The 54,931-nt window shown below is 69.8% G+C and carries 57 protein-coding genes and 1 pseudogene (1 of these 58 cut by a window edge); 26 read left to right on the top strand and 32 right to left on the bottom strand.

The window, feature by feature from the left end:
* On the top strand, window positions 1-738 hold the 3' end of the coding sequence (locus AB0K60_RS27470) for a xanthine dehydrogenase family protein molybdopterin-binding subunit (RefSeq protein WP_364061052.1). The gene continues 1,530 nt to the left of window position 1, outside the view; 738 of the gene's 2,268 nt are visible here — the last part of the coding sequence; the start codon falls outside the window, past its left edge; it ends in the stop codon at window positions 736-738.
* A gap of 10 nt (window positions 739-748) precedes the next feature.
* On the opposite strand, the gene AB0K60_RS27465 is transcribed toward AB0K60_RS27470, so the two are convergent.
* Genes AB0K60_RS27465 through AB0K60_RS27445 form a run of 5 tightly spaced genes read right to left on the bottom strand, consistent with a single transcriptional unit; the run spans window position 749 to window position 4,583 of the window.
* Window positions 749-1,228: a flavin reductase family protein gene (locus tag AB0K60_RS27465; protein ID WP_364061049.1), complete on the bottom strand. Its 480-nt coding sequence runs from the start codon at window positions 1,226-1,228 to the stop codon at window positions 749-751.
* A gap of 7 nt (window positions 1,229-1,235) precedes the next feature.
* Window positions 1,236-2,156 carry an ABC transporter substrate-binding protein gene (locus AB0K60_RS27460; RefSeq protein ID WP_364061046.1) on the bottom strand — a complete coding sequence of 307 codons (921 nt, stop codon included), beginning with the start codon at window positions 2,154-2,156 and terminating at the stop codon, window positions 1,236-1,238.
* A 32-nt stretch (window positions 2,157-2,188) separates the two neighbouring features.
* Window positions 2,189-2,845, bottom strand: coding sequence for an ABC transporter permease subunit (locus AB0K60_RS27455; protein ID WP_364061043.1), 657 nt, complete (start codon window positions 2,843-2,845; stop codon window positions 2,189-2,191).
* Window positions 2,842-3,507: an ABC transporter permease subunit gene (locus tag AB0K60_RS27450; protein ID WP_364061040.1), complete on the bottom strand. Its 666-nt coding sequence runs from the start codon at window positions 3,505-3,507 to the stop codon at window positions 2,842-2,844. The genes AB0K60_RS27455 and AB0K60_RS27450 overlap by 4 nt, the downstream gene beginning before the upstream one ends.
* Window positions 3,504-4,583, bottom strand: coding sequence for an ABC transporter ATP-binding protein (locus AB0K60_RS27445; RefSeq protein WP_364061037.1), 1,080 nt, complete (start codon window positions 4,581-4,583; stop codon window positions 3,504-3,506). Before AB0K60_RS27445 ends, AB0K60_RS27450 begins: the two co-directional genes overlap by 4 nt.
* A 224-nt stretch (window positions 4,584-4,807) precedes the next feature.
* Here AB0K60_RS27445 and AB0K60_RS27440 point away from each other — a divergent pair, with 224 nt between their 5' ends.
* The 3 genes from AB0K60_RS27440 (at window position 4,808) to AB0K60_RS27430 (ending at window position 8,129) form a co-directional block, all read left to right on the top strand.
* Window positions 4,808-6,241, top strand: a complete 1,434-nt coding sequence (locus AB0K60_RS27440; RefSeq protein WP_364061034.1) for a hypothetical protein — start codon at window positions 4,808-4,810, stop codon at window positions 6,239-6,241.
* 227 nt (window positions 6,242-6,468) lie between these two features.
* A complete protein-coding gene (locus tag AB0K60_RS27435; protein WP_364061031.1) occupies window positions 6,469-6,954 on the top strand; it encodes an RNA polymerase sigma factor in 486 nt (161 codons plus the stop codon).
* Window positions 6,951-8,129: a CU044_5270 family protein gene (locus tag AB0K60_RS27430; protein WP_364061028.1), complete on the top strand. Its 1,179-nt coding sequence runs from the start codon at window positions 6,951-6,953 to the stop codon at window positions 8,127-8,129. The genes AB0K60_RS27435 and AB0K60_RS27430 overlap by 4 nt, the downstream gene beginning before the upstream one ends.
* On the opposite strand, the gene AB0K60_RS27425 is transcribed toward AB0K60_RS27430, so the two are convergent.
* The 6 genes from AB0K60_RS27425 to AB0K60_RS27400 are packed head-to-tail and all read right to left on the bottom strand — an operon-like array spanning window position 8,113 to window position 13,666.
* Window positions 8,113-8,805, bottom strand: coding sequence for a class I SAM-dependent methyltransferase (locus tag AB0K60_RS27425; protein ID WP_364061025.1), 693 nt, complete (start codon window positions 8,803-8,805; stop codon window positions 8,113-8,115). The genes AB0K60_RS27430 and AB0K60_RS27425 overlap by 17 nt on opposite strands.
* A complete protein-coding gene (locus AB0K60_RS27420) occupies window positions 8,802-9,953 on the bottom strand; it encodes a lipid-transfer protein (protein WP_364061022.1) in 1,152 nt (383 codons plus the stop codon). The genes AB0K60_RS27425 and AB0K60_RS27420 overlap by 4 nt, the downstream gene beginning before the upstream one ends.
* The gene (locus AB0K60_RS27415; protein ID WP_364061019.1) at window positions 9,953-10,369 is read right to left on the bottom strand and encodes a MaoC/PaaZ C-terminal domain-containing protein; all 417 of its coding nucleotides are present in this window, start codon (window positions 10,367-10,369) and stop codon (window positions 9,953-9,955) included. Before AB0K60_RS27415 ends, AB0K60_RS27420 begins: the two co-directional genes overlap by 1 nt.
* Window positions 10,369-11,403: a bifunctional MaoC family dehydratase N-terminal/OB-fold nucleic acid binding domain-containing protein gene (locus AB0K60_RS27410; RefSeq protein WP_364061016.1), complete on the bottom strand. Its 1,035-nt coding sequence runs from the start codon at window positions 11,401-11,403 to the stop codon at window positions 10,369-10,371. The genes AB0K60_RS27415 and AB0K60_RS27410 overlap by 1 nt, the downstream gene beginning before the upstream one ends.
* 17 nt (window positions 11,404-11,420) lie before the next feature.
* The gene (locus AB0K60_RS27405) at window positions 11,421-12,575 is read right to left on the bottom strand and encodes an acyl-CoA dehydrogenase family protein (RefSeq protein WP_364061013.1); all 1,155 of its coding nucleotides are present in this window, start codon (window positions 12,573-12,575) and stop codon (window positions 11,421-11,423) included.
* A complete protein-coding gene (locus AB0K60_RS27400; RefSeq protein ID WP_364061010.1) occupies window positions 12,575-13,666 on the bottom strand; it encodes an acyl-CoA dehydrogenase family protein in 1,092 nt (363 codons plus the stop codon). The genes AB0K60_RS27405 and AB0K60_RS27400 overlap by 1 nt, the downstream gene beginning before the upstream one ends.
* Before the next feature lie 223 nt (window positions 13,667-13,889).
* On the opposite strand from AB0K60_RS27400, the gene AB0K60_RS27395 reads away from it, so the two are divergent.
* On the top strand, window positions 13,890-14,465 hold the full coding sequence (locus tag AB0K60_RS27395; RefSeq protein WP_364061007.1) for a TetR family transcriptional regulator: 576 nt from the start codon (window positions 13,890-13,892) through the stop codon (window positions 14,463-14,465).
* A gap of 67 nt (window positions 14,466-14,532) precedes the next feature.
* Complete coding sequence (locus AB0K60_RS27390; RefSeq protein ID WP_364061004.1) at window positions 14,533-15,696, top strand: steroid 3-ketoacyl-CoA thiolase; 1,164 nt, start codon at window positions 14,533-14,535, stop codon at window positions 15,694-15,696.
* Window positions 15,697-15,704: 8 nt separating this feature from the next.
* Here AB0K60_RS27390 and AB0K60_RS27385 read toward each other — a convergent pair whose 3' ends face one another.
* The 5 genes and pseudogenes from AB0K60_RS27385 to AB0K60_RS27365 all read right to left on the bottom strand — a co-directional run.
* A complete protein-coding gene (locus tag AB0K60_RS27385; protein WP_364061001.1) occupies window positions 15,705-16,649 on the bottom strand; it encodes an SGNH/GDSL hydrolase family protein in 945 nt (314 codons plus the stop codon).
* Between the two features lie 518 nt (window positions 16,650-17,167).
* Entirely contained in the window at window positions 17,168-18,130 is a 963-nt protein-coding gene (locus AB0K60_RS27380; protein ID WP_364060998.1) for an endonuclease/exonuclease/phosphatase family protein, read from the bottom strand.
* On the bottom strand, window positions 18,039-18,272 hold the full coding sequence (locus tag AB0K60_RS27375) for a DUF504 domain-containing protein (protein WP_364060995.1): 234 nt from the start codon (window positions 18,270-18,272) through the stop codon (window positions 18,039-18,041). Before AB0K60_RS27375 ends, AB0K60_RS27380 begins: the two co-directional genes overlap by 92 nt.
* A gap of 130 nt (window positions 18,273-18,402) precedes the next feature.
* Window positions 18,403-18,825, bottom strand: a complete 423-nt coding sequence (locus tag AB0K60_RS27370; RefSeq protein WP_364060992.1) for an AAA family ATPase — start codon at window positions 18,823-18,825, stop codon at window positions 18,403-18,405.
* A gap of 38 nt (window positions 18,826-18,863) precedes the next feature.
* Window positions 18,864-18,917, bottom strand: a pseudogene (locus AB0K60_RS27365) (hypothetical protein); the annotation flags it as partial.
* A 329-nt stretch (window positions 18,918-19,246) separates the two neighbouring features.
* Between AB0K60_RS27365 and AB0K60_RS27360 the strand changes: the two are divergent.
* Entirely contained in the window at window positions 19,247-20,476 is a 1,230-nt protein-coding gene (locus AB0K60_RS27360) for a cytochrome P450 (protein ID WP_364060989.1), read from the top strand.
* A 6-nt stretch (window positions 20,477-20,482) separates the two neighbouring features.
* Here AB0K60_RS27360 and AB0K60_RS27355 read toward each other — a convergent pair whose 3' ends face one another.
* The gene (locus AB0K60_RS27355) at window positions 20,483-21,508 is read right to left on the bottom strand and encodes a GDP-mannose 4,6-dehydratase (RefSeq protein WP_364060986.1); all 1,026 of its coding nucleotides are present in this window, start codon (window positions 21,506-21,508) and stop codon (window positions 20,483-20,485) included.
* A 219-nt stretch (window positions 21,509-21,727) separates the two neighbouring features.
* Here AB0K60_RS27355 and AB0K60_RS27350 point away from each other — a divergent pair, with 219 nt between their 5' ends.
* The 4 genes from AB0K60_RS27350 (at window position 21,728) to AB0K60_RS27335 (ending at window position 25,772) form a co-directional block, all read left to right on the top strand.
* Window positions 21,728-23,017 carry a glycosyltransferase family 4 protein gene (locus tag AB0K60_RS27350; RefSeq protein WP_364060983.1) on the top strand — a complete coding sequence of 430 codons (1,290 nt, stop codon included), beginning with the start codon at window positions 21,728-21,730 and terminating at the stop codon, window positions 23,015-23,017.
* Window positions 23,018-23,731 (top strand): methyltransferase domain-containing protein, encoded by a 714-nt coding sequence (locus tag AB0K60_RS27345; RefSeq protein WP_364060980.1) that lies wholly within the window; start codon window positions 23,018-23,020, stop codon window positions 23,729-23,731.
* Window positions 23,728-24,807 (top strand): prenyltransferase, encoded by a 1,080-nt coding sequence (locus AB0K60_RS27340; protein WP_364060977.1) that lies wholly within the window; start codon window positions 23,728-23,730, stop codon window positions 24,805-24,807. Before AB0K60_RS27345 ends, AB0K60_RS27340 begins: the two co-directional genes overlap by 4 nt.
* A gap of 650 nt (window positions 24,808-25,457) precedes the next feature.
* Entirely contained in the window at window positions 25,458-25,772 is a 315-nt protein-coding gene (locus tag AB0K60_RS27335) for a hypothetical protein (RefSeq protein ID WP_364060974.1), read from the top strand.
* Between the two features lie 8 nt (window positions 25,773-25,780).
* Here AB0K60_RS27335 and AB0K60_RS27330 read toward each other — a convergent pair whose 3' ends face one another.
* Window positions 25,781-26,185, bottom strand: coding sequence for a helix-turn-helix domain-containing protein (locus AB0K60_RS27330; RefSeq protein ID WP_364060971.1), 405 nt, complete (start codon window positions 26,183-26,185; stop codon window positions 25,781-25,783).
* Window positions 26,186-26,485: 300 nt separating this feature from the next.
* On the opposite strand from AB0K60_RS27330, the gene AB0K60_RS27325 reads away from it, so the two are divergent.
* The gene (locus AB0K60_RS27325) at window positions 26,486-27,364 is read left to right on the top strand and encodes a helix-turn-helix transcriptional regulator (RefSeq protein ID WP_364060968.1); all 879 of its coding nucleotides are present in this window, start codon (window positions 26,486-26,488) and stop codon (window positions 27,362-27,364) included.
* Complete coding sequence (locus tag AB0K60_RS27320; RefSeq protein WP_364060965.1) at window positions 27,365-27,607, top strand: DUF397 domain-containing protein; 243 nt, start codon at window positions 27,365-27,367, stop codon at window positions 27,605-27,607.
* Window positions 27,608-27,773: 166 nt separating this feature from the next.
* On the opposite strand, the gene AB0K60_RS27315 is transcribed toward AB0K60_RS27320, so the two are convergent.
* On the bottom strand, window positions 27,774-28,736 hold the full coding sequence (locus tag AB0K60_RS27315) for a zinc-dependent alcohol dehydrogenase family protein (RefSeq protein WP_364060962.1): 963 nt from the start codon (window positions 28,734-28,736) through the stop codon (window positions 27,774-27,776).
* A 77-nt stretch (window positions 28,737-28,813) separates the two neighbouring features.
* Here AB0K60_RS27315 and AB0K60_RS27310 point away from each other — a divergent pair, with 77 nt between their 5' ends.
* Window positions 28,814-29,473, top strand: a complete 660-nt coding sequence (locus tag AB0K60_RS27310) for a helix-turn-helix domain-containing protein (RefSeq protein ID WP_364060959.1) — start codon at window positions 28,814-28,816, stop codon at window positions 29,471-29,473.
* On the opposite strand, the gene AB0K60_RS27305 is transcribed toward AB0K60_RS27310, so the two are convergent.
* From AB0K60_RS27305 to AB0K60_RS27295, 3 genes are all read right to left on the bottom strand, one after another.
* Window positions 29,442-30,293: a hypothetical protein gene (locus AB0K60_RS27305; protein ID WP_364060957.1), complete on the bottom strand. Its 852-nt coding sequence runs from the start codon at window positions 30,291-30,293 to the stop codon at window positions 29,442-29,444. The genes AB0K60_RS27310 and AB0K60_RS27305 overlap by 32 nt on opposite strands.
* A gap of 39 nt (window positions 30,294-30,332) precedes the next feature.
* A complete protein-coding gene (locus tag AB0K60_RS27300) occupies window positions 30,333-30,506 on the bottom strand; it encodes a hypothetical protein (RefSeq protein WP_364060954.1) in 174 nt (57 codons plus the stop codon).
* 135 nt (window positions 30,507-30,641) lie between these two features.
* Window positions 30,642-31,292 (bottom strand): class I SAM-dependent methyltransferase, encoded by a 651-nt coding sequence (locus tag AB0K60_RS27295; RefSeq protein WP_364060951.1) that lies wholly within the window; start codon window positions 31,290-31,292, stop codon window positions 30,642-30,644.
* Between the two features lie 97 nt (window positions 31,293-31,389).
* Here AB0K60_RS27295 and AB0K60_RS27290 point away from each other — a divergent pair, with 97 nt between their 5' ends.
* From AB0K60_RS27290 to AB0K60_RS27270, 5 genes are all read left to right on the top strand, one after another.
* Window positions 31,390-31,833 (top strand): TIGR03618 family F420-dependent PPOX class oxidoreductase, encoded by a 444-nt coding sequence (locus AB0K60_RS27290; protein ID WP_364060948.1) that lies wholly within the window; start codon window positions 31,390-31,392, stop codon window positions 31,831-31,833.
* Window positions 31,834-31,878: 45 nt separating this feature from the next.
* Window positions 31,879-32,070, top strand: coding sequence for a ferredoxin (locus AB0K60_RS27285; protein WP_364060945.1), 192 nt, complete (start codon window positions 31,879-31,881; stop codon window positions 32,068-32,070).
* Between the two features lie 125 nt (window positions 32,071-32,195).
* Window positions 32,196-32,582, top strand: coding sequence for an STAS domain-containing protein (locus AB0K60_RS27280; RefSeq protein ID WP_364061399.1), 387 nt, complete (start codon window positions 32,196-32,198; stop codon window positions 32,580-32,582).
* A gap of 47 nt (window positions 32,583-32,629) precedes the next feature.
* Entirely contained in the window at window positions 32,630-33,298 is a 669-nt protein-coding gene (locus AB0K60_RS27275) for a dihydrofolate reductase family protein (protein ID WP_364060942.1), read from the top strand.
* 19 nt (window positions 33,299-33,317) lie between these two features.
* Window positions 33,318-33,776: a deaminase gene (locus AB0K60_RS27270; protein ID WP_364060939.1), complete on the top strand. Its 459-nt coding sequence runs from the start codon at window positions 33,318-33,320 to the stop codon at window positions 33,774-33,776.
* Here AB0K60_RS27270 and AB0K60_RS27265 read toward each other — a convergent pair.
* From AB0K60_RS27265 to AB0K60_RS27230, 8 genes are all read right to left on the bottom strand, one after another.
* Window positions 33,773-33,928, bottom strand: coding sequence for a hypothetical protein (locus AB0K60_RS27265; RefSeq protein WP_364060936.1), 156 nt, complete (start codon window positions 33,926-33,928; stop codon window positions 33,773-33,775). The two genes, AB0K60_RS27270 and AB0K60_RS27265, sit on opposite strands and share 4 nt — an antisense overlap.
* A 35-nt stretch (window positions 33,929-33,963) precedes the next feature.
* Window positions 33,964-34,974 carry a sugar phosphate isomerase/epimerase family protein gene (locus AB0K60_RS27260; protein ID WP_364060933.1) on the bottom strand — a complete coding sequence of 337 codons (1,011 nt, stop codon included), beginning with the start codon at window positions 34,972-34,974 and terminating at the stop codon, window positions 33,964-33,966.
* Entirely contained in the window at window positions 34,971-36,161 is a 1,191-nt protein-coding gene (locus tag AB0K60_RS27255; protein WP_364060930.1) for a Gfo/Idh/MocA family oxidoreductase, read from the bottom strand. The genes AB0K60_RS27260 and AB0K60_RS27255 overlap by 4 nt, the downstream gene beginning before the upstream one ends.
* 17 nt (window positions 36,162-36,178) lie before the next feature.
* The gene (locus tag AB0K60_RS27250) at window positions 36,179-37,246 is read right to left on the bottom strand and encodes an ABC transporter substrate-binding protein (RefSeq protein ID WP_364060927.1); all 1,068 of its coding nucleotides are present in this window, start codon (window positions 37,244-37,246) and stop codon (window positions 36,179-36,181) included.
* 59 nt (window positions 37,247-37,305) lie between these two features.
* On the bottom strand, window positions 37,306-38,307 hold the full coding sequence (locus AB0K60_RS27245; RefSeq protein ID WP_364060924.1) for an ABC transporter permease: 1,002 nt from the start codon (window positions 38,305-38,307) through the stop codon (window positions 37,306-37,308).
* Entirely contained in the window at window positions 38,304-39,848 is a 1,545-nt protein-coding gene (locus tag AB0K60_RS27240; RefSeq protein ID WP_364060921.1) for a sugar ABC transporter ATP-binding protein, read from the bottom strand. Before AB0K60_RS27240 ends, AB0K60_RS27245 begins: the two co-directional genes overlap by 4 nt.
* Window positions 39,849-39,874: 26 nt before the next feature.
* Window positions 39,875-41,101, bottom strand: coding sequence for an ROK family transcriptional regulator (locus tag AB0K60_RS27235; RefSeq protein WP_364060918.1), 1,227 nt, complete (start codon window positions 41,099-41,101; stop codon window positions 39,875-39,877).
* A gap of 200 nt (window positions 41,102-41,301) precedes the next feature.
* Window positions 41,302-42,195 carry an SDR family oxidoreductase gene (locus AB0K60_RS27230; RefSeq protein WP_364060915.1) on the bottom strand — a complete coding sequence of 298 codons (894 nt, stop codon included), beginning with the start codon at window positions 42,193-42,195 and terminating at the stop codon, window positions 41,302-41,304.
* Window positions 42,196-42,358: 163 nt separating this feature from the next.
* On the opposite strand from AB0K60_RS27230, the gene AB0K60_RS27225 reads away from it, so the two are divergent.
* Window positions 42,359-43,417, top strand: a complete 1,059-nt coding sequence (locus tag AB0K60_RS27225) for a dihydrodipicolinate reductase (RefSeq protein WP_364060912.1) — start codon at window positions 42,359-42,361, stop codon at window positions 43,415-43,417.
* A gap of 14 nt (window positions 43,418-43,431) precedes the next feature.
* Here the strand turns inward: AB0K60_RS27225 and AB0K60_RS27220 are convergent, their stop codons facing one another.
* The gene (locus AB0K60_RS27220; RefSeq protein ID WP_364060909.1) at window positions 43,432-44,556 is read right to left on the bottom strand and encodes an MBL fold metallo-hydrolase; all 1,125 of its coding nucleotides are present in this window, start codon (window positions 44,554-44,556) and stop codon (window positions 43,432-43,434) included.
* 162 nt (window positions 44,557-44,718) lie between these two features.
* On the opposite strand from AB0K60_RS27220, the gene AB0K60_RS27215 reads away from it, so the two are divergent.
* From AB0K60_RS27215 to AB0K60_RS27200, 4 genes are all read left to right on the top strand, one after another.
* Entirely contained in the window at window positions 44,719-48,375 is a 3,657-nt protein-coding gene (locus tag AB0K60_RS27215) for a multifunctional oxoglutarate decarboxylase/oxoglutarate dehydrogenase thiamine pyrophosphate-binding subunit/dihydrolipoyllysine-residue succinyltransferase subunit (RefSeq protein WP_364060906.1), read from the top strand.
* A gap of 73 nt (window positions 48,376-48,448) precedes the next feature.
* Window positions 48,449-48,628, top strand: coding sequence for a DUF6104 family protein (locus AB0K60_RS27210; RefSeq protein WP_364060903.1), 180 nt, complete (start codon window positions 48,449-48,451; stop codon window positions 48,626-48,628).
* Between the two features lie 76 nt (window positions 48,629-48,704).
* Window positions 48,705-49,508 (top strand): DUF4097 family beta strand repeat-containing protein, encoded by an 804-nt coding sequence (locus tag AB0K60_RS27205; protein WP_364060900.1) that lies wholly within the window; start codon window positions 48,705-48,707, stop codon window positions 49,506-49,508.
* On the top strand, window positions 49,508-50,242 hold the full coding sequence (locus AB0K60_RS27200) for a PadR family transcriptional regulator (RefSeq protein WP_364060897.1): 735 nt from the start codon (window positions 49,508-49,510) through the stop codon (window positions 50,240-50,242). Before AB0K60_RS27205 ends, AB0K60_RS27200 begins: the two co-directional genes overlap by 1 nt.
* Before the next feature lie 47 nt (window positions 50,243-50,289).
* Here the strand turns inward: AB0K60_RS27200 and AB0K60_RS27195 are convergent, their stop codons facing one another.
* Window positions 50,290-51,276: a zinc-binding dehydrogenase gene (locus AB0K60_RS27195; protein ID WP_364060894.1), complete on the bottom strand. Its 987-nt coding sequence runs from the start codon at window positions 51,274-51,276 to the stop codon at window positions 50,290-50,292.
* 385 nt (window positions 51,277-51,661) lie between these two features.
* On the opposite strand from AB0K60_RS27195, the gene AB0K60_RS27190 reads away from it, so the two are divergent.
* Both AB0K60_RS27190 and AB0K60_RS27185 read left to right on the top strand, forming a co-directional pair.
* Complete coding sequence (locus AB0K60_RS27190) at window positions 51,662-53,218, top strand: hypothetical protein (protein WP_364060891.1); 1,557 nt, start codon at window positions 51,662-51,664, stop codon at window positions 53,216-53,218.
* A 527-nt stretch (window positions 53,219-53,745) separates the two neighbouring features.
* On the top strand, window positions 53,746-54,931 hold a 1,186-nt coding region (locus tag AB0K60_RS27185; protein WP_364060888.1), incomplete at its 3' end, for a hypothetical protein.

Genomic DNA, 54,931 nt, shown 5'->3' with positions numbered 1-54,931 from the left:
GTGCAGACGGCCAGCGTCGCCGCGAGCCTGCTCGAGGCCTGCGAGCGGATCCGCCGCTCGGCGCTCCGGCTGGCCCGCCGCGCGAACGGCTCGCCGCTGCGCGGGCGGCGGCCGGAGCAGGTGGTCGCGCGCAACGGCGGGCTGTACCTCGCCGACCGGCCCGACACCGGCGAGACCTACGTCACCCTCCTCACCCGCGCCGGACGCGCCCACGTGGAGGCGGCCGTGGGGTCCGACGACGGGATCGGGGCCGTCGCCGGGCAGGTGCGGTTCATGACCCGGTTCATCCGGGACAGCCGGCGTTTCGTGCGGGCCGCCACCGGGGCGCAGTTCTGCGAGGTGCGGGTGGACGCCGACACCGGCGAGGTACGGGTGTCGCGGTGGCTCGGCGTGTTCGACATCGGCCGGGTGGTCAACCCCAAGCTGGTCGGCAGCCAGCTTCGCGGCGGCATCGTGATGGGCATCGGCATGGCGCTGTCGGAGGGCACGCTCGTCGATCCGCGCACCGGGCGGATCATGAACGCGAGCCTGGGCGGCTACCACGTCCCGGCGCACGCCGACATCCCGCCCATCGACGTGCACTGCCTGGACGACCCCGACCCGACCATGCCGCTCGGCGTGGTCGGCGCGGGCGAGGTGAGCATCACCGGCGTCGCCGCGGCCGTGTCGAACGCGGTCTACAACGCGACCGGCCGACGGGTACGCGACCTGCCCATCACGATGGACAAGCTGCTGTGACCCCGGTCCGCTACCCCGCCGCGCGATACCGACCGCGCAGCCGTATCAACGGGGAAAGGGACGCCTCCACGTAATCGACGCCGAGCAGGGCGGCGATGTACAGCGTGTGGTCGCCGGCCGGGACCACTTTGGTGGTCTCGGCCTCGACGGCGGCCACGCCGCCCTCCACGATGAGCGCCTCGGTGGCGGGGCCGCGGTGGTGGCCGGTCCCGGCGACGAGCAGGCGGGCGCTGGGGCGTCCGGGGCTGGCGAAGCGGCTGGCGATGGCGGCCTGACCGGCCGAGAGCAACGTCGCCGCCCAGCGGTCGCGGCGCAGCAGCACCTCGTTGACGTAGCTCTCGGCGGCGATGCTCACCATCACCAGCGGCGGTTCGAGCGACAGCGACGCGAACGTGGTCACGGTGGTGCCGATGTCGTCACGCTCGTCACGCACCGTGATCACCGACACGCCCGCCGCCAGTTGCGCCATCGCCTCGGTGAACTCGCTCACGCCGGGATCAGGCCAGCCCGTTCTGGGACAGCCACTCCTTCGCCACGGTCGCCGGGTCGTCCTTGTCGATGGCGACGCGCTTCATCAGGCTCAGCAGCGTCGGGGTGTCGAGCTTGGCCGAGACCGAGTTCAGCGTGGTGCGCACGGTGTCGTTGACGCCCGCCTTGTTCACCAGCGGCACGATGTTCTCCGCGCCGAAGGCGTTCTTGTTGTCCTGCAGCGACACCAGCCCCTCGATCTCGATCACCGGGTCGGTGGTGAACACGTTGCCGACCTGCACCGTGCCGCTCTTGATCGCGTCGGCGGTGGCGTCGCCGGTCGGCTTCCACTCCTTGAACTCCAGCCCGTAGGTCTTCTTGAAGTTCTCCTCCTGACGCTGCCGGAACTCCGGCGGCCCGCCGACGGTGAAGTCCTTGGACACCTTCGCCAGGTCCTCGATCGTACTCAGCTTGTACTTGTCGGCGGTCTCCTTGGTGACCGTCAGCGAGTTGTTGTCCTCCGCCGCGGCCGGTTCGAGGATCTCCAGCGTCGCCGGGAGCTTCTCCTTGAGCCCGGCCACGATCTCGTCCTTGGTCCTGGCCGTGCTGTCCTTGTCCACGAAGGCGAGCAGCGAGCCGATGTACTCGGGAAGCACGGTGAGCGCCCCGCTCTGGACCTGGTCGTAGATGATCTCGCGGCTGCCGATGTTGAACTTCTCCTCCACCTGCACGCCCTTGGCGCTGAGCGCCTGGCTGTAGATCGAGCCGAGCAGGACGTTCTCCGGGAAGTTCGCCGAGCCGACCACCACCTTCGTGCCGCCGCCCTGGGAGGAGGCGGACGCCCCGGTGGTGGGCTCGGCGAGGGGATTGTCGTTCCCCCCACCGCAGCCGGCCAGGGCAAGCGCGGCGGACAGCGCGATCACCACGCCGCCGAACAGACGTCTCATCATGATTCCCTTCTAATTTAGGGGGTAATTGGAGACTAGCGTCCCTTGACCCCCCGGGACACCAGCAGCCGCTGCGCGAGCGTGAACAGCAACTGCACTGCGAGCGCGAGCAGCACCACGAGCACCGCTCCGCCGATCGTGCTGGGGAAGTCCTTGGTGGCCAGGCCGTCGATGATGAACCGGCCCAACCCGCCGAGCCCCACGTACGCGGCCACGGTCGCCGTCGCCACCACCTGGATCGCCGCCAGCCGCAGCCCGAGCAGGATCAGCGGCAGCGCCACCGGCACCTGCACCCGGGCCAGCACCTGGTGGCCGCGCAGGCCCATCCCGTACGCGGCGTCGCTCAGGTCGGAATCGACGCCCCGGATGCCCTCATAGGTGTTCACCAGGATCGGCGGCACGGCGAGCGCCACCAGCGGCACGAGCACCGGCAGCGTCCCCACCCCGACCAGCAGCATCACCAGCACGAGCAGCCCGAGCGTGGGCAGCGCCCGCGCCGCGTTCGCCGTGATCACCACCGCGAGCGCGCCCCGCCCGGTGTGGCCGATCAGCAGGCCGAGCGGCACCGCGATCAGGGCGGCAAGCGCCAGCGCCAGCAGGGAGAACTCCAGGTGCTCGACGAGCCGCGCCGGGATGCCGTAGGGCCCGGACCAGTTGGCCGGGTCGCCGAAGAACTCGGCCAGCCAGTTCATCCGGCGCTCCTCTCCCGCGCCCACGGGGTGAGCAGCCGCTGTGCGAGCACGAGCAGGCCGTCGGCGACGACCGCGAGCAGCACCACGAGCACGATGCCGACGATGATCGGCGTGGGGAAGCGAAGCTGCCAGCCGGTGATGAACAGCCCGCCGAGGCCGCCCCTGCCGATCAGCGCGCCCACGCTCACCAGGCTGATGCTGGAGACGGTGGCCACCCGCAGCCCGGCGAGCACGACCGGCACCGCGATCGGCAGCTCCACCTGGATCAGCCGCCGCAGCGGCCGGAAGCCCATCGCGTCGGCCGACTGCCGCACGTGGTCGGGCACGGAGGTGAGCCCGTCCACCACGGCCGGAATGAGCACGGCGAGGGCGTAGAACGTCAACGGGATGATCACGGTGGCGCGCTCGGCGAGGCCGGTGATCGGGATGAGCACGATGAAGACGGCCAGCGACGGCAGCGAGTAGACGACGTTCATGACGCCGAAGGTCGGCTGGTAGAGGAAGCGCCACCGGGCGCAGGCCAGGCCGATCGGCAGGGCGAGGATCAGGCCGAGCAGCGCCGGCAGCAGCGCCATGATCGCGTTATCGACGAGCAGGTCCCAGATCATCGGCCAGTTGCGCTGGATCCACGCCCACCGGATCAGCGGCTCCTGTGCGCTCATCCGCCCTCCCCGCCGCTGTAGGCGTCGGCGGCGGCGCGCACCAGCGCCACGTCGAGCACGTCGCGGGTGACGACCCCCTCGACCCGGCCCTCGTCGTCCACGGCGATCGCGGCGCCGCAGGGCGACAGCAGCGCGGCGTCCAGCGCGGCCCGCAGCGAGTCGTGCTTGACGCGATACGTCCCGAAGGCGGTCAGGTGCCCGTTCCACGCGGCCCGCCAGCCGAGCGGACGCCGGTCCTCGTCCACGACGACCACCCAGTCGGCGCCCTCCGGCGCAGGGTCCTCCCGTCGTACCACCAGGTCCCGCCGCAGCAGCAGGTCCTCGGCCGGAAGGAACGACAGCAGGCGGATGCCCCGGTCCCGGCCGAGGAAGGAACGCACGAAGTCGTCGGCGGGCGCGGCGAGCAGCTCCGGCGGGGTGGCGTGCTGGGCCAGGTGCCCGCCCACCCGCAGCACCGCCACCCGGTCGCCCAGCTTGATCGCCTCGTCGATGTCGTGGGTGACGAACACGATCGTCTTGCGCAGCTCGGCCTGCAGCCGCAGCAGCTCCTCCTGCAGGCTCGCCCGCACGACCGGGTCCACGGCGCTGAACGGCTCGTCCATCAGCAGCACCGGCGGGTCGGCGGCGAGCGCGCGGGCGACGCCGACGCGCTGCTGCTGCCCCCCGGAAAGCTGGTACGGGTACCGGTCGGCCAGCTCGTCGCCGAGCCCCACCCGCTCCATCAGCTCCCGCGCCCGGCCGCGCGCCTTCTTCTTGTCCCACCCCAGCAGGTACGGCACTGTCGCGATGTTGTCCACGATCCGCCGGTGGGGAAACAGCCCACCGTGCTGAATCACGTATCCGATGCCACGCCGCAACGTCGGCGGATCGATTTCACGCACGTCCCGCCCGTCGAGCAGCACGCGTCCCTCGGTGGGATCGATCATTCGATTGATCATGCGCAGCGACGTGGTCTTCCCGCACCCGGACGGCCCGACGAAGACGGTGATCTCCCCCGTGGGCGCCTCAAGGCTGAGATCATTGACCGCCACAGTCCCGCCCGGGTACCGCTTGGTGACACCTTCAAAACTGATCACACGTTCCCCCTACCTACCGGGACAGACTACGGTGGCCGTTCGGTCCGGTTTTCCTCCTGCTTTGCCGGTAGATGCTCATGGACAGAGCTGAAGATCTCTTTAAGTATCAAGGAAAGAATCTAACTAGTACGCATCAGATAGTGCGCTGACCGGCCACATCTTGGCATTATTGCGAGGAGTGCCATTCTTCATCTTGGACCACACAGACCTCAGGGGAACCGGCCGTGTCTCACCCGCTCTCCGATCAACGGACGCACAGCGACCTGATCGCCGAGCTGTACGACCGCCACGCCGCCGGGCTGTTCGCGTACTGTTTCGACCAGCTCGGCGACAAGGGGACCGCCGCCGACGCGGTTGTCGCGGTCCTCACCAGCGTTCCGGTCATGCAGCCCCGCCGCGCCCTGCTCTTCGCTCTCGCCCGCCGGGAGATCGCCCGGCGTGATGTGGTCTACTTCCCCCCGATCGTCGACTTCGCCGTGGATCCGCCGACGGCCCTGATCGAGCGCGTGATCCGCGACCTGCGCCCCCACCAGCGCGAGGTCCTGCTGCTGGCCTCCGTGTGCCGGCTCGCCCCCGACGAGCTCGCCGACGTGCTCGACGTCGCCATCGACACCGCCGGGCAGCTCATCGTCTCGGCCCGCAACCGGTTCACCCAGTCCCTGAAGACGGCGCTCTACCACGCCCGGCACGCCGAGTACGTGCCCGAGCGCGTGGCCGAGGTCTACGGCGCCCTCGAGGTCGCCCCCATCGAGGACGTCCTGGCCCGCCTGCCCTGGCAGCGCCCGCCCGCCGACCTGCGCGCCCGCCTCTTGGCGATCCTGCCCTCGCTCGACCCGGCGGGGCTCACCCAGCCCAAGACCAGGCTCCCGGTCAAGCAGCTCTGGCCCACCACGCCGGACTGGCCGCTCCCCCTCTCCGACCCCGACCAGACGACGAGCACCTCGCTCATCCCCGTCGTCTCCCCACCCTCCCTCAGCACCGCGGGCGGGGACGGCAAGCCCAAGCACGAGGCGACCACCGAACCGATCCCCCGCCTCCAGGGCTCGATCCTCGCCGCCATGGCCGAGGCCAAGGCCTTCCGCCCGTGGTCCCGCAAGCAGCAGAGCCCGGCCGCTTCCGAGCCCCCGCAGGATTCCCCCGCGACCCCGGACAAGCCGAAAAAGCCCAGAAGAACCCACCGGGCCGACAAAACCCACAGGCCCGACAGAACCGGGACGACGCACGGCAAGACCGAGCAGCGGCCCCCCGCCATCTCGCTCTCCGCCCCGGTCCCCAGCGACCTCCTCGACCCGCCGACCGACCCCACCACCTCTCCGATCCCCGACGAACCGGCCGTCCCCTCGCCGGAGACCGCCGGCACCACCGAGGACACCGCCGCCGACGCCACACCGGCCACGGACCAGACGTACGAAGGACCCGCGACCGAGGAAAGCCCGACCGGCGAGGTCACGCCCCCCGCCAAGCGCTCCCGCGCCCTCCCCGGTGCGAAACGCCGCTGGTTCATCCGCTCCAGCACCCCGAGCCGGCACGGCAAGTTCAAGCCGCTGAAGAGGGGCGAGCATCACTTCGACTGGGCCTGGGAGCTCGTCGGCCTCCTGCTCGCCATCGCGATCGCGCTCACCGTCTTCTTCTCGATGCCGATGATCGTCACGCCCTAGCCCGAGGGCGAAGGCGGCCATGCCGTGACGCCGTTCGCGCGGCGTGTGACACTGAGTGACGTTCATGCGCCCAGTGTGGCAGGCGTCACCGACAGTTTCCGGATGCCCGGGAGGATCGCTCCGCCAACGTCGCAGGTAAGAGGCCAATTCACAATTCTTCGGTAACAATCGGCCGTCTGCGCGCACTTCTTTCTGTCAGGGAAACGCCCGGGACGGAAGGGCAGGCGGTGACGGAAGACTCTCAACGGTTCACCACGATGTACGACCTGTATCGACAACGTGTGTGGGCCTATGTGGTCTCTCAGGCCGGCCGGCAGATCGCCGACAAGGTGGTGAGCGAGACGTTCGCGATCGCCTGGCGGCGGTTCGACGACGTCCCCGAGCCCGCCCTGCCGTGGCTGCTCAACGTCGCCCGCACCGTGCTGCGGCACAACATCCGCGAGGACATCAGACGCGAGTCGCTCGCCGGCGAACTGTACGCCCACGCGGCGGCGGATCACGCCGAGAAGGTCGCCGAGCGGCTGGCCGTGCTCACGGCGCTGGCGTCGTTGACCGAGGCCGAACGGGAGCTGCTGATCCTGGTGGCATGGCAGGGGCTGTCGCCACGTGACGCGGCACGGGTCGTCGGATGTTCCGCGACGGCCTTCCGGGTGCGGCTGCACCGCGCCCGCAAACGCCCCCGGGTGCGCGAGCTGAACAAGGATTGGTCATGAACGCGATGGATCGACTGCGGGCGGCCCGCCCGGACTACTACGACAGCCCGCTGGACGCGCGTACGCGCACCGAGGAGCTGAGCTTCGCCATGGCGCAGCCCCGGACGCCGCGGCCCGACCGCCTCCGCAGGAGGACGTGGGATCTGGGCCTGGTCGGCGTGGCGGCGGCCACCGCCATCGCGATCGGCGTCGGCGTGGGCCTCGGCGGCGCGACGGGGCTCGGCCGCGGCACAAGCGGCGGTGGTGAGACGCCCCCCGGCGGGGCGGTGGCGGCGTCCTCCACACAGGGCGGCGACCGGAAACCGGCCGTACGGCTCTCGGCGCGAAAGGTCCTTCTCGTCGCGGCGCAGGCGTCGCTGCAGGCCCCCGAGGAAAGCGGGGCGTACTGGTACGTCGAGTCGGTGTCCGGCCAGAACGACGAGGCGGGGGGCGCGGCGCGCTACACGGTCACCACCAAGATCCGCCACCGCCTGTGGGTCGCCCGCTCCCCCCGCGAGGAGAGCTGGTTCGTCGACCAGAACCTCGGCACCCGGCCCGCGCCGGGGTCGGAGGACGCCTGGCGCGAGGACGGCGCCCCCACCAGGTGGACGGTCGCCGCGGGCGACAAGCCGGGCATGAACCTGCTGCTTGAGGCCAAGGCGGGCAAGCCGTACGGCAACGCCGTCAACAGCGGCGACAGGGTCTTCGAACTGGCCGGCCGGAACGTGTCGGTGGCCGACCTGCAGACGCTGCCGTCCGACCCCGCCGAGCTGAAGCGATACCTGCTGCGGGGATACCAGGGCCACGACACCGAGTCGAACACGCCGCAGGACGCCGACTCCTGGCTCTTCCAGGTGACCGCGCGCCTGCTGCGCGACATGCCGGTGAAGCCCGCCGTCCGCGCCGCCGCCTACCAGATGCTCGCCGGCCTGGACGGGGTGCGCTCGCTGGGCGAGGTCACCGACGCGATGGGACGCGACGGCCTCGGCATCGCGCGCACCGAACGCCGGCCGGACGGCCAGGTCGAGCGGTGGCTCATCATCGACCCGGCGACCGGCATCCTGCTGTCGGAGCAGTTCGTCGCCGTGGACCTGACCGGCCCCCGCTCCTGGGCCAAGCGCGGCACCGTCCTGCACTGGCAGGCCACGATGAAGGCCGGCTGGACGAACGAGAAGCCCGCTACCCCGACGCAGTAGCCGCAGGCGTCGCCCGCACCCACCCCCGGTCGCCCTCCACGAACCCATCCAAAACCAGCCCGGCCTCGCGCAACTCGGCCGCGAAAAAATCGTCGTCGAGTCGCCTGCTGGTGAACGAGTGCGTCCACCGCCGATCCCCGACCACGTACTCCATCGTGGCGGACAGCAGCCCGGGCCCCGGGCGGTCCAGCTCCGTCAGCCGGACGACGCCGCGCCCGGGAACGTGCCGCTCGAACGGCTCGACCGTGTCGTACCACTCGGGAGGCTGCCGCTGCAGGATCACCAGGCCGTCGTCGGCCACATGCGCCCGGCAGGTGCGCAGAAAGGCGCGGCGCAGCTCATCGTCGGGCGTCTCGATCAGGAACGACATGAGCAGCACGAGGTCGAACCGCCGCCCGAGGGCGAGCGACTGGATGGGCGAACGCACGGTCTGCGCGCCCCGGATGTGCGCGAGCATCTCGGCGGACTCGTCCACGGCCACGACCGGATGCCCGAGCTCCAGCAGACGGTGGGTGACCCGGCCGACGCCCGCGCCGAGCTCCAGGATCGTGGCCCCCTCGGGGATCGCGCCGTGCACCCGCTCCGGCTCGCCCTCCGGCCGCAGCAGCGCGTAGTGCTCGACGGCCGACCCGTCGGGCGCGATCGGCCTGGGGCCGGTGCCGGTCCACGGCCTCATGCGAGGATCAACCCGCTGGTGGGGACGCCGGTCCCGGCGGTGACGAGCACGTGCCGCACGTCCGGAAGCTGGTTGGCCGCGGTGCCGCGAAGCTGCCGCACCGCCTCGGCGATTCCGTTCATACCGTGAATGTACGCCTCGCCGAGCTGGCCGCCGTGCGGGTTGACCGGCAGGCGGCCGTCGATCTCGATGCCGCCGTCCGCGATGAAGTCCTTGGCCTCGCCGCGCCCGCAGAAGCCCAGCTCCTCCAACTGCGCCAGGACGAACGGGGTGAAGTGGTCGTACAGGATCGCCGTGTCGATGTCGTCCGGGGTGAGGCCGGACTGCTCCCACAGCCGCCGCCCGACGACGCCCATCTCCGGCAACCCGGTCATGTCGTCGCGGTAGTAGCTGGTCATCATCATCTGCCCCGCGCCGGACCCCTGCGCGGCGGCGGCGATCACGGCCGGCCGGTGCCGCAGGTCGCGGGCCCGCTCGGCGGAGGTGACGACGAGGGCGACCGCGCCGTCGCTCTCCTGGCAGCAGTCGAGCAGGTGCAGCGGCTCGACGATCCACCGGGACGCCTGATGCTCGGCGAGCGTGATCGGCCGCCCGTGGAACCAGGCGGCCGGGTTGGTCGCGGCGTGGCGGCGCATCGCGACGGCGACCCGGCCGAAATCCTCGGAGGTCGCGCCGAAGACGTGCATGTACCGCGTGGCGAACATCGCCACCCACGCGGCCGGGGTCATCAGCCCGTACGGCACGTGCCAGCTCATCTCAAGACCCGCCGAGGTGGGCTCGCCGCCGAGGCGCGCGTCGGGCCGGCCGAAGCGGCGGCCCGAGCGTTCGTTGAAGGCCCGGTAGCAGACCACGACCGAGGCGGCCCCGGTCGCGACCGCCATCGCCGCGTGCATGACCGTGCCGCAGGCGGCCCCGCCGCCGTAGTCGACGCGGGAGAAGAACGACAGCTCGCCGATGCCGGTCTCGCGGGCGACGGCGATCTCCTGGTTGGCGTCGTGCGTGTAGGTGACCAGGCCGTCGACGTCGCGCGGGTCGAGCCCGGCGTCGTCGAGCGCGGCGAACACCGCCTCGGCCGCGAGCCGAAGCTCCGACCGGCCGGATCGTTTGGAGAACTCGGTGGCGCCGATCCCGGCGATCGCGGTCCGCATCAGTGCCGTCCTTCGGGTAGGGCGAGCCGAACGGTGGCGATGGCGTGCGGCCCGATGCTCACCGTGCCGCGCACGGCGACGGTGAACACGCCGTCGTCCCGGCCCTCGACCGTGCCGGTGAAGGTGAGCCGGTCGCCCGCGTACGCGGGCACGCCGAGCTTGACGTTGACGCCGCGCAGCAGCGCCTCGGGGCCGGCCCAGTCGGTGACGTACCGCTCGACCAGGCCCATCGTGGTGAGGATGTTGAGAAAGATGTCCTGCGAGCCCTGAGCGCGGGCGAGGTTCGGGTCGTGGTGCACGGGCGTGAAGTCGCGGGTGGCGATCGCCGTCGAGATGATCAGCGTGGGGGTGAGGTCGAGGGTGAGTTCGGGGAGGGTGGTTCCGGTCGCGACCTCGGCCGCGGTCAGGGTCCGCATCAACTCTCCCGGGGAGTCCATTGGGGCAGGATGAGCTCGTCGTCCATGCGCCGGAAGACGACGCGTACCGGCATGCCGACGTGGACGTCCGCGGGCGGGCAGTCCACGACGTTGCCGACGATCCGCACCCCTTCCGGCAGTTGCACGACGGCCACCGCGAACGGCGGCTCAAGGCCGGGCACGGGCGGATGGTGGTGCACGACGTGGCTGTACACCTCGCCGACGCCGCTCGCCACGGCGTACGTCCGGTTGAGCGATCGGCATGACGGGCAGACCGGCCCCGGCGGGTGTCTCAGCTCGCCGCAGTCACCGCATTTCTGGATTCGGAGCTCGCCTTCCCGCACACCCTCCCAGAAGAAGGCGGTGTCCTGGTTGATCGCCGGCTTGAGCGGGTACGGCTGCCGCCCCCCGGGTTCGGGTTTGCGCTCCCGCGGACGAAACTTCAACACCCGGAAGAGCATCTCGGCGATTGGTTCCTCGCCCGGCTCCTCGCCCGGCTCCTCGCCCGGCTCCTCGCCCGGCTCCTCGCCCGGCTCTTCGACCGGCTCTTCGACCGGCTCTTCGACCGGCCCTTCGTCCGGCTCGGCGTACCAGGTGATGATCCAGGTGATGAAGTACCCCTCGCCGAGCGCGGTCGTCTTCGGCCCGGCCAGATCGCTCAGGCGGGTGCGCGCGAGCACCCGCTCGCCCAGGCGCAGGTACCGGTGGTAGGTCTGCTCGCAGTTGGTGGCGACCACCCCGGTATATCCGTGCGCGTCCAGGGCGGACAGCAGCTCGTCGAGCGGCGTCCGCTCCCGCCCGGCGTCCATCGTCCACACCTGCATCATCGCGGGCGGCGCCACGATGTTGCCGTACGCCGTCGAGGTGTAGCGCGGGTTGGCGTCGCCCATCGCCCGCGTCCAGTGCCGGATCATGGGCAGGTTGACCGGGTCGGGCCCGGCGACGAACGGGCCCTCCCCCTCGTCGATGAGCCGCCGCGCGAGCGCCGTCAGCTCGTCGTGAACCCGCGTGCCCCGCTCGGATGTCGTCGTCACCGGTTCGACCCCTCCCTTCAGCGAGGCGGACGGGGAAGGCGGAGCCCCAGCATGGTGATGAGTTCGCGCTGCACCTCGTTGACGCCGCCGCCGAAGGTGAGCACGAGGCCGCCTTTGACCCCCCGGTCCACGCGTTCCATCATCTCGGCGGTCTCCGGGTCGGCCGGGTCGCCGAAGCGGGCGAGCGTCTCGCCGATGATCCGCCCGACCTCCTGCAGCCGCTCCGAGCCGTAGATCTTGGTGGCGGAGGCGTCGGGCGCGCCGAGCCAGCCGAGGTCCATGCCGGCCGCGACCTGCCAGTTGAGCAGCTCGTTGGTGCGGAAGCAGGCGTAGACGCGGGCCACCGCGCGCCGTACCGCCGGTTCCTCGATCGCCCCCGTATGGCGGGCCCAGGCGACGAACCGGTCGTAGTGGTGGCCGAGGCTCCCGGCCGACCCGAGCGTGACCCGTTCGTGGTTGAGCTGGTTGACGATGAGGTCCCAGCCCTTGTTCTCCTCGCCGACGAGCATGTTCACCGGCACGCGTACGTCGGAGTAGTAGGTGGCGTTGGTGTGGTGCCGCCCGTCCATCGTGGTGATCGCCGTCCACGAGAAGCCCGGGTCGGCGGTGTCCACGATCAGCATGGAGATGCCGCGGTGCCGCTTGGCCTCGGGATCGGTGCGGGCGGCGAGCCAGATGTAGTCGGCGTGGTGCGCGCCGGAGGTGAAGATCTTCTGGCCGTTCACCACGTAGTGGTCGCCGTCCTTGACGGCGGTGGTGCGCAGCGAGGCGAGGTCGGTGCCGGCCTCCGGCTCGGTGTAGCCGATCGCGAAGTGGCATTCGCCGGCCAGGATGCGCGGCAGGAACAGCTCCTTCTGCTCGGCCGTGCCGTACTGCATGAGCGTGGGGCCGACCGTCTGCACGGTGATGATCGGGTACGGGACCTCGGCGCGGGCGATCTCGTTGGCGAAGATCTGCTGTTCGAGCGGGCCGTACCCGCCTCCGCCGTACTCCTTGGGCCAGCCGATGCCGAGTTTGCCGTCGCGGCCGAGGCGGCGGCAGTGCGCCATGTACGTTTCGCCGAACGGATCCTCGGAGATCTTCGCGCGTTCCTCCGGGGTCAGGCAGGTGGTGAAGTATTCGCGCAGTTCGTCGCGGAGCCGCTTCTGCTCGGCGGTGAGGTCGATCAGCATCAGACCAGCGCTCCGATCGTGTCGAGCTGGGCCTCGGCGCCGCCCAGCAGGTGGGCGCAGTGCTTGGCCAGGGCGAAGTAGCGGTGCAGCGGGTAGGTGATGTCGACGCCGAGGCCGCCGTGCAGGTGCTGGCAGGTGTAGAGGGCGGCGAGCGCGGAGTCGGCGGCGGTGTGCGCGGCGATCGACAGGTCGAGTTCGGCCTCCTCGGGCAGGCCGTTGTCGATGCGCCAGGCCCCCGACCACATCGCCACGTCCAGGGCCCGCCCCGCGATGTACACGTCGGCGATCTGCACGGTGACGGCCTGGAACTCGGCGAGGGCGCGCCCGAACTGCCGCCGCGTGCGGATGTGTTCGGTGGTGAGCTCAAGCGCCCCGGCGAGGGCGCCGGACGCGGTCGCGGTGATCCCGGCGAGGGCGATGCGCCGCAGCCCGGCGACGGCGTCGGCGTCTCCGACCGCCTCGCCCGGGGTGCCGTTCAGCTCAAGCGCCGCGCACGGCTCGCCGGTCGCGGTGGGCACGGCGTGCGTGGCCGCGACCGTGGCCGGATCGACGAGGAACAGGCCCGCGCCGCCGTCGTCGGTCGCGGCGGGGACGAGGACGCGGGAGGACTCCAGCGCGTACGGCACGCCCCCGGTGCGCCCGTCGAGGCGGAATCCGCCGGAGCCGTCGGGCCGGGCGGTGACCGCGGCGGGCCGTACGGGACCGGCCGGGCCGGGTTCGCGCAGCGCCACCGCGAGCACCGACTCGCCCTCGGCCAGCGGGGCGAGCGCGGCCCGCTGCTCCGGCGTGCCGTACGTGGCGATCGTCAGCGCGGCGACCAGCGACGGCAGCGCGGGCACGGGCGCGACGCGCACGCCGGTCTCCCGCAGGACCACCGCCATCTCGATCGCGCCGAGCCCCGCGCCCCCGGCCTCCTCGGGCAGGCACGCGCCGAGCAGCCCGGCCTGGGCCATCGCCTTCCAGATGCCGCGCTCGTACGGCTGCCCGCTCGCGTCGTGCGCGTCGAGGCGGGCGACGGCGGCCTCGCGCGTGAGCACCTCGGCGGCGAGACCGCGTAGCTCGGCCTGGGTCTGGTTCGGGTTGAAGTCCACGCACCCCTCCTCCAGTCAGCCGCAAAGTAGAACAGATTCCAAATCATGTCTAGTGCAGAAACATTCCGATATGTGGGAAATATCGGGGAACATCACGTGAGCAGGGGGCGATTGTGACCAGCGGGTAACCCCGTCGGTCTTGCCGGAAATCAGATAACGTGTTCTTATGCGTACGTCGCATGCCCCTCTCGACGTCTTGCCGACGCCAGAGGAGGCCACCGCAGTGAACCGTCAGCCCAACGGCGCACGGGCCAGGAGCCAGCTCCAGCGACGCAAGCGCATCATCCAGGCCGCCGCCGCGCTCGCCTCCCGGGGCGGCGTCGAGGCGATGCAGATGCGCACCGTCGCCGAACGGGCCGGGGTCGCCCTCGGCACGCTCTACCGGTACTTCCCCTCGAAGATGGACCTGGTCGTGGCGGTGGTGGACGAGGAGCTCGACCTGCTGGAGAGCAGCATCGAGCGCCGCCCGCCGTCCGCGCCCACACCGGCGGGGCGCGCCGTGGACGTGTTCATGCGGGCCGCCCGCGGTCTCATGCGCGAGCCGGAACTCGCCGACGCGCTCGTCCGGTCGCTGATCCTCGCCGAGGTGCGCACGCCCTTCGGCGACCGCCTGACCGAGCTGCTGCTGCGCGTCGCCTCCACCCGGGACCAGGTCACCGAGGAGCAGCTCGCGCTGTCCCACGCCCTGTCGAGCGTCTGGGTGATCGAGCTGCTGGAGATGCTGCGCGGGCGGCGCACCTACGAGGAGATGGCGCGGCGCATCGAGATCGCCGCGAACCGCCTGTTCGCGGACCTCTGACCTGGCATGTCAAAGTAGAACGGGTTACAGTCCCGACCAGAACAGGATTCTCCCCCTGGAGGTCGGCATGGGCAGCCCGGTCATCGTCGAAGCGGTCCGCACCCCGATCGGCAAACGCGGCGGCTGGCTCGCCGGCGTCAAACCGGTCGCCCTCCTCGCCGCCGCCCTGAACGGGCTGGTCAGCCGGGCCGGGATCGACGCGGCGATCGTCGGCCAGGCGTTCGTCGGCTGCGTCACCCAGGCGGGCGAGCAGGGCGCGCACGTGGGACGCAGCGCCTGGCTGTACGCGGGCCTGCCGTACCAGACCGGGGTCACCACCCTCGACGCCCAGTGCGGATCCGCGCAGCAGGCCGTGCACCTGGCCGCCGCGATGATCCAGGCCGGGGTGATCGACGTCGCGGTGGCGTGCGGCGTCGAGGTGATGAGCCGGGCCCCGCTCGGCAGCAACGTGCGCCCGGCGAACCCCCGGCCCGACGACTGGTCGATCGACCTGCCGGACCAGTTCACCGCCGCCGAGCGCATCGCCGTACGGCGCGGGCTCACCCGGGAGCGGCTCGACGCGTTCGGGGTGCGCTCGCAGCGGCTCGCCGCCAAGGCGTGGGCCGACGGCCGGTTCGAGCGCGAGATCGTCCCGGTCGCCGCGCCGGTGCTCGGGGAGGACGGCGAGCCCACCGGCGAGACCCGCCACGTCACCCGCGACCAGGGCCTGCGCGAGACCACCCCGGAGGGGCTCGCCCGCCTCAAGCCGGTCCTCGGCGAGCACGCCCTGCACACCGCCGGCACCTCCTCCCAGGTCTCCGACGGCGCCGCCGCCGTCCTGCTGATGAGCGAGGAGGCCGCCGCACGGCACGGCCTGCGCCCCCGCGCCCGCATCCTCGCCCAGGCCCTGGTCGGCTCCGAGCCGTACTATCACCTCGACGGCCCGGTGGACGCCACCGCGAAGGTCCTCGCCGCCGCCGGCATGTCCATCGGCGACCTCGACCTCTTCGAGGTGAACGAGGCCTTCGCCGCCGTGGTCCTGTCGTGGGCCTGCGTCCACGAACCCGACATGTCCCGGGTGAACGTCAACGGCGGCGCGATCGCGCTCGGCCACCCGGTCGGCGCCACCGGCTCCCGGCTGATCACCACCGCCCTGCACGAACTGGAGCGCTCCGACGGGTCCACCGCTCTGATCACGATGTGCGCGGGCGGCGCCCTCGCCACCGCCACGATCATCGAGCGGATCGGCTGAGCCGGGACTCAGACGACGGGGAGGATGGCCGCCGCGCGCATCGCGGCGAGCACGGCGGCGGCCATGCCCGCCATGCCCCGGGCGTTGGGGTGGATGGGGATCGCGCCCTGGACGCCCTCGATGCCCTCGATCCACCGCGTGCCCGACGTCTGGCAGGCCTCGTGGCCGATGCTCGGCGTGTAGGTGTCCACGAAGATCGCGCCGTTGGCGGTGGCCTGGGCGGCGAGGCTCTGGTTGAACCGCTGGATCTTGGCGTTGAGGTACGGGACGTCGCCGCGGGCGAGCGGGATGTCCATGGCGCACTTGTCCTTGGCGTCCGGGAGGACGGCCGGGTAGCCGACGAGGAACACGACCGCCTGCGGGGCGCGCTCGTGGATGCCCTGGAGCACGCCGGCGACCTTCGGCATCGCGGCGGCGATGCGCGCGTCGAGGGCGTCGGTGCCGTTCTTGGTGTACTTCTTCTTGCAGGGCGAGCCGTCCGGGACGAGCACGCCGCCGACGGCGCACGCGGCCAGGATCTTGAAGAAGTCGGCGTCGTTGCCGCCGATGGTGATCGTGACGACCCGGGTGTCCGGCTTCAGCGCGTCGTACTGCGGGGGGTTGTTGTGCTGGCGGGTGGTCATGTGGTGGGTTTCCGCGCCGCTGCATGACACGTCGGTGAACGCGCTCGGCGCGAGCTCCGCCGCCACCAGCGTGGGGTAGTTGTTCGTGGAGCGGCCGCACAGTCCGGAGGTGATTCGCAGATGCGGGATGCCGGGACCGGCGGCGTAGGAGTCGCCGAGCGCGACGTAACGGCCCGCGAGGCCCGCCGCGGCCGCTTTCGCGGTCGCAGGGGTGGTCGCACCGGGCAGGGCGATCGCGGCGATGATCGCGAGGGCGGCGATCAGGGCGAGACGTCGCGGACGATGGGATGAGCGGGGTTTGGGGCCGGGAGAGGTGAGGCGGGGACGCATGGCAATCCTCCTGTGGGCAACCCGGCGACGGCCGTGAATATGACCGGCCGGGCCAAATCAATGTGAGGATCGAAGGGGCTGCGAAGATCGTGCCTACCCCGCGGTAACAATGTCAACTATCAAATGGGTATGGCACTGCTACCAGCGACTTTGGATATACGGAAATAGCATCTGATAGGCAGGCGGAAACCATTGACAAGGGCCAATCCGCCACCGCGCGCATTGGCCCGCAGAGCACCCAATTAGTCCGATTTATCCGGCATTGATGTCCATCGGCCTGCGATCCGCCCCCCACCGTCACCGACGCCTGAGCAGGCTCAGCCCGGTTGATGTCCATCGGTTCGCGAACCTGCCCGCGCCACCGCTCCCCGCCGGTCACCGGATCGTCGGCACCCGGCCGTTCTCGGCCCATTCGATGCCGACTCCGGGTAGCCCTCTGGTCCACCTTCCGGTCTTTTCAGCGAGCAGCGTCCTATCCGCCCGCCGCGGCGAGGCGAGACGGCACCGGTGGGTGCCACCTAGTCGAGCGCCAGGTCCGCCAGCACGCCGTAATGGTCGGAGGCGTACAGGCCCTGCGGGCCGGGGGCGTCGCCGGTGAGCCTCGCCTTGATGACCCGGGCCTGTGGCGTACGCAGCAGAATGCGGTCGAGGCGGGCGGGGCGGCCGGATAAAGAGGAGATCGCGGCCAGCGGGTTGGCCGTCGGGTCGAACGTCGGGGTGCCGTCGCCTGCCCCGCGTGCCTCGGTCCAGGCGTCGCGCAGGCCGAGGACGCCGGCGGGGCCGTCCGGCCCGGAGTCGCCGTCGTTGAAGTCGCCGACGAGGACCACGTCGCCGTCAACGGCCGCCAGCACTTCCGCGAGACGCGCCAGTTCGATTTGCCGTTTGGCCGCCCCGTTGACGGAGTGATCACTGGTCAGGTGCGTGTTCGCCACCACGAGCGGTCCGGCCGCCGTCTCCACGGTGATCGCGGCGACGGCCTTGTGCGGGCCGAGGGCGTGCACAGCCGCCTCTCGCACCGGTAACCGGCTGAGCAGCAGCAAACTGCTGTCGCGCACGTCGCGTCCGCCGGGGTCGGTGCCGAGGACGTAGACGTCGCGCACCCATCGGGCGCGCAGCACCAGGTCCAGCAGCCCCGCCTCGACCTCCTGCAGGGCGATCACGTCGGCGTCCGCCTCCGCCAGCGCGGCCAGCAGCAGCGGTCTGCGCCGGGCGGTCTGGATCCGGTCGCTGTTGTAGCGGTCCCACAGCGTGTTCCAGGTGAGCACGCGCAATCGCCGAGCCGACGCTCGGCCATCCCGCTGTACGGCTCCCGCGGGCTTCCAGCCGTCCACCGGATCCCACGCGTGCGGCGTACGGACGCTGAAGAACGGCGCACGCAGCAGTCGCGGGTCATGCGCACGTCCGGCCACCAGCGAGTCGATTCGGTCGATGCCCGAGGCCCGGTCCCAGACCACCACTCCGTCGGCCTCGACGAAAAGCACCCGATGCCGCGGAATGTCGCCCCCGGGAACGAAGGCCGCGAACGGGTTCCGCGCCCCGCTGGTCCACTCCGAACACGAACCGGGCGGGATCGAAACGCGGATCCCACCGAACCCGGTGGTAGATCTCCTCACTTGTACGCATCAATCCCCCAGTAACTCCGAGCAGGCACCGAGTCCCCGACCTCGCCCGACCACCGTTCGATTCACACTCTTCGCGCCGACGGCGGGGGCGATTGGGCCCCAGAAGGCAGAAACACACCCCTCGGCGGGCCTCATGGCTCGCCTCCAAGGAGTTCTCCTTCGGCGTCGTCGATGGTCCCCCGGGCCCCGATGTACCAGGTGCGGTGCGCGTGTCCCGGATAGGGCGGGACGAAGCGGTGCAATTGGGTGGTGAGAACTCCCGGAGGCACCGGATGCGGCCGGGTGGCGTTCCGTCGGGCCAGTTCGTCCTCGTCGATCAGCAGGACCGCGTGCGTGATCAGGGCGTCGCGGCGGCGGGCCACCCCGTGGACCAGGAAACGCTGATGCTGGTTGAGGCTGGTCGCGTCCCAGACGACGGTTCCGCCCTTCGCGAGCGCCGCGTCGAGCCGATCCAGTCCCTCGCGCAGGACGTCGGCGTTGCCCCGTTGCTCGGACCGACTGCCGCGCGCCTCGCGAAGGTCGTCGAGCGAGACCCCTGCAGCGCCTTGACCCACGCCCGGGAGGGATGGTGTCCCGAGTCGAGCGAGCGCGCGTGCGACCCGTCGGCGTACAGCGTGGTGTTCTCCCCGTCGAGCTTCTCGGTCACCACGACCTCGCGCCCGATCAGCCCGGACAGATCGCCGCTGCGCACGTCGTCCGCCGAGGCCCCCCGGCGACCAGGGCAGATGCGGCGTACGTGGATAGGGCCTCCGCATGATCCGCTCCGCTGACGACGATTTCGGGCCCCGTCACTGTAAGTGCCGGGTAAACAGCGCTTCAAACGAATAAGACCCGACTACGCGTTCTAGGATGTCCGGCGATCACGTCGATCAGGTTTCCCTTGACGGCCCCGGATCGCCGTAATAGAACACGTTTCAGAAACGACCCCAACCGAGCGCTTGATCACCGATCGGTTCGTTGGAAGGTTCCTCTCGAATGACTCCCTCCCTGCAGCCCGACGTCGAGATGCGCATCGATCTCGTCGACCACGACCAGTACGCCACCGCCGGAATGCCGCACGAGCAGTTCACCTGGCTGCGCGCGAACGCTCCGGTCTACTGGCACCACGGCGACGACGAGAAGGGCTGGCCGGGGTTCTGGGCCGTGATGAAACACGCCGACGTGGTGCACATTTCCCGGCACTCGGACCTGTTCTCCTCGTGGCGGCGGCTGGCGCTCTTCCCCGAGGTCCCCGACGAGGCGCTCGAACTGCAGCGCCTCATGATGCTCAACCAGGACCCGCCGGAGCACACCCGCCGCCGTTCCCTCGTCAACCGCGGCTTCACCCCGCGCGCCATCGGCACCCTTGAGGAGCACATCCGGGAGATCTGCGAGAACCTGATCGACGAGGCCCTCGCCAAGCCCGAACTGGACTTCGTCCGCGACATCGCCGCCCCGCTCCCCCTCTACGTGATCTGCGAACTGCTCGGCGCCCCGACCGAGGACCGCCACCAACTCTTCGAGTGGTCCAACCAGATGATCGGCGCCGACGACCCCGACTACGCCGCCGCCGCCGACGCCCCCGCGGCGGCCGCCCAGGTGTACGCGTACGCCAACCGCCTCGCCGCCGAGCGTCGCGAGCGTCCCCGCAACGACATCGTCACCAAGCTGCTGCAGCCCGACGAGAACGGCGACGTCCTGGACGAGAACGAGTTCAACGTGTTCGTCATGCTGCTGGTGGTCGCGGGCAACGAGACCACCCGCAACGCGGCCTCCGGCGGCATGCTCGCCTTCTTCGAGCATCCCGACCAGTGGGCCCGCCTCGTCGCCGACCCCTCCCTCTCCGAGAGCGCCGCCGAGGAGATCGTCCGCTGGGTCTGCCCGGTCAACCTGTTCCGCCGTACGGCCACGCGGGACACCGAGATCCGCGGTCAGAAGATCCGCGAGGGCGACAAGGTCGTGGTGTTCTACGGCTCGGCCAACCGCGACGAGGACGTCTTCGACAACCCCTTCGCCTTCGACATCGGCCGCAACCCCAACCCGCACATCGGCTTCGGCGGCGGAGGGGCCCACTTCTGCCTCGGCAACCACCTGGCCAAGCTCGAACTCCGCGTCCTGTTCGAGACCCTCGCCCGCCGCATGCCCACCCTCCACCAAACGGGCGAGGCCCGCCGCCTGCGCTCGTACTTCGTCAACGGCATCAAGAGCCTCCCCGTAGGCGTTTAGAAATGATCACGGCCACGAGGAATGCTGGTGAGGATCCTCACCGGCGCTGAGCAGCCGGATGTCGGATTCGACCATCATGGCGATGAGCTGCTCGAAGGTGACCTCGGGTTCCCAGCCGAGCTGGGTGCGGGCCTTCTTCGGGTCGGCGCAGAGCAGATCGACCTCGGCGGGCCGGTGCAGGGACTCGTCGCAGACGACGTACCGCTCCCAGGGCAGGCCCGCCGCCTCGAAGGCCGCGACGACGAGCTCGCGCACCGAGTGCGTGCGCCCGGTGCCGATCACATAGTCCTCGGGCGAGTCCCTGCGCAGCATCATGTGCATGGCGCGGACGTAATCGCCGGCGAAGCCCCAGTCGCGGCGGGCCTCCAGGTTGCCGAGCCGGAGCTCGTCGGCGAGCCCGAGCTTGATGCGCGCGACGCCGAGCGACACCTTGCGGGTGACGAACTCGGCGCCGCGGCGCGGCGACTCGTGGTTGAACAGGATGCCCGAGACGGCGAACATGCCGTACGACTCACGGTAGTTCTGCGTGAGGAAATGCCCGTAGGCCTTCGCCACCCCGTACGGCGAACGCGGGTGAAACGGCGTCCGCTCGGTCTGCGGCGTCTCCCTGACCTGCCCGAACATCTCCGACGACGAGGCCTGGTAGAAGCGGATCTGCCCGGCGGAGGCCCCGCGCGAGGCGGTGACGCCCGAGCACACGCGGATCGCCTCCAGCATCCGCAGCACGCCCATGCCGGTGACCTCGGCGGTGAGCTCGGCCTGCTCCCACGACATCGGGACGAAGGAGATCGCCCCCAGGTTGTAGACCTCGTCCGGTTGGACCTTCTCCATCGCCGAGATCAGCGACCCCTGGTCGAGCAGGTCGCCGCGGACGAGCCGCACGTCCCGCAGGAGCGTGCGGACGCGGGAGACGCGCGGGTTGGACTGCCCGCGCACCAGCCCCCAGACCTCGTAGCCCTCCGCCAGCAGATGCTCGGCGAGATAGGAGCCGTCCTGACCGGTGATGCCGGTGATCAGCGCACGCCTGGCCAACAGGCCCTCCTTGCTCTTCGGGTACGGCCCACCTGCGGGCCGATTGCCCGAATCATCGTCTATGACTCCGGAATGTACCGCCATGACGGTCTTGTCACTCAGCCTCCAACCCCGTACGAAAGCACGCATTGGACGCGAAGTCCCCCTGCCTACCGCCCAGTAGGACACTCGGGTTAAGGTCATCCTCACGGTACATGTCCGTACGAAAGGGGTGGCCCTTTGGAGCAGCGTGACCATGAGCTCACCGCCGAGCCCACGGATACCGAGCCTTTGAGGGTCGCGCTGCTGTCCTACCGCAGCAAGCCCACGTGCGGCGGCCAGGGCGTCTACCTGCGCCATCTCAGCCGCGAACTGGTCGCCCTCGGCCACCACGTCGAAGTCTTCTCCGGCCAGCCGTACCCGGAGCTCGACGAGGGCGTGATCCTCAACAAGGTGCCGAGCCTCGACCTCTACCGCGACGAGGACCCTTTTCGGACCCCGAAACTCGACGAATACCGTGACTGGATCGACTGGCTCGAAGTCGGGACGATGTGGACGGCAGGCTTCCCCGAGCCGCTCACCTTCAGCCTGCGCGCCTACCGGGAGCTGAAGCGCCGCGTCGGCGACTTCGACGTGGTGCAGGACAACCAGACCCTCGGGTACGGCGTGCTCGGCATCCAGCGCCACTTCCCGGTCGTCGGCACGATCCACCACCCGATCAGCGTGGACCGCCGCATCGAGTTGGAGGCCGCCGAGGGCTGGAAGAAGCTGACGATGCGCCGCTGGTACGGGTTCGTCCGCATGCAGAGCCACGTGGCGCCCCGGCTCAACCCGATCCTCACCGTGAGCGAGTCGAGCCTCGCCGACATCCACCGCGACTTCAACGTGCCCCAGCGCAACATGCGCCTGATCCCGCTGGGGGTGGATACCCGATATTTCCATCCACGCCCCCACCTGCCGAAACGCCCCGGCTCGATCGTCGCCGTCGCCAGCGCCGACTCCCCGATGAAGGGCGTCGCCACGCTGCTGCACGCGGTCGCCAAGCTCGCCACCGAACGCGACGTCAACGTGACCGTGGTGAGCCGCCCCACCCCGGGCGGGCCGACCGAGCGGCTCGTGCAGGACCTCGGGCTCGGCGACCGGGTCAGGTTCGTGCACGGCATCAGCGACGACGAGCTCGGCGAGCTCATCGCCACCTCGGAGATCTCCGTCGTGCCGTCGCTGTACGAGGGCTTCTCGCTGCCCGCCGTCGAGCACATGGCGTGCGGCACGCCGCTGGTGGCGAGCCGTACGGGGGCGCTGCCCGAGGTCGTCGGCGACGCCGCCGTCCAGGTCGCGCCGGGCGACGCCGAGGAGCTCGCGGCGGCCCTGCGCCGGCTGCACGACTCCCCCGCCGAACGCGAACGCGTCGGCAAGGCCGGTTACGACCGCGTCATGGAGCGCTTCACCTGGCACGTGGTGGCCAAGCGCACGGTGGAGGCCTACCGCGAGGCGATCGCCGCCCGCGCGTCCAGAAAGGGAAACCGCTAAGTGCTGACCGTCGACTTCGGCCGGCTCCCGGTGGGGCCGGGTCATCGTGTGCTCGATCTGGGCTGCGGCGGCGGCCGGCACGCCTTCGAGGTGCTGCGGCGCGGCGCCGAGGTGGTCGCGTTCGACCAGGACGCCGCCGAACTGGAGAAGGTCGCCGGGATGTTCGCCGCCATGGGCAAGGCGGGCGAGGTCCCCGACGGCGCGAGCGGCACCACCGTGACCGGCGACGCGCTCGACATGCCGTTCCCCGACGCCTCCTTCGACCGCGTCATCGCCGCCGAGGTCCTGGAGCACATCCCCGACGACATGACCGCGATATCCGAGATCGTCCGGGTGCTGAAGCCGGGCGGCATGCTCGCCGTCACCGTGCCGAGCTTCCTGCCCGAACGCATCTGCTGGGCGCTATCGGAGGACTACCACACCGCCCCCGGCGGCCACATCCGGATCTACACCCTCGCCGAGCTGAAGGCGAAGCTGAAGTCCGCCGGGCTCAGGGTCGGCTGGCACCACCACGCCCACGGGCTGCACTCGCCGTACTGGTGGATCAAGTGCGCGGTGGGGGTGAACAACGACGACCACCCCCTCGCCAAGGCCTACCACGACCTGCTGGTGTGGGACATCATGAAACGCCCCGCCGCGACCCGGCTCGCCGAGACGCTGCTCAACCCGCTGATCGGCAAGAGCGTGGTCGTGTACGCGCGGAAGCCCGCATGACGGCCCCGGTGCCGGCCGTACCGGGGATCATCACCGCCGACCAGATCGTCGCCACCGCGAAGAGCATCGCGGCCGTGCAGGACGCCGACGGCGGCATCCCCTGGCCCGAAGGACACATCGACGCCTGGAACCACATCGAGTGCCTGATGGCACTCACCGCCGCGGGCTTATCCGCCCCGGCCCGCGCCGGCTACGACTGGCTGGTACGGCACCAGCGCGACGACGGCTCCTGGCCGATGAAGCTGGTCAACGGCGTCGCCGTCGAACACGGCGGCGAGAGCAACCACGCCGCCTACATCGCCGTCGGCGTCTGGCACGAACTCCTCGTCACCGGCGACGAGGACTTCGCCCGCGCGATGTGGCCCACGGTCACCCGCGCCCTGGACTTCGTCGTCGACCTGCAAACCCCCCGCGGCGAGATCGTCTGGGAACGCACCGCGACCGGCCGCCCCGCCGACTACGCCCTGCTCACCGGCTGCTCCTCCATCCACCAGAGCCTGCGCTGCGGCGTCCTACTCGGCGAACGCCTCGGCGACCCCCGCCCCGACTGGGAACTCGCCGCCGACCGCCTGGCCCACGTACTCACCGCCCACCCCGAGGCCTTCGCCGACAAAAGCCTCTTCTCGATGGACTGGTACTACCCTGTCCTCGGCGGCGCCCTACGCGGCCCGGACGGCATCGCCCGCCTGGAAAAGGAGTGGGACGTCTTCGTCGAGCCCGGCCTCGGCATCCGCTGCGTCTCCGACCAGCCCTGGGTCACCGGCGCCGAGTCCTGCGAACTGGTCCTGACCCTCGACGCCCTCGGCGACCGCGACCGCGCCTTACGCGTCTACGCCGACATGCAACACCTACGCCACGAGGACGGCTCCTACTGGACCGGCTGGCAGTTCGTCAACCGCCGCCACTTCCCCCACGAACGCTCCGCCTACACCGCCGCCGCCGTGATCCTCGCCGCCGACGCCCTGTCGAACACCACCCCCGCCGCAGGCATCTTCCGCGACGTGAACGCCCGATCGCTTCCCACGATCGCCGACCCGGCCGCCTGCGGCTGCGAACTGGTCCACTCGCACTTCTGAGGCGACAGCGCACGGCCGATCGAGGCTGGTTTGTCAACTAAGGAGTGGGATGAGGTGAATGACCTCGATCGCCTCGTAGATGGCGCCGATGACGAGCAGGGCGATGACCAGCGGGTAGAGGCGGACCGTGGTCACGAAACTTGCCGTCTAGCCAGCCCATCGCGAGGGCAGTCCGCAGACCTTGTGCTGGAGCGACTCCTGTAGCCGGGAAAGACGGCGGCGACGCCCCATGGCGATGGCGAACAGCCCATAGGCCGGACAGCACCGCCATCGAGATCAAGCTGCCGATCAACAGCCCGAGGGACACCAGGCCGATTATCAGCGGCCTTCACCAGGGCCTCGACGAGGACGGCCTGGGCCGACTCGCCGCCTACCTGGCAACCACCGCCGCGTCGCGCAAACTGAGCCGCGACGTGCACTCTGACACGGGGGCGGAGGCGAAGGCCGACAGTGCAGTCGGTTGAGCATATTAAGTAGTGGTAGCGTCACCCTCTGTGACTCCCCCTGCTCTGCGTACTCAGCCGCACCGTGACGACCCCCATGAGGTGGTCTTCTTTCGAAGGCATCAGGACGACGATCCTGCGGAATCGATCCCTGGACACGCCTTCCTCACCCGATGCCCGACCAGTGTGCGAGCCAAATTCGCGGCCGTGCTGGTCGCTGTCGCGACGGCACCGCCCTGCCGATTCTCGGGAGGCGGCTATTGGGAGGCCATGCGCTCTGAGATGGCGGGATACTTTGAGGTTCGTCTCGATGGCCCTAAGCCCAGCGGCGGGAGGGGCCGTCATCATTACCGACTGTACTGTTTACTCGATTACGAGGCGAAAGATTCGGACAAACCGCTTCTCGTCGTAATCACCGGACTCGACAAACCTTTCCGGACGACGCTCTCGCTGACAGATTACGCGGCCGTGCGGAAACTCGGCGAAGAGTATCTGGCTCGCAATCCTCGATCGATCGCTTGAGTCAGACGCTATGCGGACACCGCTCGCCGGCCAGAGGTTCGCATCCCGGCGATCCTTTCCACGTCGATCCCCGTCGCCTTGCCTGAGCGCAGCGGCGCGGTGACCGTCGCCTGATCCGCCGGCGAAAGAGGTTCGATCGAGATCCTCAGCCCAAGCGCGGCGGCGAGAGCCGCTAGCGTTCCCAGCGTGGGGTTGACGTTGTCGGCGGAGAACAGGCGCCGCACAGCGGCCGGTTCGGCGCCAATGGCGCGGGCCAGCGCCGCCTTGGACAGCCCTGCCGACACTCTGGCCTCATCGAGGGCGTTGATGATGGCATCGGTCGCGGCGATCCTGACGGACTCCGTGACGTACTCCCGCAGGAACTCTGGATCCTCCAAGTCACGCCGCAACGTATCCCAGAACAGTCCAGCCACGAACTCACCTCCTCTCGCAGAGTAACATATAAGTTACGCTAACGCAGCGCGACCGACGGGCGACTTCGAGTCCACCCCGCAACGGGCAGTACGTCGATCAGCGGCACATGGCCACCGCCAGCGAACCGCCGCAGTCACGCGTATGAGCCGGCGATGGACATAGGCGATCAAACTCCCACTCGGGCCGGAGGACGGGCCGGGGCCGCACCTGAAACTCGCGGCCACCTGCTTAAATCGAGAGTCACGACATGCTTGCGCTGTGTAATCTGTCGAGGCAGGAGTCCCCCCGTGAGGTGTGCCATGTCTCTTGGTCCCAATCCCATCGGTCGGCGTCGCCGTCTGGGTGCTGAGCTCTGCGACCTGCGCCAGGACGCCGAGATCGATCCTGATGAGCTGGCGAGGCAGCTCGGCTGGCCTAAAGGGAAGGTACGGCGGCTGGAGACCGCCCGTGTCCGGCCTAATCTCGGCGAGATCATGGACCTGCTCGACGCTCTGGGGGTCACCGGGCTGCGCCGAGACTACATTCTGGAACTGGCCCGCGAGGCCGCTCACTCACTCGGCTGGCGCGACGCCTACGACGACCCCGCCCAGCACGATCAGCACACCCTCGCCGAGCTGGCCAACACCGCACTGGAGTTGTGGGATTTCCAGCTCACGCTCTTCCCCGGACTACTGCAATGTCCCGAGTACGCCCGCGCCCGCTTCGCCTCCCGCCCCAGCCTCGGCCAAGCGCCAGTCGATGTCGAGGCGGCGGTCCACGCTCGAATGGCACGCCAGCAGGTGCTCACTCGTGAGACACCGTTCCACTACGACGTCATCCTCGACGAGACGCTACTGGTGCGTCACTGCGGTCCCCCCGGCACGCGCACCGCACAACTCGACTACACCGTCCGTCTGGCCGAGCTGCCCACGGTCACGGTCCGCGTCCTGCCGTTCGACCGGCCCATCGCCAAGCACTATCTGCCCGCCACGTCCTTCGTCTACTTTCGGCTGGCCGACCCGGTCGATCCCGAACTGGTGGTGCTGGACATCATGCCTGGAAGCCTCATATTGGGGGACAAGGAGGATGTATCCCACTACAAGCGGCTCTTCGACCGGCTCCGCGCGGTGGCGTTCTCGCCTGAGGACTCCCTAGCGCTGCTTCGAGAGGCCCGCGACAACCCAGAGGAGGGCCTCTAAATGCGCCCCAATCCCCCGGCCACCGCACGCTGGCGGAAAAGCAGCTACAGCAATGAGCAAGGCCATTGCGTCGAAGTCGCCGCCTGGCGAAAGAGCAGCCACAGCAACGCCGAAGGCCATTGCGTCGAGGCGGCGAGCGGCCCGGATGCCGTCGCCGTCCGCGACAGCAAGAACCCCAACGGTCCTATGCTCATCCTCACTCCGGCCGCTTGGCGTGCCTTTCTCCGCTCCGTTCGCGCCTAATTATGGAAGTCATCCTCGCCGCCGACGCCCTTTCGAATACCATCCCCGCCGCCGGGATTCTCCGCGACGTGACCGCCCGCTCGCTGACATCTGCGACGTGGCTACCCGCGCGCTGACATGCCCACGACACGGTTGCCTGCGACTGCAAACCGGCGCGCTCCCGCGTCTAGGGCGTCAAGACGATCCTGCCGAAGACCTCGCCGTCGTCCATCATCCGGTGTGCCACCGCAGCCTCGTCCAAGGGCAGCACCTCATGGACCACCGAGTGCACTTCACCGCGGTTCAGCGCAGCGAACTGCGCGGCCCGTACGGCATGCTGGTCGGATTTCGCCACGGTGTCGGCGCTGAAGGTGGCGAACGTCAGCGACCTCTGGAACGCCGCCATCATGGCCGCGCCGAAGTCCGCCGGTGGCCAGCCCGCGACCGCGCCGACGAGCGCCAGGCGGCCGTTCGGGTTGAGTCTGCCGAGGAAGGCGGGCAGGTCCGCGCCGCCGACGATGTCGACGATGACGTCGTAGCCCGCGAGCCCCTCCCCCGCTCCGGAACGGTCCAGCACGTGGGTCGCGCCGAGCTTGCGCAGCCGCTCGCCATGCTCGTCCGACGCGGTGGTCACAGCCACCGCCTCGGCACCGCCCCGAGCCGCGAGCTGCACCGCCATGACCCCGATGCCCCCGGCCGCGCCGCGTACCAGCACCGACTCGCCGGGCGCGAAGTGGACATGGGCCAGGGCGAAGTGGGCCACCACCCCCGAGCCCCCGACGGTCACCGCGTCGGCCGCGGACAACCCCTCAGGAAGCGGGACGAGGTCCGCCACCGAGGCAACCGCCTGCTCGGCATAGCCGCCGCCCAACCCGGTGAACGCCCATACCCGTCGCCCGATCCACGAGGCGTCGACACCGTCGCCGACCGCGGTCACGGTACCCGCGACCTCGCTGCCGAGAACGAGGCCCTCCCGGAAACCGAACTCGCCGAGCGTGCCCCGCCGGATCACGGCGTCCACCCCGCCGACTCCGATCGCCTCGGACCTGATCAGCGCCTGCCCCTCGGCGAGCGCCGGTTCCGGGAGATCCACGACCTGCACACCTTCCGGGCTTCCGAACGCCTGGATCACGACCGCCTTCACGGTCATCCCCCTCCCCACCAGTTCAAACGCGACGGTTAGGACGCTAATCGGACACCCCCGTCCGAATGCCTAAAGTGAGAGCGATGACCGATCGATTGCCTCACATGCTGCGTGCGGACGCCCGGGACAACCGCGAGCGCATCCTCGGCGCGGCCCGCGAGCTCTTCGCCGCCGAAGGCCTGGACGTACCGACGCGCACGATCGCCCGGCACGCCGGGGTCAGCCCCGCCACGCTGTATCGCCACTTCCCGACCAAGCGCACACTGGTCACCGAGGCGTTCGCGGAGGAGATGCGCGCCTGCCAGGCCTCCCTCGACGAGAACTGCGCCGACCCGGACCCCTGGCGCGGCTTCCGCCGGTTGATCGAACGGGTCTGCGAGATGCAGGCGCGCAACCAGGGCTTCACCGATGCGTTCCTGGCGCAAGGTCCCGTCACGGCCGATCTCGCAGCGGCCCGGGAACACGCGTTCAAGTCACTCGCCGAACTCACCAGACGCGCCAAGGCCGCCGGTCAGCTGCGCCAGGAATTCACCCTGACCGACCTCATCCTCATGCTCCAGGCCCACAGCGGCCTCCCCTCCGCCTCCACCCCCGCCCGCCTCACCGCCTCCCGCCGCTACGCCACCCTGATGATCCAGGCCTTTCAGGCCCCCGAGCCTGCTGGAGGCGTTCGGCATTCGGTGGGGGTGCGGCCGGTCATGTTGGCGAGCTCTACCGATTCGGTAGGCGACTACCTTGCGTGACCGTGATCAGCAGCGGGGAGCGCACGCCGAGGTGGGCGCAGGCGTCGGCGATGACCTCGGCCAGCCACCCGGCGGCGTCAGGCGACCGCTCCGCGAGCCGGCCGCGCAGCACTACGCCGTGCAGGGGCGGGCCGTTCCAGAAGCCGTCGTCGAACGGCGGGGCGAGAACGTCGTCTCGGCCGGTGACGTCGTACGACTCGCAGGTGAACACATCCTGCTCCAAGTGGCCGAGAAGGTCGGTGAGCCGCCCGGCGACAGCGGGAACCGACAGGTCGCGACCGCTGTTGACGCCGACCTCCACCGGTGTCCGCCCTGCCGGATCACACTCGGCGAACCACCCGCGTGTCCCCATCGACGGTATGACCGCGTACGGGGGGCGGGCGGAGGCGTCGATGCCCTGAACCGGTAGCAGGATCTGCGACACCGACACATCCGGCTTACCGGCCCGCGTCATCGCCTCCCAGGCGCACCGCAGGAACGGCTGCACCGGTAGTGGCCGGTCGCCGGCGACCGCCGCCGCCTCCACCTGGAACCACGCGATCAGTCCCGCGCCGGGAGCGGCCAGCGGGTGGTCCCACCCGGCGTCGTTCATGGCCCACAGGCCAAAGGCGCCGACCGGCTCGCCCTCTCCCCCCGATGCCGACTCATCGAGCCAGCCCATGGCGAGCGACCGCTGGTAGAACAGTTGATAGGCGTCGTGTTCCGGGTCGTGCCACGGGTGCCGGACCAGCCGGCCGTAGAAGGCGGCGGCCATGGTGCCCGCGGACCGGCGGCCCGCGGGCGCCATGGTCGGCTGTGCGGGGACGCCACGCACCTGCATACGGGTTCCCCTTACCTCGTCGCTGTGACGTACCTCACGCTAGAACACCCGGCAATCGACGTTTGCCTGGTGGAACGGCTTCTCGGCGGTGTCGGCCTGGCCGACCACGTCGACGTCCACGTGATCGCGCCACGACACCCTCACCGCATCATGGCAGTCAGGGCGTGCCACCGTGCGCCAGGCGCTCCCGCCGCCGGGCTTGAGTTCCTTCATCGGCGAGCAGGCTTTCTGTCGCCACGCATCCGGCAACGGCGGGGACAAATTACTCGGGTGCGGGCGGACGGGAAGCGGTCGGCCAGCGTATGCGGCAAATTGTCCATGCCCGTTCGGATTGTGGGTGTTTTGCGGCTAGCCGTGGACACGCTCCAGCACCCGCAGCGATCCCTGGACCCGTACCTCCTGGAACTCGTCTGATGCGAGGGCGCGGAGATAGATCCGGTACGGCGCCTGCCCGCCGTCGGCCGGGTCGGGGTAGATGTCGTGGAAGACGAGCGCGCCGCCCGGCATGACGTGTGGGGACCAGCCCTCGTAGTCCTGGGTGACGGGCTCCTCGGAGTGGGCGCCGTCGATGAAGAGCATCGCGAGTGGGGTGTTCCAGTGGCGGGCGACGAGTTCCGAGCGGCCGACGATGGCGATGACCTCGTCTTCGAGGCCGGCGGCGGCGATGGTCTGGCGGAAGAACGGCAGGGAGTCCATGCGGCCGAAGCGGGGATCGACGAGTTCGGGGTCGTGGTGCTCCCAGCCGGGCTGGATCTCCTCGGAACCGCGGTGGTGATCGACGGTGAAGACGACCGAGTTGGTGAGGCGGGCGGCGGCTCCGAGGTAGATGGCCGACTTGCCGCAGTAGGTGCCGATTTCGCAGATCGGGCCGAGCGGGCCGTACCTGAAGGCGGTTTCGAAAAGCGCGCGGCCTTCGTCGGCGGGCATGAAGCCCTTGGCCTGCTCGGCGGCGGCCAGCAGGTCGGCGGGCATCTCGGGTGCGGCGGTGCTGTCGGTCATGAATCCTCCCCGGGCAGAACAATATTCCAGCGGTCCCTTGTCGCGCCGAACGGAATCATGTTCTACTTTCCGCGTGAATCAGCGCGCTCGCATTGCGATGACCGATGACGAAGTGGCCGCCTTCATCGCCGAGGCTCGGAAGGTCCAGCTCGCCACGATCAACCCGGACGGCACGCCGCACCTGGTGACCATGTTCTACGGCGTCCTGGACGGCCGGATCTGCTTCTGGACCTATGGCAAGGCCCAGAAGACCCGCAACCTCGAACGCGACCCCCGCATCACCTGCCTGGTAGAGGCCGGCGAGGACTACGACAAGCTGCGCGGCGTCATGGTGTACGGCACGGTCGAACGCCTCGACGACCCCGCATCCGTCCTGACGATCGGCACCGAGGTGGCCAGGCGCATGACCGGCCTGGACGACGTCGAGCCCATGCGCGACCACATCGAGCACACGGCCCGCAAGCGGGTCGCCTTCGTCGTTCATCCGACGCGGGTGGTCTCCTGGGACCATCGGAAGCTGACCGCCTCAGGGCAGGAGTAGCGTTTTCTACGGTCCGACGACGTACCGTAGAGCGAGGAGAACAAGATGAAGGTGACGGTCGACGAGCTGGTGTGCGAGGCGAACGGCGTGTGTGTGGGGCTCGCGCCGGAGGTCTTCGAGCTCGACGACGACGACAGGCTGCACATTCTGCTGCCCGAACCGCCCGCCGAGATGCGCGACCGGGTGCGCCACGCCGTACGGTCGTGCCCGAAGGCCGCCCTGACCCTGGAGGAGTAGAGCGAGCTGGAGTTCCATGACTCCACAGCTCTACAGATACCTAAGTCATCATGTGGGCTGGCACAATGCGCGGCTTTTCTGGGACGCTCGGTAGCGGCTGACACCCGCCGGTAGTCCCCGACACGCTGGAGGTCCAGGTGGAGCAGCAGGCCAACTGCACGGTCCTGTACCTCGACGGAGAGATCGACACCTTTGTGGCCCCCAGAGTGCGCGAGTGCATCGCCGACGTGTGGGCTCAGACCTCCACCCCGCTCGTCGTCATCGACCTGGCCAGGGTGACCTTCTGCGACGCGGCGGGCGTCAAGGCCCTGCTGTTCGCCCTGAAGATCATGCAGGCGACCAACCGGCGTCTGGTACTGTGCGGCGTCGGCAGGCGCATGGAGCTGCTGCTGCGGGTGAGCGGGGTGAAGGATCTGTTCGAGGTGCACGACAGCGTCGAAGACGTGCTCGACGACCTCTTTCAGCAGAGCTGGCCCCCATCGGCGGTGCCCGGCGGGCGCGCCTTCAACTGACGGGCGTCCGGGAGAGGCGACCGCCACAGCGAGTGAGAGTGAGGGGCATGCGGCCGTACGTGCTGCTGAGTTGCGCCATGTCCATCGACGGCTACATCGACGACACCTCGCCCGAGCGGCTCCTACTGTCGAACGCCGACGACTTCGACCGCGTCGACCAGGTACGCGCCGGCTGTGACGCGATCATGGTCGGCGCCGGGACGGTACGGTCCGACAATCCCCGGCTGCTGGTCCGCTCCCCGGACCGTCGCCGGGAACGCGTCGAGCGCGGCCTGCCCGAGCACCCGATCAAGGTGACGCTGACCGCGGGCGGCGACCTGGACCCCGAGAGCGCCTTTTTCACCGCAGGCGACGGGGAGAAGCTCGTGTACGCCTCCCCACCGGCCGCCCGCCGGCTCACGCCGCTGCTGCAGCGGGCGACGGTCATCGACACCGGCGGGGCCGGAGACTCGGTGGACCTCGGCCTCGTCCTCGACGACCTCGGGCGGCGCGGCGTACGGCGGCTCATGGTCGAGGGCGGCGGCGGGCTGCACACCCGCTTCCTGCGCCACCGGCTCGCCGACGAGCTCCAACTCGTCATCGCCCCGGTGTTCGTCGGCGATCCCGCCGCGCCCCGGTTCGTGCTCGACGGCGGCGGGCTCCCGTCCGGGCGGCTCAACCTCACCGAGGTCACCCGGATCGGCGACGTCGTCCTGCTGCGCTATCTCCTGCGCTGAAGCCGGGCAAGGGGGTCGCATGAACCAGCATCAGGGGCCGGACGACCGTCGCCGGCTGGCACTCGCCTGCGATCTGGCACGCCTGTGCCCGCCCTCGGACACCGCGTTCTCGGTCGGCGCGGTCGTCGTCAGCGCGGACGGCGAGGAGATGGCGCGCGGCCACTCCCGCGAGCGGGACCCGCACGAGCATGCCGAGGAGGCCGCCCTCGCCAAGATCGATCCTGCCGACCCGAGGCTCACCTCGGCGACCGTCTACAGCAGCCTGGAGCCGTGCGGGCGGCGCAAGTCCCGCCCCCTGACCTGCGCCGAGCTGATCATCGCCGCCGGGATCCGCCGGGTGGTGTTCGCCTGGCGGGAGCCGGCGGTGTTCGTCGAGGGCACCGGGGCCGGGCGGCTCGCCGCGGCGGGGGTCACCCTGGTCGAGATCCCCGACCTCGCCGACCGCGCCCGCGAACCCAACGCCCACCTTCTTTCTTAGATCGGTGGCGTCACCAGGTAGAGGTCACGGTCCAGGTCGCTGCCCCAGGCCGAGTGGTTGTACGAGGGCCGGCGGCAGGTTTCGTCCCGGGCCTGCGGGATCGGAGGCCGGTGCCTGGCCGCGACCTTCGCGTACGGATCGAGGCCAGGCACGCGGCGCCCGTCATCCCCGGCTCATCGCCGGCCGGTCACTCGGAGGAGAACGCGGCGTCGAAGGCGGCCGACGGCGGGGTGATGGCGTTGAGACGGCGGATGTACGCCAGCGACTCGGGCGCGCCGTCCAGCCGGTCCATGCCGGCGTCCTCCCACTCGATGGAGATCGGGCCCTCGTAGCCGATCGAGTTCAGCGCGCGGAAGCAGTCCTCCCACGGCACGTCGCCGCGCCCGGTGGAGACGAAGTCCCACCCCCGCCGCATGTCCGCCCACGGCAGGTGGGACGACAGCCGGCCGCGCCGCCCGTCGCCGACGCGTACCTTGGTGTCCTTGCAGTCCACATGGTAGATGCGGTCGGCGAAGTCGAGGATGAACCCGACCGGGTCCACCTGCTGCCACACCATGTGCGAGGGGTCCCAGTTGAGCCCGAAGGCGGGGCGGTGGCCGATCGCCTCCAGGGTCCGCACGGTCGTGTGGTAGTCGTAGGCGATCTCGCTCGGGTGCACCTCGTGCGCGAAACGCACGCCGACCTCGTCGAACACGTCGAGGATCGGGTTCCAGCGGTCGGCGAAGTCCTGGTACCCGGCCTCGATCATCGCGGGCGGCACCGGCGGGAACATCGCGACCGTGTGCCAGATCGACGAGCCGGTGAAGCCGACGACCGTGGAGACCCCGAGCAGGGCCGCCGCGCGGGCGGTGTTCTTCATCTCCTCGGCGGCCCGCTGCCGTACGCCCTCGGGATCGCCGGAGCCCCAGATACGGGCGGGCAGGATGCCCTTGTGCCGCTCGTCGATCGGGTCGTCGCAGACGGCCTGGCCGACCAGGTGGTTGGAGATCGTCCACACGCCCAGGTTGTACTTCTCCAGCATTTCGCGCTTGCGCGGGACGTAGGAGTCGTCGGTGAGGGCCTTGTCGACCTCGAAGTGGTCGCCCCAGCAGGCGATCTCCAGCCCGTCGTAGCCCCACTCGGCGGCGAGCCGGCACACCTCCTCGAACGGCAGGTCCGCCCACTGGCCGGTGAACAGGGTCACGGGTCGCGTGCTCATTCGTCCTCCTCGACGTTGGTCCAGTGGCTGTGCGCGGCGGCGCTGCGCTCGACGGCGGCGAGCACCCGCTGTACCCGCAGGCCCTCGGCGAACGACGGCGAGGGGTCGGCGCCGGTGGCGACGGCCTCGAGGAAGTCCCGGGCCTCGTGGGTGAAGGTGTGGTCGTAGCCGAGGCCGTGTCCCGGGGGCCACCAGGAGCCGACGTACGGATGGTCGGCCTCGGTGACGATGATCCGCCGGAATCCGGCCTCGCCGCCGGGGAGCGTGTTGTCGTGGAACCACAACTCGTTCATCGCCTCGAAGTCGAAGGCGAGGCTGCCGAGCGAGCCGTTGACCTCGATGCGCAGCGAGTTCTTGCGGCCGGTGGCGAAGCGGGTGGCCTCGAACGAGGCGAGCAGCCCGCCCTCCATGCGGCCGATGAACAGCGCCGCGTCGTCCACGGTGACCGGACCGGTCGCCGACGCCCCTGCGGCCGCCGACAGGCCCGCCGACTCCTCCGCCAGCGGGCGCTCCTTCACGAACGTCTCGGTGATCGCCGAGACGCCGGTGATGAGCCGGCCGGTGATGAACTGGGCGGTGTCGATGATGTGCGCGCCGATGTCGCCGAGCGCGCCCGAGCCCGCCTTGTCCTTCCGCAGCCGCCACACCAGCGGGAAGTCCGGATCGACGATCCAGTCCTGCAGGTACTGGGCGCGCACGTGCCGCAGCTCGCCGAGCCGCCCGTCGGCGACGAGTTTGCGCGCGAGGGCGACCGCGGGGACCCGCCGGTAGTTGAAGGCGACCATGCTGCGCACGCCGCGGGCCGAGGCCCGCTCGGCCGCCTCCGTCATCGCCGCCGCCTCGGCGACGGTGTTCGCCATCGGCTTCTCGCACAGCACGTGCTTGCCCGCCTCAAGGGCGGCGATGGCGATCTCGGCGTGCGAGTCGCCGGGCGTGCAGATGTCCACGATCTGCACGTCGTCCCGTTTGACCAGCTCGCGCCAGTCGGTCACGGCGGCGGACCATCCCAGGCTCGCCGCCGCGGCCTCCGCCTTCTGTTTCGACCGCCCGGCCAGTACGGCGAGCGCCGGCCGTACCGGGAGGTCGAAGAAGGCCGAGACGTTGCGCCAGGCGTGGGAGTGGGCCCGGCCCATGAAGGCGTAGCCCACCATCCCGACGCCCAGCGTGTTCCCCGAGTTCGATGCCACGTCGCTGACCCCCTGGTTCAGGATTCGAAGCCGAGCGGCAGGTACCGCGCGACGTTGTCCTTGGTGATGGTCTCCGATGCCAGTGTGATCGACTGCGGCACCTGGTTCTCCACCAGGTCGCTCATGCCCTTCCCCTGGGCGATCAGGCGGGCGAGCTTGATGGCCGAGGACGCCATCGTGGGGCTGTAGGTGACCGTGGCCTCAAGGACGCTGTTGCCGGACTGGATCTCGCGCATCGCGTTCGCCGAGCCCGCGCCGCCGACCATGAAGAACTCGTCGCGGCCCGCCTCCTTGATCGCGGCGAGCACGCCGATGCCCTGGTCGTCGTCGTGGTTCCACATGGCGTCGATCTTCTTGTGCGCCTGCAGCAGGTTCGTCGCGACCTCGGTGCCGGTCTCCACGGTGAACTGGGCGTCCTGCTTGGCGGTGACGCTGAAGCCGTACGTCTTCAGCGCGTCCTCGAAGCCCTTGGAACGCTCCTGCGTGAGGGGCAGCGTGGCGATGCCCTGGATCTCGACGATCACCGGGTTGGACACGCCGCTGTCCTTGAGCTTCTTGCCGATGTAGTGCCCGGCGGCGACGCCCATGCCGTAGTTGTCGCCGCCGATCCAGGTCCGGTACGACAGCTTGTCGGGGAAGATGCGGTCGAGGTTGACCACCGGGATGCCGGCGTCCATCGCCCGGCGGGCGACCTGGTTGAGCTGCTCGCCGTCGTTGGGCAGCAGGACGAGCACGCCGACCTTCTGCTGGATGAGCGACTCGACGGCGGAGATCTGCTGGTTGATGTCGTTGGTCGGCTCGACGGGGACGAACTTGACGTCGGGGTACTGCTTCGCTTGGGCCTCGGCGTTCTTGGCGATGGCGGCGATCCAGCCGTGGTCGGCGGCCGGGGCGGAGAAGCCGATCGTCACCTCGGTGCCCGGCTTGTCGTTGTCGGTGCCCCCCGCGGCGGCCTGGGACGGCGCGGCGCTCGGCTGGGCGGCGGGCTCGTTGCTGGTGCAGGCCGTGACGAGGGCGCCGGCGCCGACGACGGCTCCGCTGAGGAGGAAGCCACGGCGGGCGAGTCGTTCTTCCTGACGGGACATGTGGTTCTCCTTGCGAAACGGGGGGCAACGGGGGGCAAAGGGGGGGGCAACCGGGGGGGCTAGGTGCGGAGGTTGTGTTTGGGCACTCCCTCGCGGCGCTGCAGCAGGACGGCGATGACGATGATCAGGCCCTTGGCGATGAGCTGGTCGCTGGTGTTGAGGCCGTTGAGGATGAACAGGTTGGTGATCACGGTGAAGATCAGCAGGCCGAGGATGGAGCCGATGATCGTGCCCCGGCCGCCGGTGAGCAGCGTGCCGCCGATGATGACGGCCGCGATCGCGTCGAGTTCGTACAAATCGCCGTGGGTGCTGGAGCCGGTGGTGGTGCGGGCCATGATGAGGATCGCGGCGATGCCGCAGCACAGGCCGGACAGCGCGTACAGGAGCATGGTGTGCCTGCGTACGTCGATGCCGGCGAGACGGGCCGCCTCCGGGTTGCCGCCGACGGCGTAGGTGCGGCGGCCGAAGGTGGTGCGGTTGAGAACGATCCAACCGACCACCACGACGACGGCGAAGATGTAGACGAGCAGCGGCAGGCCCAGCCACCGGGTGGTGGACAGTTCCACGATCGCGGAGTTGTCCGGCTGGATGAGCTGGGTTCGGCGGTCGGACATGCGCTGGGCGAGGCCGCGGGCGGCGACCAGCATGGCGAGCGTGACGATGAACGGCACCATCCGGCCGTACGCCACCAAAAAGCCGTTGACCAGGCCCGCGCCGGTGCCGACGAGGATCGCGCACAGCGCCATCACCCACGGCCCGTACGACTGGGTCGCCAGCGTGGTCGCCCAGACCGAGGCGAGCGCCATGATCGCGCCCACCGACAGGTCGATGCCGCCGCCGATGATGACGAAGGTCATGCCGACGGTGATGACGCCGATCGTGGCGGCGAGGGCGAGGATGCTCACCAGGTTGGAGGAGGTGGCGAAGTTCTCCGGGCGGGTCACCAGGCCGACCACCGCCAGCAGGGCGAGCGCCACGAGCAGCCCGAGGTGGCGGGCCTCGGTGATGCGGCCCAGACGCAGCCGCGGCGGTGCCGCCTGCACGGAGTTGGTCTCGGTCACGGGGTGCCTCCTTCGTGGGTGACCATCACCAGGTCCAGGACGCGGTGCTCGTCGAGCTCGTCGGCCGGGGCCTCGTGGACGAGGCGGCCCTCGCGGATCACCAGGACGCGGTCGGCGAGGCCGAGCACCTCGGGCACCTCGCTGGAGACGAGCAGCACCCCGATGCCGCTGTCGGCGAGGCGGCGCACCACCGCGTAGAGCTCGGCGCGGGCGCCGACGTCGACGCCCCGGGTGGGCTCGTCGAGCAGGAGCAGCTTCAGGCCGCCCGCGCCGTTTCCGGCGGCGGCGCGTTCGGTGAGCCAGCGGGCGAGCACCGCCTTCTGCTGGTTGCCGCCCGAAAGGGTCTTGATCGGGCGGCGGGGGTCCCTGGGGCGGATGTCGAGGGTCTCGATGAGGCGGTTCACCTCGGCGGTCTCGGCGCGGCGGTCTAGCCAGCCGAGGCGGGCGTAGCGGGTCAGGGCGGACAGGGTGATGTTGCGGGCCACCGACTCCTCCAGCAGCAGGGCCTGCGCCTTGCGCTCCTCGGGGGCCAGGCCCATGCCCTGCCGTACGGCGGCGTGGGTGCTGCCGGGCCGGACGAGGCGGCCGTCGAGCAGGACGCGGCCCGCGGACGGGCGGCGGGCGCCGTAGATCGTCTCGATGATCTCCGAGCGGCCGGAGCCGACGAGGCCGGCCAAGCCGACGATCTCGCCCGCGCCGACGGTGAACGAGATGTCGGCGAAGCGGCCCGACAGGGTGAGGCCCTCCACGCGCAGCACCTGGGGGCGGTCCACCGGGTCGGGGCGGGGCGGGAAGACGTATTCGACGTTGCGGCCGGTCATCAGGGACACGATCCGGGGGGTGGGGGTGTCGCGGGCGGGCAGGCCGACGGCGACCGTGCGGCCGTCCTTGAGCACGGTGACGCGCTCGCCGATCTCGCGGATCTCCTCCAGGCGGTGCGAGATGTACACGACGGCGACGTTCTGCGCGATGAGCTCGCGGATGATGCGGAAGAGGTTGGTCACCTCGTCGTGGGCGAGGGCGGCCGACGGCTCGTCCATGATGATCAGTCGGGCGTCGTGGGAGAGCGCGCGGGCCATGCTCACCACCTGCTTGGCCGCCGGGGAGAGGCGGCCGACCTCGGTGCCGGGGCGGATCTCGGCGTGGCCGAGGCGGGCGAGCAGCTCGCGGGCCGCGCGGTTGGCCTCGCCGCGGCGGGTGAAGCCGAAGGTGGCGTGCTCGTGGCCGAGGAAGATGTTCTCGGCGACGCTGAGGCCGTCGACCAGGTCGAGTTCCTGGTAGATGGTGGCGATTCCGGCGCGCATGGCGGCCGTCGGGTTGGCGAGCCGTACGGGGGCGCCGTTGAGCAGGACCTCGCCCGCGTCGGGCTGGTGCGCGCCGGAGAGCACCTTGATCAGGGTGGACTTTCCGGCGCCGTTCTGGCCGAGCAGGCAGTGCACCTCGCCCGCGCGCACGTCGAGATCGACGCCGTCGAGGGCGCGTACGCCGGGGAACTGTTTGACGATGCCCCGCATCAGCAGCAGGGGGGTGGGTTCGGGCATGGTCGCCTCCAGGGGACCGGAGGGGATCAGCCGCCCGCGGTGGTGAGCGGCCGGGCGTCGTCGGCGTCGTTGACGATGCGGTTGATGTTGTCGGGGGCGAGGAAGTGCTCGATGGCGAGGATTCCGGCGCCGAGCGCGGCGGCGTCGGCCCCGGTGCGGGTGGGGACGATGGCGAGGTGGTGGGTGGCGAGCGGGAGGGAGCGCCGGTAGACGGTCTCCCGGATGCCCGCCAGCAGGTGGTCGTGGATCCGGGCGAGCACGCCGCCGATCACGATCACCTCGGGGTTGAAGAAGTTCACCAGGCTGGCGAGGACCTCGCCGATGAGCCGGCCCGCCTCCCGGACCAGGCGCAGCGCCTGGGTGTTGCCGCCCTGCACGAGGGCGACCACGTCCGAGCCGGACTCGGCGGCGAACCCCAGCTCGGTGAGGCGGCGGGCGAGCGCGCCGCCTCCGGCGACCGCCTCCAGGCAGGCGCTGTTGCCGCAGCGGCAGCCGGCGTCCTCGTGGCCGCTCACCCGGATGTGGCCGATGTCGCCGGCGCTGCCCTGGGCGCCCCGGTGCAGCCGCCCCTGGGCGATGATGCCGCAGCCGATGCCGGTGCCGACCTTGACGAACAGCAGGTAGCCGGTGTCCTGGAAGGCGGAGCGGTGCTCGCCCAGGGCCATCACGTTGACGTCGTTGTCGACCAGGACGATCGCGTCGCCGTAGCGTTCGGCGAAGAACTCGGGGATGGGGTACTCGTTCCAGCCGGGCATGATCGGCGGATTGTTGGGCCGTCCGGTGGCGAACTCGACCGGGCCGGGGACGCCCATGCCGATCGCCTTCAGCGCCTCCACCGGGCGGTCCGCCTCGGCGAGCAGGTCGCGGATGCGGCGGCTCGCGTGGGCCAGGACCGTCTCCGGGCCCTCGGCGATCAGCAGGTGGTCCTCGCAGGAGGCGAGGGTGCGCCCGCTGATGTCGAGCAGGGCGACCCGGCAGTGGGTGGCGCCGAGGTCGACGCCCGCGACGAGGTTGTCGGCGGTACGCAGCCGGAGCTGGCGGGGCGGGCGTCCGCCGGTGGACTCGCCGCTCTCGGTCTCGCTGACCAGGCGGCTCTCGATGAGCTGGTCCACCCGCTGGGAGATCGTCGAACGGGCCAGGCCGGTGATGCGCGCCAGATCGGAGCGGGTGGTCGCCGAGCCGGCGCCGATCAGCGTGAGCACGTCGCCTGGAGAGCCGGGTACCGTCCGGTCCTCTCCCGTTGGGGAGGTCATGCGCAGACGATATGAGCGAACTTACGCCGAAATCAAGAGTTAACTTCGCCGAAATGTCCTTCGCTGGCGTCCACTTCCGTCGATCATCGAACAAAGTCGGACCGCGGCGCGAACACAAAACGGCGCCCACGGGGTGACCGTGAGCGCCGCGACGCGTCCGTGAACTAGAGGGTGAACTAGAGGGTGAACTAGAGCGTGGACTAGAGCATCTTCTCCATGGAGGCCTTGGCCTGCTCGCCGAGCTTCGTCGTCAGGTACGGCTGCTCGGCCATGATGGCCTCCCAGTTGTCCCGGATGGCCTCGGGGCTGATGTCGTCCTCGCGCCAGCCCGGTCCCTCGGCGACGAACACCCGGGCGACCCTGCCGCCGCCGACGGAGAACACCTCGCCGGTGGCCTCGCAGCTCTCGTGGGCGAGGTAGGCGACCAGCGGGCTGATGCGCTCGGGGGCGAACTTGGTCTCGAACTCGGCCGGGAGCAGCGACTCGGTCATCCGCGTCCAGGCGATCGGGGCGATCGCGTTGGCCTTGATGTTGGCGCGTGCGCCCTCGATGCCGAGGGTCTTGGTGAAGCCGACCAGGCCCATCTTGGCGGTGGAGTAGTTCGCCTGGCCGAAGTTGCCGAACAGGCCCGCCGGGGAGGAGGTGTTGACGATCCGCCCGTACGCCTGCTCCTTCATGTGCGGGAACGCGGCGCGGCTGACCAGGAACGAGCCGCGTACGTGCACGGCGAGCACCGCGTCGAACTCCTCGACCGACATCTTGCCGAACGACCGGTCGCGCAGGATGCCGGCGTTGTTGATGAGGATGTCCACGCGGCCGAAGGCGTCGAGGGCGGCCTGGACGATGGCGGCGGCGCCCTCCGGGGTGGCCACGTTGTCGGTGCTGGCGACGGCCTCGCCGCCGTTCTTTGTGATCGTCTCGACGACCTCGGCCGCGGGTCCGGCCGAGGCGCCGGTCCCGTCGAGCGCGCCGCCGAGGTCGTTGACGACGACCTTCGCGCCGCGCTCGGCGAGCAGGAGCGCGTGCGAGCGGCCGAGGCCGTGCCCGGCGCCGGTGACGACCGCGACCTTTCCGTCAAACCGTAGCTCCGACATGTGTGAGCCCTCCCAGGAGAACAAGGTTCTAGTAGGACAACGATAGCGGCACGGGTCATCGTTACTTATGGCGTCTGTCGCGACAGAAGATGGTTTGGTCGCTCATAGTGAGCGTACGGATGCTTTTTTGCTATAGTTGCGGCACTCCGACCGGAGGGCATCAATGTCGGCACCATCGCCGTACCGCGTGATCCAGTGGGCCACGGGAGCCCTCGGCGGGTACGCGCTGCGCGGCGTGCTCACGCGCCCGGAGTTCCGGCTCGTCGGCGCGCTCGTCTACGACCCCGGCAAGGTCGGGCTCGACGCGGCGGGGCTCGCCGGGCTTCCCGACTGCGGCGTCGTCACCACCGACGACGTGGAGGCCGTGCTCGCCATCGACGCCGACGTGGTGCTGCACATGGCGCTCCCGGCGGTCTGCATCGGCGGGGACTTCGCCGCCGACGTCGAGACGATCTGCGCGCTGCTCGCCTCGGGGAAGAACGTCATCACCACCGCCGGGTTCGTGTTTCCGCAGGCGTACGGGCCGGGGGTGGTGGAGCGCGTCGAGTCGGCCTGCCGACAGGGTGGCTCGTCGCTGCACGGCACGGGGATCAACCCCGGTTTCATGAGCGATCTGCTGCCCTTGGCGCTGTCCGGGCTGTCCGCCCGGCTCGATCATCTGTACGTGCGCGAGGTCTCCGACTTCCGCGGCCATCCGTCGCGGCGGATCGTCGCCGATCTCATCGGGTTCGGCCACGCGCCCGCCGAGTACGCGAAGGTGGTGCGGCCGTTCCGCGCCTTCCAGCGCGGGCTGTTCGCCGAGAGCGTGCAGTTGGTCGCGCACGCGCTCGGGGTCGCGCTCGACGAGGTGGAGGAAAGCGACGAGTTCGAGCTCGCCGCCGAGGAGTTCGAGATCGCGGCCGGGCCGGTGCGGCCGGGCACCGTCTGCGCCTCGCGGTGGACGTTCTCCGGCCTGGTGTGCGGCATGCCGTTCATGACGGTGGAGTGCGTCTATAAATCCGACGCGGCCCGGGTGCGGCGGTGGGCCGAGCCCGGGTTCTCCATTCACGTGCAGGGGGTGCCGCAGCTGACGCTCACGGTGGGCGAGGTCGAGTACGGCCTGGCCGGGGCGGCGGCGCACGCGGTCAACTCCATTCCCGCGGTGTGCGCCGCGCCTCCGGGGATCCGGACCCTGCTCGATCTGCCGTTGATCACCGGGAGGGGTACGGCGCGGCTCGCGTGATCAAGTGGCCCTGATCAAGCGGCGGGGTACCAGCGGTCGGGGGTGCCGGGCACGCGGCGGAGCCGGCCGCGGGCCTCCAGCCAGACCAGGTGGGCGAGCGTCTCGTTGTTGGCCGCGCGGCGCATGAACGGCTGGATCGACTCCCACGGACGCGACCAGGTGAGCCGGGTGGCGATCTCCCAGCAGGCCGCGCCGTCGTCGGCGGCGACGACCGACTCGATCTCGGCGAGGCGCTCCTCGTGGTGGGACATGACGTAGTCGATCCGGTCGGCCAGTTCGAGGAAGCGGTACTCGTGCGCGGGCAGCACCTCCTCCACGCCCACGTCCACGCCGATCTTGCGCACGGCGGCGAGCGCGTCGAGGTAGTCGGCGAGCGGGTTCGCGGTCGACTGGGGGTGCACCGCGACCATCGGGGTGATCTTGGCGAGCACGTGGTCGCCGGACATCAGCACGCGGCGGCTCTCCGACACGAAGCACAGGTGGCCCGGCGAGTGGCCGGGCGTCCAGATCGCCCGCAGGTCCCAGCCCGGCAGGTCCGGACGGTCGCCGTCCTCGATCAGCACGTCGGGGCGGGCGCTCGAGACGAACTTGCGGATCATCATGGAGGCGTTGGCCAGCTCGGTGGCGGCGTCCTGCGGCACGCCGCAGCGCTGCAGCTGCTCCTTCTCCCGCCGGACCAGGTCGTCGATGTAGTCGTCGTCGTAGCGGTCGCGGAGCAGCGCGGCGTCGGCCGGGTGCAGGCCGATCCACGCGCCCGAGTCCTCGCGGACCCGCCCGGCCAGGCCGTAGTGGTCGGGGTGAATGTGCGTGACGAGCACGGCGCGCACGTCGGTGATGGCGTATCCGGCCTGGCGCAGGCCGTCGCCGAGGGCCGCGTACGCCTCGTCGGTGTTCCAGCCGGCGTCGATGATGGCGACGCCGTCGGGGAGTTCGAGGGCGTAGACGAGGACGTACCGCAGCGGGTTGATCGGGATCGGGACGGGGATCGACCAGAGGCCGGGCCGTACGCGCTCGACCTGGGGCAGGACGCCGCCCTGCCAGGCCGTGCGCTGCTCCTCGTTGGCCGCCGTGACCCGCACGCCGCCGTTCGTCGCGTTGTCGTTGGTCGCGCTGCTGTTCGTCGCGCTGTCCTGTCGCATCCGGACTCCCTTCGCCCCCTCGATTGTGCTCCCCCTGTCGAACATGGTTCTAGTTGGGGGGCGTCGCGTTTGGGCAGGGGGCACACGTGACCCCTTTGGGCGAGTAGCCTTGGACAGGTTCTCTATTACAACGCCGATCTGCGGAAGAGGGCGATTTCCGCCGTGTCGTCTGAGTCGTCGCGGACAAACCCGCTGGCCAGCTTTGGGCAGAACGAGTGGCTTGTCGATGAGCTGTACCAGAAGTACCTAGAAGATCCAGAGTCGGTTGACCGCGCATGGTGGAACTTCTTCGCTGACTACGGCGGCAACGGGGGCGCCAAGCGACCCGCCGCCCAGACGACCAAAGGCGCGGGCACCGCCACCGCGCCTCCCCCGCCCCCCGCTCCTCCCGTGTCTCCCGCGCCTCCGGCGCCCCCCGCTCCCAAGAAGAAGAAGGAGGCGGCGGCCCCCCTTCCCGAGGGCGCGAAGGAGGAGCGGCTGCGCGGCGCCGCGGCGCGCACGGCCGCGAACATGGCCGCGAGCCTGGAGGTGCCGACCGCCACGAGCGTGCGCGCGGTCCCCGCCAAGCTGCTCATCGACAACCGGATCGTCATCAACAACCACCTGTCGCGCGGTCGCGGCGGCAAGGTGTCGTTCACGCATCTCATCGGTTACGCCGTCGTGCGCGCGCTCAGGGCGATGCCGGAGATGAACTACTCCTACGCCGAGGTGGACGGCAAGCCCGTCCTGGTCAAGCCCGAGCACGTGGGCCTCGGCCTCGCCATCGACGTCAAGAAGTCCGACGGCAGCCGCCAGCTGTTGGTGCCCTCCATCAAGAAGGCCGACACGCTGGACTTCCGCGCGTTCTGGATGGCGTACGAGGACATCGTGCGCAAGGCCCGCGCGGGCAAGCTCGGCGTGGACGACTTCGCGGGCACCACGATCAGCCTCACCAACCCGGGCACGATCGGCACCGTGCACTCGGTGCCGCGCCTCATGCCCGGCCAGGGCACGATCATCGGCGTCGGCGCGATGGAGTACCCGGCCGAGTACCAGGGCGCCTCCGCCGAGGTGCTCGCCCGGCTCGCGGTGAGCAAGGTGATGACGCTCACCTCCACCTACGACCACCGCATCATCCAGGGCGCGCAGTCCGGCGAGTTCCTGCGCCAGGTCCACCTGCTGCTGCTGGGCGAGAACGGCTTCTACGACGACATCTTCGAGTCGCTGCGCATCCCGTACGAGCCGGTGCGCTGGGTGCAGGACATATCGGCCACCCACGACGACGACGTGGCCAAGTCGGCCCGGGTGTTCGAGCTGATCCACGCCTACCGGGTGCGCGGCCACCTGATGGCCGACACCGACCCGCTGGAGTACCGCCAGCGCAAGCACCCCGACCTGGACATCCAGTCGCACGGGCTGACCCTGTGGGACCTGGAGCGCGAGTTCGCCACCGGCGGCTTCGGCGGCAAGCCGCTGATGAAGCTGCGCGAGATCCTCGGCGTGCTGCGCGACTCGTACGTGCGCACCATCGGCATCGAGTACATGCACATCCAGGGCCCGGAGGAGCGGGCCTGGATCCAGGAGCGCATCGAGAAGCCGCACGAGAAGCCGAGCCGCGAGGAGCAGCTCAACATCCTGCGGCGGCTCAACACCGCCGAGGCGTTCGAGACGTTCCTGCAGACCAAGTACGTCGGCCAGAAGCGGTTTTCGCTGGAGGGCGGCGAGTCGCTGATCCCGCTGCTCGACTCCGTGATCTCCGCCGCCGCGCGGGACCGGCTCGACGAGGTCGTCATCGGCATGGCCCACCGCGGCCGGCTGAACGTGCTCGCCAACATCGTCGGCAAGTCGTACGCGCAGGTGTTCGGCGAGTTCGAGGGCAACCTCGACCCGCGCAGCGCGCACGGCTCCGGCGACGTGAAGTACCACCTGGGCGCCACCGGCGACTTCGTCGCGCCCGACGGCTCCAAGATCACCACGTCGGTGGTGGCGAACCCCTCGCACCTGGAGGCGGTCGACCCGGTCCTGGAGGGCGTCGTGCGCGCCAAGCAGGACCTGCTCGAACGCGGCGAGGAGGGCTTCACCGTGCTGCCGGTCCTGGTGCACGGCGACGCCGCGTTCGCCGGCCAGGGCGTGGTGGCCGAGACCCTGCACCTGTCGCAGCTGCGCGGCTACCGCACCGGCGGCACCGTGCACGTGGTCGTCAACAACCAGGTCGGCTTCACCACCTCGCCCGCCTCCTCCCGCTCGTCGGTGTACGCCACCGACGTGGCGCGGATGATCCAGGCGCCGATCTTCCACGTGAACGGCGACGACCCCGAGGCCGTGGTCCGGGTCGGGCGGCTCGCGTACGAGTACCGGCAGGCGTTCCGCAAGGACGTCGTGATCGACCTGGTCTGCTACCGCCGCCGCGGCCACAACGAGACCGACAACCCGAGCTTCACCCAGCCGCTCATGTACGACCTGATCGACGCCAAGCGGTCGACGCGCAAGCTCTACACCGAGGCGCTGATCGGCCGGGGCGACATCACGGTCGAGGAGGCCGAGCAGGCCCTGCGCGACTACCAGGAGCGGCTCGAACGGGCCTTCACCGAGACCCGGGAGGCGGCCGAGCGCCCGCTGGAGCCGGGCGCGGTGGTCAAGCCGCCCACCGACGAGATCGTGCCGTGGTCGCACGACGAGACCCCGACCGCCATCGACGAGGAGGTCGTCAAGCGGGTCGTCGACACCCAGGTCAACCTGCCCGAGGGCTTCACCCCGCACCCCCGCCTGCTGCCGATCCTGCAGCGCCGCGCCCAGATGGTCGCCACGGACTCGATCGACTGGGCGCTCGGCGAGACGCTCGCCTTCGGCTCGCTGCTCATCGACGGTCACCCGGTGCGCCTGGTCGGCCAGGACTCCCGGCGCGGCACCTTCGGCCAGCGGCACGCCGTGCTGGTGGACCGGAACACCGGCGCCGAGCACACCCCGCTCAAGGCGTTCAACAAGGGCACCACGAAGTTGTACGTGTACGACTCGCTGCTGAGCGAGTTCGCCGCGATGGGCTTCGAGTACGGCTACAGCGTGGTGCGCCCGGACGCGCTGGTCGCCTGGGAGGCGCAGTTCGGCGACTTCGCCAACGGCGCCCAGTCGATCATCGACGAGTTCGTCAGCTCGGGCGAGCAGAAGTGGGGCCAGCGCTCCTCGGTCGTGCTGCTGCTGCCGCACGGCTACGAGGGCCAGGGCCCGGACCACTCCTCCGCCAGGATCGAGCGGTTCCTGCAGCTGTGCGCGCTGGACAACATGACCGTCGCCCAGCCGTCGACCTCGTCGAACTACTTCCACCTGCTGCGCTGGCAGGTGCTGTCGAAACGGCGCCGGCCGCTGATCGTGTTCACGCCCAAGTCGCTGCTGCGGCACAAGGGCGCGGCCTCCCCGGTGCGGGAGTTCACCGGCGGCGCGTTCCAGCCCGTGCTCGGCGACACGAGCGTGGACCCGTCGGGCGTGCGCCGGGTGGTGCTGTGCTCGGGCCGGATCTACTACGACCTGCTCGCGGCCCGCGACAAGGCCGGCCGCACCGACACGGCGCTGGTGCGGCTGGAGCGGCTCTACCCGTTCCCGCGTGAGGAGATGCGGCGGGAGCTGGACCGGTACGGCGACGTGGAGCTGATCTGGGCGCAGGACGAGCCGGTCAACATGGGGCCGTGGCCGTACCTGACGCTCAAGCTGGCCGAGACCCCGGACCTGCTGGGCGGGCGCCCGATCCGCCGGGTCTCCCGCGAGCCGAACTCCTCGCCGGCGACGGGCTCGCACGCCAAGCACGACGCCGAGCTTCAGGAGCTCCTGGAGAAGATCTTCGGCTGACCGTTTCGAAAGTCCCTCACAGCGAGCCCGCGCAAGCTCGGTGTGGGGGACTTTTCCCTATGGAGGGTCACTGGTGTATTTCACGGATCGCGGCATCGAGGAACTCGTGGAGCGGCGCGGCGAGGAGGAGGTCGCCGTCACCTGGCTGGCCGAGCGCCTGCGCGAGTTCGTCGATCTCAACCCCGAGTTCGAGACCCCGGTCGATCGCCTCGCCACCTGGCTCGCCCGTCTCGACGACGACACGGACGAGTAAGACGCGATATGTCTTGACTTCCGCAAGACACGACATATCGTGTTTATAGGAAGTGCGTCGAGACGAAGGACCCGTCATGCCACGGTGGACGATCGAGAAACCGGATCAGCTCACGTTCGACTCCGTTGACGGCGTGAAGGAACTCGGCGTGCGCATCGTGGCCGGACGGCTGGCGCTGCTGGCGAGCGACGGTCCGCCGACGCTGGAGGTGACCGAGGTGGGCTCGACGCCGCTCACCGTCACCTGGGAGGACGGCCGGCTCAGCGTGCTGACCTGGGAGGGCGTGCTCGGCTGGCTGCGGCCCGGCAGGCACGACTCGACGCTCACGCTGACGGTGCCGAAGGACTGCCGGATCCATGCCGGCGTGATCTCCGCCTCCGCGGTGCTGGCCGGGTTCGAGAACCGCACCAGCGTCAAGAGCGTGAGCGGCGAGATCGTCCTGGACGGGGTGAGCGGCGAGATCAGCGCCGAGACCATGTCCGGCTCGGTGGAGAGCCGGGCCCTCACCGGCGACCTGTCGTTCACCAGCGTCTCCGGCGAGCTCACCGTCGCCGCGGGCACGCCGCGCCGACTGCGGGCCAACACCGTCTCCGGCCGGATCACCGCCGATCTGGAGCTCAAACCCACCGGCCACGTGACGCTCAACAGCGTCTCGGGGGCGGTCGTGGTACGCCTGCCGAGCGGCGTCGACACCGACGTCACGCTGCGCTCGACCTCGGGGACAATCGAGACGGCCTTCGACGGCCTCACCTATAACGGACGGCCGGGCGGCAGGTCGGTCACCGGCCGGCTCGGCGGCGGCATGGCCTCGCTGTCGGTCACCACCGTCTCGGGAGGCGTCACGCTACTGCGCGGCGAGCCGCGCGGAGGGGAGAAGTGATGAGCCCGGTCTTCGGCCACGGGCGGCTGCGGCTGTACCTGCTCAAACTGCTGGAGGAGAGCCCGCGGCACGGGTACGAGGTGATCCGGCTGCTGCAGGATCGATTCCTCGGCGTCTACTCCCCCTCGCCCGGCACGATCTACCCCCGCCTCGCCCGGCTGGAGGAGGAGGGCCTGGTCACCCACGAGGTCAAGGACGGCAAGAAGGTCTTCACGCTCACCGACAAGGGCCGGGCCGAGCTGAACGACCGCCTCGACGAGCTCGCCGACCTGGAGCAGGAGATCGCCAACTCGGTGCGCGACATCGCCCGCGAGGTGAAGGAGGACGTGCGCGAGACCGTGCGCTCGCTGCGCGACGAACTCACCCAGATGACCCGGGAGATGCGCGGCGGGGACGCCGGCAGGCAGGTCTGGCAGCAGAAGTGGCGCGAGGAGCGGCAGCGGCAGAGGGAGGAGTGGCGTCGCCAGCGGGACGAGTGGCGACGGCACCGGCCGCGGCTGAAGGAGGAGCGCGACCAGTGGGTCCGCGAGTGGCGGCGGATCTGGGACGAGACGTGGGGCCCGTCCGGCAGGCGGTCCGAGCACGACGCCGAGCTCGGGCGCATGCTCGCCGACTTCGTCGAGGGCGTACGGCGCGAGGCGGCCGGGGCGGAGCTCAACGAGAACACGCTCGCCTACTGCCGAGAGGCCCTCGACGACGTGTCGGCCCGGATCCGCGAGGCGTTCCGGTCATGATCCGCTGGCTCCACCCCATGTTGCGCCTGGTGGCCGCCCCCGGCCGGCTACACCGTGAAGACGATTTTTCCGAAGACGTCCCCCTCGTGCATGGCGGCGAAGCCCTCGGTCGCGCGGTCGAGCGGCAGGGTGCGGTCCACCACCGGGCGCACGCCGGTCTGCTCCAGGAAACGCGCTAGCCGTTCGAGCTGTTCGCGGGTGCCCATCGTGCTGCCCACCACCGAGAGCTGAAGGAAGAACACCCGGTTGAGGTCCGCCGGCGGCACCGCGCCGCTGGTGGCGCCGGACACCACGACGCGGCCCCCGGGGCGCAGCGACTTCAGCGAGTGCGCCCAGGTCGCCTGGCCGACGGTCTCCATGACCGCGTCCACCCGCTCGGGCAGCCGGGCGCCGGACTCGAAGACCCGGTCCGCGCCGAGTTCCAGGGCGCGGGCGCGCTTGTCCTTCGAGCGGCTCGTGGCCCACACGCGGTATCCGGCGGCACGGCCGAGCGCGATCAGCGCGGTCGCCACGCCGCCGCCCGCGCCCTGCACCAGCACGGTCGATCCGGGCTCCAGGCCCGACTTCTCGAACAGCATCCGGTACGCGGTGAGCCACGCGGTGGGCAGGCAGGCGGCGTGCTCGAAGCTCAGCCCGGCGGGCTTGGGCACCAGGTTGCGGCGGGGCACGATCACCCGCTCGGCGAAGGTGCCATCGTACACCTCCGACAGCAGGGAGCGCTTGGGGTCGAGGGTCTCGTCCCCGTTGACCGGCGTGCCGACCACCGCGTGGACGATGACCTCGTTGCCGTTCTCGTCCACGCCGGCGGCGTCGCAGCCGAGGATGATGGGCAGCCGGTCCTGGCTGATGCCGACGCCCTTGAGCGTCCACAGGTCGTGATGGTTGAGGGCGGCGGCCTTGACGTTGACGACGGCCCAGTTGTCGGCCCAGTCGTCGGCTCGGCCGTCGGGGGCCTTGGGCTCGGGGCGTTCCCCGAGGGTCAGCCCGGCGAGCGGGTCGTTCGGATCGGTCGTGCTTGCGGTGATGGCGAACATGCCCGAACCCTACCCAGGCGTGATCCACACCTTCTCGAGCACCCTGCGCGCGAAATCCCGCTTAGACGCGATCGAGACCAATTCGGTGCCATGTGTTGAGTGTGAGATGGGTCACATTGAGACGTGAACCGGTTGACGGTGATCTTCACATTCGCGGCTCCGCGCGGGTGGTCGGTTGTGCGAATGACCTGCAGCAACGGTGGTCAATATCAGTATCTGAGCCGATTGGCCGATTGCGTCACGAAAAGATCACGGCGCTGCAACATCAACTTTTCCTTGGGGAACCGCTGTCGGGCCACCAAGATCACCGCGTATGTTCCTGGCTATCCCTCTACCGACGCATGGGACACCCGATGCGTTGCACGACGTCCCCGAGGAGTTTCCCTTGAACACCCGAGTCAAGCGTCTGGTCCTCCCGCTGGGTGGAGCTCTCACCGCCTCCGCTCTGCTGGGCGCCTCCCTCGTCACCGCCTCCACCGCGAGCGCCGCTCCGCTGAAGTCCAGCGAGTACCTGGCCAAGACCCCCGCCGAGGCCTACTCGGTCGCGCAGTTCTGGCTCGACGCGAACGCCGCGGCGCTGAAGAAGGCCAAGCAGTTCAAGTACGACTACAAGGTCAGCACCGGCGAGAAGCTGCAGGTCAAGGGCGGGCCGGCCCCGGACAGCAAGCCGGGCGTGACCGCGCCGACCGGCTACGGCAAGGTCACGACCACCAAGGTCAAGAACGTCAACCTGCCCCGGACCGTGGGCAAGGTGTTCTGGGTCGACGGCAAGGGCCAGACCTGGTGGGCCTCCGGTAGCGCCATTCACTCGCGTTACGGCAACCTGGTCGCCACCGCCGCCCACAACGTCTTCGACGGCAAGGGCGTCTTCGACAAGTGGGTCTTCGTGCCCGGCTACTACAAGGGCAAGGCGCCCTGGGGCGTCTACGTGGGCAAGCAGGCCTGGACCCACTACGACTTCTCGGTCTACGAGGACTACGACAAGGACTACGCCTTCGTCAACGTCTACAACGGCTTCTCCGTCGCCGACAAGGTCGAGGTTAACAAGGACGACTTCGACAAGTGGACCGGCGACAAGTGGGTCGAGTCCAAGGAGATCTCCTACACCGAGTACAAGGACATCCTGGACAAGTACGGCCCCAAGGCCCCGGTCTGGAGCAAGACCGAGAAGAACGCCGAGAAGACCGGCCCGGCCATCGGCAACCACCTCGGCCGCATCGAGGTCACCGAGGCGCAGTGGAACGCGGCCCCCTGGCCGTCCGGCAACCAGTGGTGGAAGTGGGCCAACGGCACCAAGTCGTTGCCGAAGACCAAGTCGCTGACCGAGGCCGAGTACGAGAAGCTGCTCGACGAGAAGGCGGCGGGCAACGTCCTGGGCAAGGTCTGGAAGGACTCCGCCGGCAACTTCTTCCTGACCCAGTACTTCGTGCACCAGTGGTACAAGAAGTCCACGACCGTGAAGTACTACCTGGACTTCTTCTACATCGGCAAGGTCAAGGACGTCGGCACCCTGTCCAAGAACGTCGGCGCGCAGGGCTTCGCCTGGAACCAGAAGCGCGGCAAGACGGTGTTCGCGTTCGGCTACCCGAGCGCGCCGCACCCGAACGGCAGCGACGCCTACAGCGGCGTCACGCAGAAGTGGTCGTACGGCAAGACCTACACGGCGATCAACACCAAGCTGAAGGCCGAGGAGTCCATCGGCCTGAAGTCGGCGATGACCGCGGGCGCCGACGGCGGCCCGTTCATCTGGCAGTACAACTCCTCCAAGCGGGTGGGCTACATCAACGGCGTCATCTCCTGGTTCGGCGACCAGGACGACAACGGCCGTGTCGACTTCGTCGCCTCGCCGTACTTCGACGGCGAGACCAAGGCGATCTACGACGCCGCGGCCAACGCCTGGTCCGGCACGATCGTCGGCAAGAACGGCGAGATCCTCAAGTAGTCGCCTGAGTACGTAGCGGTACCCTCCGCTCGGCCACAGGGCCCGGTCTTCGCGACCGGGCCCTGTGTGCTTTTTCAGGCTTGTACGGGGCCTCCAGGGCCTCCACGGGCCCCCTAGGGGATCAATGGCCTCACAGGGGCGCCTGAAGTGCCTCTGGGGCGCTCTCGTGGCCCTCTGGAGACATGTGCGCGGGTGCTTTGACGTAGCCGGCGCCGATTCGGTGCCATCCGAGAGGTGTGATTTAGGTCACATGCCGGGTTCGCGGGAACCTGACCGCCGGTGGCGGGCGCGGCCGCGGGTGGGACGGGTGTTACGGCTGTGATCTGCGGCGATACGTTCCAATGGCGGCTACTGCGGTCTTGACTCGGCTGCGCGGCGTTTGTCTCGGAATGATTGCAGCGGTTCAAGGTCAATTTTTCCTGCCAGAACCGCTACCTACACCCAAGATCGCCGCTGTATGTTCCTGGCTATCCCTTTACTGACGCATGGGACGCAAGAAGCGTTCCACGACAGCCCAAGGAGTTTCCTTGAACACCCGAGTCAAGCGTCTGGTCCTCCCGCTGGGTGGGGCCGTTGCCGCCTCCGCCCTGCTGGGCGCCTCCCTGGTGACCGCCTCCACCGCCAGCGCCGCTCCGCTGAAGTCCAGCGAGTACCTGGCCAAGACCCCCGCCGAGGCCTACTCGGTGGCGCAGTTCTGGCTGGACTCCAACGCGAACGCCCTCAAGAGCGCCAAGGAGTACCACTACGACTACAAGCTGAACGGCGAGAAGCTCCAGGTCAAGGGCGGGCCGGCTCCCGACAGCAAGCCCGGCGTGACCGCGCCGACCGGCTACGGCAAGGTGACGGCCACCAAGGTCAAGAACGTGAACCTGCCCAAGACCGTGGGCAAGGTGTTCTGGGTCGACAGCAAGGGCCAGACCTGGTGGGCCTCCGGTAGCGCGATCCACTCGCGTTACGGCAACCTGGTCGCCACCGCCGCCCACAACGTCTTCGACGGCAAGAACGTCTTCGACAAGTGGATCTTCGTCCCGGGCTACTACAAGGGCAAGGCGCCCTGGGGCATCTACGTGGGCAAGCAGGCCTGGACCCACTACGACTTCTCGGTCTACGAGGACTACGACAAGGACTACGCCTTCGTCAACGTCTACAACGGCTTCTCCATCGGCGACAAGGTCGAGGTCAACAAGGACGACTACGACGCCTGGACCGGCGACAAGTGGGTCGAGTCGAAGGAGATCTCTCAGAAGGACTTCGAGAGCATCCTCGACAAGTACGGCCCCAAGGCTCCGGTCTGGAGCAAGCCGGACGTCTCCGTGGACAAGGTCGGCCCGAGCTACCCCGGACCGAAGGTCCTTGGCTGGACCGAGGTCACCGAGGCCCAGTGGAACGCGGCCTCTTGGCCGTCGGGCAACTGGAAGACCTGGGCCAACGGCACCAAGGCCTGGCCGCGGACCATCCCGCTGACCGAGGCGCAGTACGAGAAGCTGCTGGACGAGAAGGCCGCCGGCAAGGTCCTGGGCAAGGTCTGGAAGGACGCCAAGGGCAACTTCTGGCTCACCAAGTACTACCTGCACCAGTGGTACAAGGTCAGCAAGTCCACGAAGTACTACCTGGACTACTTCTACATCGGCAAGGTCAAGGACGTCGGCACCCTGTCCAGGAACGTCGGCGGCCAGGGCTTCGCCTGGAACCAGAAGCGCGGCGCCACGGTGT

This window comes from Thermopolyspora sp. NPDC052614 (assembly GCF_040678635.1).
Lineage (GTDB): Bacteria > Actinomycetota > Actinomycetes > Streptosporangiales > Streptosporangiaceae > Thermopolyspora.
The sequence above is the reverse complement of the archived record's forward strand: the minus strand, read 5'-3'. Positions and strand labels throughout refer to the sequence as shown.

Excerpts from the sequence above, each read along its gene's own strand:
- AB0K60_RS27460 (WP_364061046.1), bottom strand. The coding sequence starts at position 2,156 with ATGATGAGACGTCTGTTCGGCGGCGTGGTGATCGCGCTGTCCGCCGCG.
- AB0K60_RS27455 (WP_364061043.1), bottom strand. The coding sequence starts at position 2,845 with ATGAACTGGCTGGCCGAGTTCTTCGGCGACCCGGCCAACTGGTCCGGG.
- AB0K60_RS27450 (WP_364061040.1), bottom strand. The coding sequence starts at position 3,507 with ATGAGCGCACAGGAGCCGCTGATCCGGTGGGCGTGGATCCAGCGCAAC.
- AB0K60_RS27430 (WP_364061028.1), top strand. The coding sequence starts at position 6,951 with ATGAACGCGATGGATCGACTGCGGGCGGCCCGCCCGGACTACTACGAC.
- AB0K60_RS27425 (WP_364061025.1), bottom strand. The coding sequence starts at position 8,805 with ATGAGGCCGTGGACCGGCACCGGCCCCAGGCCGATCGCGCCCGACGGG.
- AB0K60_RS27420 (WP_364061022.1), bottom strand. The coding sequence starts at position 9,953 with ATGCGGACCGCGATCGCCGGGATCGGCGCCACCGAGTTCTCCAAACGA.
- AB0K60_RS27415 (WP_364061019.1), bottom strand. The coding sequence starts at position 10,369 with ATGCGGACCCTGACCGCGGCCGAGGTCGCGACCGGAACCACCCTCCCC.
- AB0K60_RS27405 (WP_364061013.1), bottom strand. The coding sequence starts at position 12,575 with ATGCTGATCGACCTCACCGCCGAGCAGAAGCGGCTCCGCGACGAACTG.
- AB0K60_RS27390 (WP_364061004.1), top strand. The coding sequence starts at position 14,533 with ATGGGCAGCCCGGTCATCGTCGAAGCGGTCCGCACCCCGATCGGCAAA.
- AB0K60_RS27385 (WP_364061001.1), bottom strand. The coding sequence starts at position 16,649 with ATGCGTCCCCGCCTCACCTCTCCCGGCCCCAAACCCCGCTCATCCCAT.
- AB0K60_RS27375 (WP_364060995.1), bottom strand. The coding sequence starts at position 18,272 with ATGCGTACAAGTGAGGAGATCTACCACCGGGTTCGGTGGGATCCGCGT.
- AB0K60_RS27360 (WP_364060989.1), top strand. The coding sequence starts at position 19,247 with ATGACTCCCTCCCTGCAGCCCGACGTCGAGATGCGCATCGATCTCGTC.
- AB0K60_RS27340 (WP_364060977.1), top strand. The coding sequence starts at position 23,728 with ATGACGGCCCCGGTGCCGGCCGTACCGGGGATCATCACCGCCGACCAG.
- AB0K60_RS27325 (WP_364060968.1), top strand. The coding sequence starts at position 26,486 with ATGTCTCTTGGTCCCAATCCCATCGGTCGGCGTCGCCGTCTGGGTGCT.
- AB0K60_RS27320 (WP_364060965.1), top strand. The coding sequence starts at position 27,365 with ATGCGCCCCAATCCCCCGGCCACCGCACGCTGGCGGAAAAGCAGCTAC.
- AB0K60_RS27315 (WP_364060962.1), bottom strand. The coding sequence starts at position 28,736 with ATGACCGTGAAGGCGGTCGTGATCCAGGCGTTCGGAAGCCCGGAAGGT.
- AB0K60_RS27310 (WP_364060959.1), top strand. The coding sequence starts at position 28,814 with ATGACCGATCGATTGCCTCACATGCTGCGTGCGGACGCCCGGGACAAC.
- AB0K60_RS27305 (WP_364060957.1), bottom strand. The coding sequence starts at position 30,293 with ATGCAGGTGCGTGGCGTCCCCGCACAGCCGACCATGGCGCCCGCGGGC.
- AB0K60_RS27300 (WP_364060954.1), bottom strand. The coding sequence starts at position 30,506 with ATGAAGGAACTCAAGCCCGGCGGCGGGAGCGCCTGGCGCACGGTGGCA.
- AB0K60_RS27295 (WP_364060951.1), bottom strand. The coding sequence starts at position 31,292 with ATGACCGACAGCACCGCCGCACCCGAGATGCCCGCCGACCTGCTGGCC.
- AB0K60_RS27290 (WP_364060948.1), top strand. The coding sequence starts at position 31,390 with ATGACCGATGACGAAGTGGCCGCCTTCATCGCCGAGGCTCGGAAGGTC.
- AB0K60_RS27285 (WP_364060945.1), top strand. The coding sequence starts at position 31,879 with ATGAAGGTGACGGTCGACGAGCTGGTGTGCGAGGCGAACGGCGTGTGT.
- AB0K60_RS27275 (WP_364060942.1), top strand. The coding sequence starts at position 32,630 with ATGCGGCCGTACGTGCTGCTGAGTTGCGCCATGTCCATCGACGGCTAC.
- AB0K60_RS27270 (WP_364060939.1), top strand. The coding sequence starts at position 33,318 with ATGAACCAGCATCAGGGGCCGGACGACCGTCGCCGGCTGGCACTCGCC.
- AB0K60_RS27260 (WP_364060933.1), bottom strand. The coding sequence starts at position 34,974 with ATGAGCACGCGACCCGTGACCCTGTTCACCGGCCAGTGGGCGGACCTG.
- AB0K60_RS27250 (WP_364060927.1), bottom strand. The coding sequence starts at position 37,246 with ATGTCCCGTCAGGAAGAACGACTCGCCCGCCGTGGCTTCCTCCTCAGC.
- AB0K60_RS27240 (WP_364060921.1), bottom strand. The coding sequence starts at position 39,848 with ATGCCCGAACCCACCCCCCTGCTGCTGATGCGGGGCATCGTCAAACAG.
- AB0K60_RS27235 (WP_364060918.1), bottom strand. The coding sequence starts at position 41,101 with ATGACCTCCCCAACGGGAGAGGACCGGACGGTACCCGGCTCTCCAGGC.
- AB0K60_RS27230 (WP_364060915.1), bottom strand. The coding sequence starts at position 42,195 with ATGTCGGAGCTACGGTTTGACGGAAAGGTCGCGGTCGTCACCGGCGCC.
- AB0K60_RS27225 (WP_364060912.1), top strand. The coding sequence starts at position 42,359 with ATGTCGGCACCATCGCCGTACCGCGTGATCCAGTGGGCCACGGGAGCC.
- AB0K60_RS27220 (WP_364060909.1), bottom strand. The coding sequence starts at position 44,556 with ATGCGACAGGACAGCGCGACGAACAGCAGCGCGACCAACGACAACGCG.
- AB0K60_RS27205 (WP_364060900.1), top strand. The coding sequence starts at position 48,705 with ATGCCACGGTGGACGATCGAGAAACCGGATCAGCTCACGTTCGACTCC.
- AB0K60_RS27200 (WP_364060897.1), top strand. The coding sequence starts at position 49,508 with ATGAGCCCGGTCTTCGGCCACGGGCGGCTGCGGCTGTACCTGCTCAAA.
- AB0K60_RS27195 (WP_364060894.1), bottom strand. The coding sequence starts at position 51,276 with ATGTTCGCCATCACCGCAAGCACGACCGATCCGAACGACCCGCTCGCC.